Origin of the sequence: Rhizobium sp. NLR8a (assembly GCF_019685235.1) — a bacterium.
In the GTDB taxonomy this organism is placed as follows: Bacteria; Pseudomonadota; Alphaproteobacteria; order Rhizobiales; family Rhizobiaceae; genus Rhizobium.
Map to the genome: position 1 here is coordinate 170,352 of NZ_JABDWI010000010.1, position 56,409 is coordinate 226,760.

Below are 56,409 nucleotides of genomic sequence, written 5' to 3' on the forward strand. Positions count from 1 at the left end.
TTGATCAGCTTGTCGTAATCGGGATTGGACCAGCGGCCGTAATTCATCTGGACGCCTGTTACCAGCAGGTTCAGGAAGTTGTCCGGATCATTATAATCGGCAAGCCAGCCGGCACGGCCGATTTCGACCTGGCCACGCTGCATCTGGTCGTAATGCACCTTGGTTTCGGCATTGACGAGTTCGACGTCGACGCCAAGCGGCTTCCACATGGATGCGATCGCAACGGCGATGCGCTTGTGGTTGTCGTTGGTGTTGTAGCTGAGAACGGCGTGAAGCGGCTTGTCCGGGCCGAAGCCGGCCTCAGTGAGCAGCTTCTTGGCTTCGGCGACCTTGTCCTTATACGGCAGGTCCTTCCAGCTGACATAGGCCGGCTCGCCGTAATTGGCGGTGCCCGGCGGAACCCAGGAATAGGCTGGCAGCTCGCCGGTGCCGAGGATCTGCGGGCCGATGACTTCACGGTTGATCGCCATCGACAGTGCCTGGCGGACGCGCTTGTCGCTGAAGGGCGGCTTCTGCGAGTTGACGACATAATAATAGAGGCCGGAGAAGGGAGCGACATGCGCCTGGCCCGGCAGGTTCTTCTTCATCCACTCGTACTGGTCGGTCGGGAAGTCGGTGAGGATGTCGAATTCGCCGGCACGGTAACGTTTCAGTGCGGCTTCCTGATCCTCGAGCACGAAGAACTTGGCGCCGTCGATCTTCAGGTCCTTGGCCCCGTACCACTGGTCGTTCTTGACTGTTGTGACGTGCGAGCCGGGAACCCATTCGACTGGCTTATAGGGGCCGTTGGTGACGATGTTGCCGATCTTGACCCAATCCTGGCCCTTCGCCTCGACGACATGCTTCGGCAGCGGATAGGCGGTGTAGTGCATCAGCGCATTGAGGAAATAGGGGGTCGGATTTTCGAGGGTGATCTCAAGCGTCTTGTCGTCGATCGCCTTGACGCCAAGCTGGCTGAGATCGGTGATCTCGCCCTTGTTGATCTTTTCGGCGTTCTTGATGGTGAACTGCAGATAGGCATAATCGGCGGCGTTCTTCGGGTCGACGAGGCGCTGGAAGGCGAAGACGAAGTCTCCTGCCGTTACCGGCTGGCCATCGGACCACTTGATGCCGTCGCGAAGCTTGAACGTGTAGACCTTGCCATCAGGCGAGATGGTCCAGCTTTCGGCCTGGCCGGGGACTGGATTGTCCTTGGCATCCTCGGTGACGAGGCCTTCGAAAATGTCGCCGGCGATGCGGTTCTCCCAGTCGCCGGAAAGTTTCTGCGGATCGAGCGACTGCGGATCGCCGCCATTGTGGATGTTGAGCGTCGCCGCGTGCGCCGAAAACGCCAGCAATGTGCCAAGCATCGCGGAGGCGAGAAATTTTTTCGTGAACTGGTTCATCGTGGGTCCACCTTTCTAGGCTTTGCGCCTTTATTAGACATCTGTTCCCGATTTTCGACCTCTTACGTGCAGGTCAGTGCGCACCTTATCGCAAAGGCTTTGCGTTGCAACCCCAAATCCGGGGGCTGGATTGAGGTTGTGGACAAGCCCATATGCGTCTCCCTCTTGTTGGATCGCGACGAAACGTCGCGGCGGTCGCGGTTCCGTTCATAACGGCTTCACGTGGTTGTCTTTTGTTTCGTCCGCTTTAGTGTGTCGAGCGCAAACGAGGCAGGAGATGTAGCCGATGGCATTGCAGGCAGGCGGGAATGCGGGCTGGTGGCGCGGAGCGGTGATCTATCAGGTCTACCCGCGCTCGTTTCAGGACACGAACAGCGATGGGCTCGGCGATCTCAAAGGCATCACCCGCCGGCTGCCGCATATCGCCAGCCTCGGCGTCGATGCGATCTGGCTTTCACCCTTCTTCAAGTCTCCCATGGCCGACATGGGTTACGACGTGTCCGATTATTGCGACGTCGACCCGATCTTCGGCACGCTCGCCGATTTCGACGAGATGATGGCCGAGGCGCACAGGCTCGGCATCAAAGTCATCATCGACCAGGTGATCTCGCACACCTCCGACCGACATCCCTGGTTTGTCGAGAGCCGGGCGAGCCGGAGCAATGCGAAGGCGGACTGGTATGTCTGGGCCGACCCGAAGCCGGACGGGACGGCGCCGAACAACTGGCTGTCGATCTTCGGCGGGCCGGGCTGGGAATGGGACGGCGTGCGCCGGCAATATTACCAGCACAATTTCCTGACGTCGCAGCCCGACCTCAATTTCCACAACGCAGAAGTGCAGGAGGCGGTGCTGGAGACGGTGAAGTTCTGGCTCGATCGCGGCGTCGACGGCTTCCGGCTGGACACGGTCAACTATTATTTCTGCGACAAGCAACTCAGAAGCAATCCGCCGCACGAGCCCGATACCAATGATGGGGGCCTCGATGCGCCCGACACCAATCCCTATGGCATGCAGAACCACCTCTACGACAAGACGCAGCCGGAAAACATTGGCTTCCTCAAGCGCTTCCGCGCACTGCTCGACCGCTATGAGGATCGCACGACCGTCGGCGAAGTCGGCGACGGTGCACGCTCGCTGAAGACGGTGGCCGCCTATACGAGCGGCGATGATAAGCTGCACATGTGCTACACGTTCGATCTGCTGGGACCGGATTTCACCGCCGCACATATCCGCGGCTGCGTCGAAGCCTTCCAGAAGGTGGTGACCGACGGCTGGGTCTGCTGGGCATTCTCCAATCACGACGTCATGCGCCATGTCAGCCGGTTCGCGCTGACCGAAGAGGAGCGGCCCGTCATCGCCAAGCTCGCGATCTCCGTGCTTGCGGCGCTGCGCGGTTCGATCTGCCTTTACCAGGGCGAGGAGCTCGGACTGCCGGAAGCGGAGCTTGCCTTCGAGGATCTGCGCGATCCCTACGGCATCCGCTTCTGGCCGGCCTTCAAGGGCCGCGACGGATGCCGCACGCCGATGCCTTGGGAAGCCAGCAAGGCGCATGCAGGCTTCACCTCGGCTGAAAAGAGCTGGCTGCCGGTGCCTTACGAGCAGGCTGCGCTTTCCGTGGATACGCAGGAGGACAGCAACAGCTCGGTGCTGCACCACTACCGCAGGACGCTCGCCTTCCGGAGGAGCCAGCCGGCGCTTGTTGACGGCGAGATGACCTTCATCGGCACCAACCAGGACCTGCTCGCCTTCACCCGCGAAAAGGGTGAAGAGAAACTGCTGTTCGTTTTCAACCTGACGCGCAAACCGGCGGAATTCCGCCTGCCTGACGGCATGGTGTTCGGAGAGCCGTTGACCATGCCGGGGTACGAGGCTGTGGACGGAGCCGGAACGGTCACGCTTGGGGCGCTGGACGGGTTCTGTGCGCGGGTTGGTGGCCTCTCGAAGCTGCTCGGGACGGTGCCCGTTGCGAAACCTGTTGAGAGTGAATTGCCGGAAGCCTGGCAGTAAGCACTCCAACCCTGGCGCTACTCACCCGATCAGCGCGAATTTGTCCACATCGACCATGCCGCGGTCGGAAATCTTCAGATGCGGGATGACGGGCAGCGGCAGGAAGGCCAACTGGAGGAATGGCTCTTCCAGCGTGGCGCCGAGTGCCAAGGCGGCCTTGCGCAGATGGTGCAGCGTGTCGCGCACCTTCTCGTAGGGTTCCAGACTCATCAGGCCGGCGACGGGCAGGGCGATTTCGCCGGTTATCTTGCCGTCCTCGATCACGACGAAACCACCCTTGATCTCGCCGAGGCGGTTTGCGGCGCGGGCCATGTCGTCCTCATTGACCCCGACGACGCAGATATTGTGGCTGTCATGGCCGACGGTGGAGGCGATCGCACCCTTCTTCAGGCCGAAGCCTTGGACGAAGCCGTTGGCATGGTTGCCGTTCTTGCCGTGGCGCTCGATGACGGCGACCTTGATGATGTCGTTGGTTAGATCGACCGTCGTCTCGTTGCCCTTGGCCGGCAGGCGGTAGCGGCGATGCTCGGTGATGATCTTGCCCGGCATGACGCCTATGACCGATGTTTCGCCCTCGGCGACCGGCACACCGAAATGGGCGGCATTGACCGGCCGGGCCTTGACGCTGTCGAGGCCGATCGGGGCGACCGGTCTGCGCGTGGCAAAAAGCGCGTCGGTGACGCGGCGGCCGGCGGAAAAAACCATCTCTGCACGGCAGCTTTCCAGGCTGTCGAGAACCACGAGATCGGCGCGCCAGCCGGGCGCCACCAGGCCGCGGTCTCTAAGGCCGAAGGCGCGAGCGGCCGAGATCGAGGCGGCGCGGTAGATCGCCAAGGGCTCGACGCCGTTGGCGATCGCCGTGCGGATCATATGATCGAGATGGCCCTGTTCGGCAATATCGAGTGGATTGCGGTCGTCGGTGCAGAGCGCGAGGTAGGGGGAAAGCCGCTCGGTGATGATCGGGATCAGCGCGGCGAGGTCCTTGGACACCGAGCCCTCGCGCACCAGGATATGCATGCCCTTGCGGATCTTCTCCAGCGCCTCGGTGGCGCTCGTGCACTCATGCTCGGTGCGGATGCCGGCCGAGAGATAACCGTTGAGATCCTTGCCGGACAGAAGCGGCGCATGACCGTCGATATGACCGCCCTGGAAGGCGTCAAGCTTGGCCATGCAGATGGGATCTTTGTGGATCACGCCGGGGAAATTCATGAACTCGGCAAGGCCGATCACCTTGGGATGGTCGCGGAAGGGCAGCAGGCTTTCGATCGGCAAGTCAGCGCCCGCAGTTTCGAGATGCGTTGCCGGCACGCACGAGGAGAGCTGGACGCGGATGTCCATGATCGTCTCCAGCGACGATTCGAGGAAGAATTCGATGCCCTCGGTGCCGAGCACATTGGCAATCTCGTGCGGATCGCAGATAGCGGTCGTGACGCCATAGGGCAGGACGCAGCGGTCGAATTCATGCGGCGTGACCAGCGAGGATTCGATGTGCAGATGCGTGTCGATGAAGCCGGGAACGACGGTTCTGCCCGAGATGTCGATCTCGGTCTCGCCCGCATAGTCGCCCGCGGTGCCGACGATGCGGTCGGCGCCGATGGCGATGTCGGAGCGGACGATTTCGCCGGTGACGAGATCGAAGAAGCTGCCGCCCTTCAGCACGATGTCGGCGGGGATACGGCCCACACCCTGGTCGATGAGACGTTCGAGTCTGTTGGTCATGGCACCGCTCACATTGCAACCGATTCCGGAACTTATAACCGATCTGCAGCGACATGCGATGCCCACAAGCGAAACCGGGCGCTTATAGCGCCCGGTCGCAATCTCTATATCCTGATTTATTCCGCAGCGACGATCTTCCCGCCTTCCCACTTGTAAAGCGAGAAGCTTTGCGAGGTCAGGTCGCCGGTCTCGCCGTAGGTGAGCTTGCCGATGGCGGTCGGAACCTCCATCCCATCCTTCAGAGCAGCCGCGACGGCTTCCGCATCCTCGGCGCTGCCGGCCTTTTCGATGCCGGCTTTCAGAACTTCGACGGCGGCATAGGCGTTGAGGGTGAAGGCCTCGGCCGGAATGTTCTTGGCGGCGAGCGCATCGGCAGCCGTCTTGGAGTCCGGGCTCTTGGTGGCGTCGGAAGCATTGGTGAACAGCGTGCCTCCCGCCGCATCGGTGCCGATCGCCCAGAATTCGGTGTTCGAGAGGCCGTCGCCACCGATGATCATCGCGTTGGCGGAGAGGTCATGCAGCTGGCGGGCGAGCAGGCCGCCCTCCGGGTGGTAGCCGCCGAAATAGACGATGTCGACCTTCTCGGACTTGATACGGGTGGTGAGGGCGCTGAAATCCTTGTCGCCAGGGGTGATCGCGTCATTGGCGACTTCGGTGATGCCGCCGGCGTTCAGCGTTGCCTTGAAGGCGTCGGCAAGACCTTTGCCGTAGGCGCCCTTGTCGTTGACGATGGCGATGCGTTTGTCCTTGAAATTCTTCAGCACGTATTTGGCGGCGACTTCGGCCTGTTGATCGTCGCGGCCGCAGGTGCGCAGCACATTGGTGAGGCCGCGCTTGGTGAGGTCCGGGGCTGTTGCGGTCGGGGTGACCATCAGCACGCCGTTTTCAGCCAGAACGTCCGACACCGGGATCGCAACGCCCGATGTCACCGGGCCGACGACGAAGCGGATGCCGTCGCCAACAACCTTGTTGGCGGCGGAAACGCCCTGCTTCGGTTCGCCGGCATCGTCGGCCAGTTCCAGCACGACCTTCTCGCCGAGAATGCCGCCCTTCTTGTTGATCTCGTCGACGGCAGTCTGAGCGCCGTTCTTCACCTGATCGCCATAGGCGGCGACGGGACCGGTCAGCGGCGCGATCAGGCCGATGGTGATGTCGGCATGAGCAAGGGGCGCAAAGGCGAGTGACGCGACGAGGGTCGCCGTCAATGTCTTGAGGGTCATTGTCTGTCTCCTTGGATGGGGTCGTCGACCCGCGATGATGTGCCGCGCCGGCTTTCCCGATCATTCAACAGACTCCAGAGGCTGCGCCAAGGACGATCGGTAACGGTGCGATCAGCGAACCCGCCGGCCATGTTTGACTCGGGGAGGGCTCATGGCAAGATTTCTAGAAATTTTGATGGGATTGCGCAAGTTCATAACAAAATGGAAGGAAAATTCGGCGGATCCGGCTGAAAATTCAGTTGGAACGGATCATTTTCTCCGTTTTGTCGCGATTTTCAAAGGCGAGGCGGCGAATGGTCACGACCTGCTTCCGGACAAAATCACATCCATAAGGTTGTCTTTAATTTCCCTATTAACCGTTAGTTTGGCCAATGGCAGTAGTATCCATGGGACCCCGAATACCGCCGCATTGAAAAAGAGAAGAATACAAAGAATTAGATAGACCTATCGGGAAACAGAGATCTGCATGCTCAAGCGTATCGACGCCGGTCAGGTGTGTATCGGAATGTTTGTGGAGGTTATCGAGGGCCTGTGGCAGGATCCGTTTTTGTCCAAGCGCAGATTTTCCCTGCGGCGTGAGATTGATGCTGCAAAAATTCGTAAATGCGGCACTGCCGGCGTCGTCATCAATACCAGCAAGGGGCTCGATACCAACGGCCTGCCGGGCCGCGACGTCGAGATCGACATTCAGGCCGCGCGCGAGACCGTCCAGAAATCCGTGCAGTTGCTGGAAGAGGCTTTCGCAAAGCTGCGGAACGGCGATGGAGTCAGCATAGATCACGTGGCGCCGGTGATTTCGTCCGTCTCCAAGTCGATGGATGAGAACCCCGCGGTGTTCCTGAGCGTCACGCGCCTGAAATCAAAGGACGAGGTAACCTTCCTGCATTCCATTTCGGTGAGCGCGCTGATGATCCTTTTCAGCCGTCATCTCGCACTCGACGAGCATACGATTCAGATGCTCGGCACCGCGGGTTTGCTGCACGATGTCGGCAAGCTTGAAATTCCGCTTGAGGTGCTGAACAAGACGGGGCCCCTGGAAAAGGATGAAATCGGCTTGCTTCGGGGCCATCCGGAGAAGGGGCACGCGATCCTGTCGCGGCAGGAGGGCATGTCGGACATCGTTCTCGACGTTTGCCTCAATCATCACGAACGCATCGACGGCAAAGGCTATCCGCGCAGCTTGCCCGCCAGCGAGGTGAGCCTGCACGCGCGGATGGCCACGATCTGCGATGTGTATGACGCCATTACCTCTGTGCGGCCATATAAGGCGCCGTGGAGTGCCAGCCAGGCACTGAAATGGATGTTCGGCGCCGAGGGGCATTTCGATCGCCAGCTCCTGAAAAAGTTCGCCCTCTGCCTTTCCGTCGCCTCTGTGAACTGAGGTTTAAATTTTCAGACGGAAAGACCCGCGAGAACATTGTCTATCGCGGGTCTTCTGATGAGAGCCTCGTGAGCGTCTTCAGATGTTGTTCTGAAGAATGGTCCGCAGCTTGCCGAAGAGTTCGTCGATATGCTGCTTCTCGATGATCAGCGGCGGGGAGAGTGCGATGATGTCGCCGGTGGTGCGGATCAGAAGCCCGCTCTCATAGGCCTTCAGGAAGGCGGTGAAGGCGCGTTTCGTCGGCTCGCCGGCGATCGGGTCGAGTTCAATTGCGCCGATTAGGCCGGTGTTCCTGATGTCGATGACGTTAGGGCAATCCCTGAGTGAATGCAGCGCGTCGGCCCAGTAGTTGGAAAGTTCGCCGGCGCGGGTGAGCAGACCTTCTTCCTTATAGGTGTCGAGCGTGGCAAGGGCTGCGGCGGAAGCGATCGGGTTACCGGAATAGGTATAGCCGTGGAAGAACTCGATCATGTGCTCCGGGCCGTTCATGAAGGCATCATGGATCTCGGAGGTGACGAAGACAGCGCCCATCGGAATGACGCCGTTGGTCAGTCCCTTGGCGGTAGTGATCATGTCGGGCTTGACGTCGTAATATTGCGCGGCGAAGGGGGCACCGAGACGGCCGAAGCCGGTGATGACTTCGTCGAAGATCAGAAGGATGCCATGTTTGGTGCAGATTTCGCGCAGCTTCTGCAGGTAGCCTTTCGGCGGAATCAGGACACCGGTGGAGCCCGCCACCGGCTCGATGATGACGGCGGCGATGGTGGAGGCGTCATGCAGCGTGACGATGCGCTCGAGTTCGGTAGCGATGTCACCGCCATGCTCAGGTTCGCCGCGGGTGAAGTTGTTCTTGCCGGGCTGGTGGGTGTGCGGCATGTGGTCGACACCGGTCAGGAGCGTGCCGAACATCTTGCGGTTGGCGACGATGCCGCCGACGGAGATGCCGCCGAAATTGACGCCGTGATAGCCGCGCTCCCGGCCGATCAGGCGGAAACGCGAACCGTTACCCTTCACGCGGTGATAGGCAAGCGCCACCTTGAGCGCGGTCTCGACGGATTCGGAACCGGAATTCGTGTAGAGGACGTGGTTCATGCCCTCCGGAGCGATATCGACCAGCCGGTTCGCCAGTTCGAACGCCTTGGGATGGCCGAGCTGGAAAGCCGGCGCGTAATCGAGTTCGCCCGCCTGCTCGCGGATCGCTTCGGTGATTTTCGGGCGGCAGTGGCCGGCGTTGACGCACCAGAGACCAGCCGTGCCGTCCAACACCTGACGACCGTCATGGGTGGTATAATACATGTCCTTGGCGCCGACGAATAACCGCGGCTCCTTCTTGAACTGGCGATTTGCCGTAAACGGCATCCAGAAGGCACGAAGATCGTTCGGTGCATTGAGGCGGTTGGACATGCTGTTCTCCTGACCGTTGGCGGCCCGTTCCCAGGGGCTTGTCGCCCGAATTTTTACTGCCCGGTCAAATTATCAGGGCTTCCCAACGCGTCAACGAGAAAAGTCCCGACACAAAAGCGCGACCGGCAAATTGCGAGAGTTGCCGGTCGTTTTGAGTTCAGCTGCTTGAATACGTTGCCGAGATTTGCGGGGAGCATTTCCTACGGCGCGGCACCGGCCGACGTTCATGTCAGCGCTATCATCAGGCTGCGGATCTGCTTCTGCTCGGAACGAGGTAGATGTCTTCGAGCGTCGCCAGGATCTTCATGACCGGCTCGGATGTACTCGAATAGTAGATGGTTTGAGCGTCGCGGCGGGTCTTGACCAGCTTCTGCGCGCGCAGTTTCGAAAGGTGCTGTGAAAGCGCCGACTGGCTAAGGCCGACTTGTGTGGCAAGCACTCCGACGGCGACCTCGCCTTTTACCAGGCTGCACAGGATCAGCAATCTTTTGGGATTGGCCATGGCTGACAATAGTGCTGCCGCCACATTCGTGTGGTCAGCCAAATCGGGGGTTTCCATATTGTTATCTTCCTAATGCGAAACGTACATCATCTATCTGGTAAGGGCTGTCTGCCGGAGCCCGCGGCAAAATTAGCAACTGGGCTCGAAGATTGTATATACCTAAATTTAAGGTATCGAGTATGCTATTTTAGATATGTTTGAACAAATGTGATCGGAATCCACAGCGAGCGTTTCGAATTCGCATCGCACCAAAAAGTCGCTGGAAATGATCTCAAAACCCGCCGGATCGATACCGCAGATGCGCCAAGAAGCCGATTTCGGGGCTTTTAAGCGCATGGCAAGGGTTTGCGCCACATCGGAATGGCGCTCTACTAAATCTCGCACTATTTCGGCCGCTTTGGCGGCAACCTCTTCGTTTGCCGGTGATTGGATGATGAGATCCCCGCCGTCGAGATGGTAGGCGCGGCCGAAGCCGGCGTTGAGGCTCGCCTGCTCCGGTTTGAGACGGAAGAAGAGGAAATCGGGGAAATCGATATAGAGATTTGCCTTGGGATGGCGATCGAGGAAACGCGTGCGAATGCGCTCGTGGAGCCGATGACCATGCTCAATCGGCTCCGCCGTGCATTGGGTCGTCAGCCGGCCATGGGCAAGCGGATCGCCCTTGCCGGGCTCGCCGGTCAGCAGCGAGGCGCGCGGGTCTCTTGCGAGCGCCTTTGTGTGAGCCGAAAGTTTCGAAACCAGGATGACGGGGGCGCCGTCGATATCGGTGGCGAGGAGCACTCGGCTGGCAAAGGGAAAACCAGTATCGGGATCGAGAACGGCAATCGCCGCGTACCGTGCGGAGCGCAACAGCACGCGGGCGAGCCTGCGGGCCTCGTCGTCGGTTTCGCGTAAGGGCGAGGGCTGATCTTTCATACCCGCTTTGTGGCAAAGCGGATCGAAAACATCAAGCGTCCTCCTTGCGGCGATGACGCGTGAGGCCGGCGACGACATCCTGGGCGGTGATCGTGCCGATGACCGTACCGTTTTCCACGATGCCGATGCTGCCCGGCTGGCGGGCGAGTACGTCGAGGACATCGACGAGCGGAGTTGCGGCACGGGCCGTGGCGCTGACGCTCATGCCGGCCGCCGTCTGGCCGAGACCGGGCTGCATGACGTCGGCGGCGGTCAGCATGTTGATCGGGTTGAGGTTCTGCACGAAGTCGGCGACATACTGGTCCGCGGGGTTCTTGACGATGTCGTGCGGCGTTCCGCACTGAATGATCCGGCCGCCCTCCATGATGGCGATGCGATTGCCGATGCGGAAAGCCTCGTCGAGATCGTGGCTGACGAAGAGAATGGTCTTCTTCAGCCGCCGCTGGAACTCCAGGAGTTCGTCCTGCAGGCGGGTGCGGATCAGCGGGTCGAGCGCCGAGAAAGGCTCGTCCATGAGCAGGATCGGGGCGCCGGTGGCAAAGGCGCGGGCAAGGCCGACACGCTGCTGCATGCCGCCGGACAATTCGTTGACCTTGCGGTTCGCCCATTTCGTCAGGTTGACGAGTTCGAGCTGCTCGCCGACGCGGGCCTTGCGTTCGGCCTCCGGCATGCCGGCGAGTTCGAGACCGAAGCCGACATTTTCCGCGACGGTGCGCCAGGGCAGCAGGGCGAACTGCTGGAACACCATGGAGACGGTGTGGGTGCGCAGTTCGCGCAGCGCCTTGGCATTGCATTTGTAAGGATTGACGAGGCCGGTGGTCGTGGAGACCGCGACGTCGCCGCGCACCACGGGAGCGAGCCCGTTGACGGCGCGCAGCAAGGTCGACTTGCCCGAACCGGAAAGGCCCATCAGCACGAGGATCTCGCCTTCCTCGATCGTCAGCGACGCATCGGCGACGCCGAGCACCAGGCCAGTCGCGGCGCCGATCTCGTCACGCGTTTTGCCCTGGTCGGCCATGGCAAGAGCGGCTTCCGGCCGATCGCCGAAGATAATGCTGACATCCTTGAAGCTTACCGCGGTCATGCGCCGTCTCCTTCACCCGCCGTGCGGAACATGCGGTCGAGAATGATCGCCAGGATGACGATACAGAGACCGGCTTCGAAGCCTTTTGCGACATTGACGGTGTTCAGCGCACGCACGACCGGCACGCCGAGACCATCAGCGCCAACGAGTGCGGCGATGACCACCATCGACAGCGACAACATGATAGTCTGTGTGAGACCCGCCATGATCTGCGGCGCCGCGAAGGGGAGCTCGACCTTGCGCAGCACCTGCATCGGCCGCGCGCCGAAGGCGACCGCGGCTTCGACAAGGGAGGGCGGCGTCGAGATAATGCCGAGACGTGTCAATCGAATGGGAGCGGGGATCGCGAAGATGACGGTCGCGATCAGGCCCGGAACCATTCCAAGGCCGAACAGGATCAGTGCCGGGATCAGGTAGACGAATGTCGGAATGGTCTGCATCAGATCAAGTACCGGGCGCATGGCGGCATAGACCCAGGCGCGGCGGGCGGCCGCGATACCGAGTGGAATGCCAATCACCATGCTGACGAAGGTGGAGGCGAGCACGAGGGCGAGCGTCTCCGTCGTCTCCTTCCAGTATCCTTGGTTCATGATGAGCAGCAGCCCAAGACAGGTGAAGAGCGTGATCGCGATCGACCGCCGCAGCCAGAAGGCGAGGGCGGAAATAATCGCGATGACGATCAGCGGATGCGGCTTTTGCAGCACGAAGAGCAGGCCGTCGATGACGTGCGACAGCAGAAAGGCAAGCTGGTTGAAGAACCATTCGCCATTCGAGGTCAGCCAGTCCACGAAGGATTTGGCCAATGGGCCGATGGGAATCTTAGAGTCGGTGATCCAATTCAAGAGCGCGCCTATCCAGAAAAATAACAATCGGACAAAAATGAAGCGGGGCGGCGAACCGCCCCGTTCATGTGATCAAAGGCCGAGGCTGGTCTTGGCGGCCGCCAGAGCGTCGCCCTTGCCGTCGCGGGTCTTGACGCCGGCGAGCCAGGGCTCGAGCGCCGACGGGTTGGCCTTCAGCCATTCGGTAGCCGCGGCTTCCGGCTCCTTGCCGTCGTCGAGGATCTTACCCATGATCTGGTTCTCCATGTCGAGGGAGAACGTCAGGTTCTTCAGCATCGCGCCGACATTCGGGCATTCGCCGAGGTAGCCGGCGCGGACATTCGTGTAGACCTTGGCGCCGCCGAAGTCGGGACCGAAGACGTCGTCGCCGCCCGTGAGATAGGTCAGCTTGAAGTTGGTGTTCATCGGATGGGGTTCCCAACCGAGGAAGACGACGGGCTTGCCTGCCTTCTCGGCGCGAGCGACCTGGGCGAGCATTCCCTGTTCGGAGGATTCGACGACTTCCATATCCTTCATGCCGAACGTGTTCTTTTCGATCAGATCCATGACGAGGCGGTTGCCGTCATTGCCGGGTTCGATGCCGTAGATCTTGCCGTCGAGATCGTCCTTGTGGGCGGCGATATCCTTGAAGTCCTTAATGCCGAGCTCAGCACCCTTGGCGTTGGTGGCGAGCGTGTACTTGGCGCCAACGAGGTTGGGGCCAAAGGAATCAACCGACTTGTCATCGATATAGGGCCGGACGTCCTTTTCCTGCGTCGGCATCCAGTTGCCGAGGAAGATGTCGATGTCCTTGTTCTTCAGCGAGGTATAGGTGACCGGCACCGAGAGTACCTTGACGTCGGTCTGGTAGCCGATGCTCTTCAGGACGACGGAGGCGGTCGCCGTCGTGGCGGTAATGTCAGTCCAGCCGACATCGGAGAAGTGGACGGTGGAGCAGCTGTCGGGATCGGCGGCGAAAGCGGCGGTCGCAACGGAGAGGGCGGCGACGGCAGTTGCAGTGACGAGTTTGAATGCGCTTGTTGTTTTCATTTTAGACTCCCAGTCTTTAGGTCCCCAAGCCAATCACCAATAGCCCAGTTTGACAAGCGACCTCAGTGTGTTTGCGTCGTATCGACGGGTGCGATTGCGACGTTCGCAGATTTTTCGCAGTCGCGGGTTTTTTGCGCCTTTCGGCGGGTTTCGGGCGTCAATTCCTGTGATTATTGCCGTTGCGGGGCTTTTCTTTGCCGATCCGAGCTTTCAATAAACCGATCAGGGAGAAATCCGATGGCAAAGCTCTATTTCAACTACTCGACGATGAACGCCGGCAAGTCGACGATGCTGCTGCAAGCCTCCTATAATTATCGGGAGCGCGGCATGCGCACGTTGCAGCTGATCGCCGCCTTCGACGAGCGCGCCGGCCGCGGCGTCATCGGTTCGCGGATCGGGCTGGAGGCGAGCGCCATACCCTTCGAGCCGGACGAGGATCTGTTCCGGCTGGTCATGACGCAGAGTGAAGGGGCGCCGATCTCCTGCGTCTTCGTCGACGAGGCGCATTTCATGACGCCTCTCCATGTCTGGCAGCTTGCCCGCATCGTCGACCGACTCGGCATCCCCGTCATGGTCTACGGGCTGAGGACGGATTTTCAGGGCAAGCTGTTTCCGGCCTCCCAGGAGCTTTTGGCGATCGCCGACGAAATGCGCGAGGTGCGCACGATCTGCCACTGCGGGCGTAAGGCGACGATGGTGGTGCGGCTGGACGCGCAGGGGAAGGTGTTGCACGAAGGCGCGCAGATCGATGTCGGCGGCAATGAGAAATATGTCTCGCTCTGCCGCAGGCACTGGGACGACGAAATGAATGGGGTCTGGATCGCCGAGCCGGTGTGAGGCGGTGACAGAGCCGGTTTTCTTCGGCGTCTGGAGCGGCTAGCTTGGGCGGACGATTCTCCGGAGGGATGAGGTGCGCAAAGCTCCGCCATTCGACAGTCAGTACGAAGCCGCAGGCGGCCTTGCCGAAAAGATTGCGGCCGAGGGAGCCTGTTGCGAAGCCTGCATCCGCGGCTTTGACAGCGACGAAACACGATCGGCCGACGAGGTTTTTCTCGAACAGAATGCGCGCTTCCAGGCCCATATCGCCGATGGCGCGGCGCTCGATGCGTTGCTTGCCGAGCTGGTCTTTACATTGGACCGGATGACGGGGGAGGTTTCGGCCGATCTCGACAGTTCCCGCGGATTGACGCTGCGCGAGAAAATGGCCGGCTGGACATCGCGCCAGCGGATGTGGCGCATGTATACCGAACGCGTGCGCGAGGCGCCTGCCATCGAGCGGCTGCTCGATCTCCTCGCGAAATCCGACGCGCTCGCCAGGCTGATTGTAAGCCAGCGCACCTCGATCATCGAACGCCACAAGATAGCCGAACACGGTCTCGTAGGCATTGTCGAGCAACGGCGCCGGCTGGTCGATTCGATCGACATCGCCCGACTGAAGATGAAGGAGCTCAACGCCAAAGCACTGACGACGCAGGGCCGTATCGGCGTCTATGGCAACAGGGCGCACTGGGAACAGATGGAGGCAGAGCGGCGGGCGTTGAAGGCGGAGGCCGAACGAATTTCCGCGGAGGAGCACGAGATGCGGGAGGACAGCCAGCGGCGCGAGCGCTTCATCGGCCTGTTCCAGGCTTTGGTGGATTCGCTGAATGGCCGGATCGGTACCTGCAACGTCTTGCTGCGCAAGCTGATGATCGATGTCGAGGAGCGGCTGATCATCTATCAGGCGCAGGTCGATACCGACCGGCCGGGCATGAAGGCCAGGATCAAGCCGGAGCTTTTCCCCGATATTGCAGCGCCGATCAGGCTGTTCGAGAAGGGGATGCTGGTCGCCCAGGATCTGGAGCGGCGCAAGAGCCGCGTCGACCTGGAAGCCGCAGGAAAGTTTCCTGCTTGGGCCGAGCCGTCGCAGGCAGTGTCGGGAGCGCCGCTCATCGATGCCGCCCGCAGGTCCTTCCGCTTCAGGTTGCCATTTCTGCGCTCCTGATCCGTGACGCCGCGCTGTTCGCGCTGCTTTCATTCGTAAAAATCGGGCGGCTCGTGTTGTGCTCGGGCGGGCGAGCGCATATGTGGATGCAGCGGGGCGGCGATGTCCTCCTGCTTAATTCCTTAACTCGGAACCGATTTAAGGAATTATGCAGCAACTCAAAGTGCTACAGCGTCCTTAGCGCGTGTAAAAGCGCGCGGCGCTGTAGTGTTCGCCTCGCCTGACAGGAGACGACGATGCTTGACCGGATTGCCGGTTTTTTCAGGCTGATCGGCCAGACGATCGGCCGCTGGGCCCGCCTGTTTTCCGCCTGGGCCTTCTGGCCCTTCCTCGCCGCGCATGGCTGGTATCAGCGCCGGAGCTGGATGATCCAGTTGCCGATCGTCGCGTTCGTCGCCCTCTTCGTCATGCTCTACGGCTATTTCTTCTGGCAGACGCAGGTGTGGACGAATTTCAACACCGCTTTCGTCGATCAATATCGGCTTTCCGAACGCAAGGTACCCGCCGGGCAGGAACTGCCGGTCGCCGAAGGGGCGGGTGCTGGGACCGCCAAGACCTGCCAGCGCTCGGCTATCGTCGATGTCGCCGCTGACCTGACCGATTTTAACGTCGACCAGAATGCATGGATTTCCTCCATGCTGCTCTACAAGATGGGCTTCTTCGGCATCGACTGGGACCACACGCCCTTCCTCGACAACAAGGCCTCGTTCCAGCGCGGTATCAACCAAGCCGTTCGTCGGACTTCGGCGGAGCTTGTCGACACGCTCGGGCGCGTGCGTGGCACGTCTGGCATCAACAATGACCTGCAGAGCGCACGCGGCAATCTGCAGTTCGACGAATACAGCTGGTATTTCGGGCTCAATCCCTTCGGCCCGAAGACGCCGACGCCTTCCTTCTACCGTACGGCGATAAGAGACCTGCGCAAGTTCAACACAGATCTCGCCGCCTGCAACGCTGTTTTCGACGGCCGCGCCGACAACCTCATGCAGTTCATCGACCGCATCGCCAACGATCTTGGTAGCACCTCCGACATGCTTGCCGAGCGCTCGGAACACCACAATCGCGGCTGGTTCGACACGCGCGCCGACGACCGATTCTGGTTCGCCTACGGCCAACTCTATGCCTATTACGCCATCCTGACCGCCGCGCAGGCGGATTTCTCGCAGGTCGTGCGGGAGCGCAATCTGGGCGCGATCTGGGGCGGCACCACGCGGCAGTTCCAGGCGGCACTGCGCATCCAGCCCGCGATCATCTCGAATGGTCGCGAAGACGGCTGGATCATGCCGAGCCACCTCGCCACCATGGGCTTCTATATCCTGAGGGTGCGCTCGAACCTCGTCGAGATCCGGTCGGTGCTCGATCGTTAGGGCGTCGGTCGTCAGCGGCATGCGGTATGATCTTCAAAGCCAACGACGCGCAGCTAGGCTGCTCGAAGCGAAGAGACACGATTCCCCCTATTCACAGGATGACGTGCCGATCCTCTTCTGATTTTTCAGCTGATCAGCTTTAATCGAATTGCTTTGGCTACCAACTGGGTCCGGTTGACGCAATCGAGTTTTTTGATCGCATTGGTCATATAGGCGTTCACGGTATGGTCCGAGAGCGTCAGGATCTGGCCTATTTCGATCGAGGTCTTGCCCTGTGCCGTCCAGCGCACCACTTCAAGTTCACGCGTCGACAGCGCATTGTGCGCGCTTTCCTCGTTGCGTCTGACCGCATTGAACGCGTCAAGGGCATGCAGAGTGATGATCGCCAGCTCGTTGACCTCGCTCTGGCTGAGCGCCGCACGCTCGCCGCAGAACCAGAAGACCAGGCGCCGGCCATCGACTGCAATGGTCGGCATGGCAACGCCCGCAGGTATCGCATGGCGCAGCATCAAGGCGCGCAGTTCGGCCGGAAAGGCCTGTCCATTGACGGCATCGCTGAGGTGCCAGGCCTGCGGCACGGCCGACTCCCTCAACCGTACGCCGAAAGGGCAACCACGCATCATGTTGGCCCGATCGAAATCTCTGATATAGGCCGCGGGAAGCGAGCTTTCGATCAGCAGCGGCTTTAGGAGAAGGTCTTCCGGTGAGGGAGCGTGCATCAGCGTCGCATAGGACAGTCCGAAGGCCGCGGAGACTCTGCCGAGCCCTTGCGCAAACAGGCTGCGTGTTCCTGCAACAGCAAGTTCCGCCGAAAGCAACGACTGTCTTTCAGAGGTGGTCATGTAAGACATTTGTACGCCTCCGGCAGCCTCAATGTTGACGCTATCAAATACACAAACACCGCCGGAAGCTAGTCCCAATTGCCTTTTGTCAAGCCGATCAGCCTGAAACGCACAGAAATAGTCACAACTGCGCGCGCATCGGTTGAGTTGCGGCTTGCGCAAGTAGCGTTGTGGTATCTTTGACTTCTGCTGCGGCGGGATAGCTGGGGATTCTTCCTGCTCCACGCAGGAAGAGAATCACGCCGGAAGAGCCTGGGCGGCGGGAGGCGTCGAAATCCGGCTTGCTGCGGCACGATGCAATTGATAAGCGTATCATCATGTATAACTGAGGCGATTTAATCGTGCGCTTTGCACCTGGTTGGCATTTTAAGCATCTGTTTTCTCTGGCAGTACTTGTTGTTCTTTTGTTGAACTTGTCGCTCGGTGCCGCGCCTTCGCAGGCGGCTGGGCAGAAGAAGCAGGCAGGGCAACCCCCGATGCGTTTCATCATCGTGCGCAGCCTCCTCTGCATGGAAGACTGTCCTGAATGGATATCGGCGGAGGGCCGCATAACCTCCGATACTCCCACCCAGCTTAGGAAAGTTCTGAAGAAAATCGGGGACAGGAAACTGCCTGTCGTCTTCCAGTCGGAAGGCGGTGAGGTGGATGCTGCCTATGCGATGGGCCGGATGATCCGCAAGGCAGGCCTGGAAACAGCTATCGGGGGGACGCGACTGAAGGATTGCCCGGAGGATGATGCGCGCTGCGCTGCGGCTATCGCCAAGGATGGCAGCTCGGTCGGCGTCACCTATTCGGATGGTGCATACTGCTTTTCTGCGTGTCCCCTGGCCTTCGCCGGCGGCATCTCGCGCGTCTCGTCGCAATGGGCCTTCATCGGCGTCCACCAGATCACGACCGTCTACAACAGGGTGCGTATCTCCTATCGCATCGAATATAAGATCGTGAACGGCAAGAAGACGGAAATTTCGCGCAAGGAGGTTGGACGCAAGGCGGCGGGACAGAGCAGCTCCACCAAGCTCGGCAAGAAGGCCACTGCTGCCCTGAAGACCTATTTGAAGGAGATGGGCGTCAGCGGTGATCTGATCGCTTTGATGATGAGTACGGCTCCTGATCGCATCACGATCGTACCGCCCGCAGATGCACTTCGCATGGGTCTGAACACCGACATGCTGGCTTACAATGAGTGGCCGGGAATGCCGCTCTGCGGGCCGGGTGCAGCCACTGATGCCGTCTGCCACGGCCATTCGGCGGTCGAAGCGGCTGAGGCGCCCGGGCAGGCTGCAGTCGCAGACACAAGCGAGAAACTGCCGACAACCCAGCCGATGGACTTTCTCCTGATGCATCACGGCAATTGTCAGGAGGAGTGCACGCAGTGGATTTCTGCGGAAGGAGACATCACTCCCGATACCCCGGCCCGGCTGAAGGCGATCTTGAAGCCGCTCGGCGAAAGAAAGCTGCCGATCGTGCTTCAGTCCAATGGCGGGGACATGGATGCGGCTTTCGCAATGGGACGCATCATCCGTGCTGCAGGTCTGGAGACCTCGGTTGGCAGAACACGGTTGCCGAACTGCCCGACCCTAAATCCGCGTTGCAAGGCGAGCATGGCCAAAAGCGGGTCGACCGAGGGGGAGGTCTCTGCCGGCGGTGCATACTGCCTTTCGACCTGTGCTCTCGTCTTGATGAGCGGAACGCCGCGGATTGTCGGATATTCCGATATCGGCCTTGTGAGACCCACGACGGCTGAATCTACGAAATTCTTCGCCTATTTCGAAGAGATGGGTGTCAATGCCGAGTCTTTCGAGGCGATGATGATCGCGACCTCGATTGAGCGAAAAGAAATCCCTCGTGCGCAGGCGCTCGAGCTTGGCATCGTCAATGGCATCATCCCTTATGGTGATGAGCCCGGCGATCGCCTGTGTGGACCCGATGCCAAGGAAAGTCTTCGATGCCCCAGAAAAGCTGAGGCAGAGATCGTTCCTGTTGCTGGGGCCTCGAATTGACGCGGAAGGGAACGCCATGACAGCCGGTTTGCCCACGCACTGACGTGACAACCAGTTCGTCGTCCCTCTATCCCTTGTCCTTCAAATCGTTCTTCGATGTCACGCTCATGAGCTTCTCGAGGAAGCCGAGCATGACGGCCGAGGCGACGAAGGCGAGGTGCATCAGAGTCAGCCACATGATCTTGCCGTCGTCGTATTTGTCGGCATTGAGAAAGACCTGCAGCAAGTGGATGGAGGAGATGGCGACGATCGAGGAGGCGACCTTGATCTTGAGGCTACCTGAATCGAGCTTGCCAAGGAAGGAAACCTCGTTGTCCGCATCGCTGGCCTCGTCGAAACGGCTGACGAAATTCTCGTAGCCTGAAATCATCACCATGACGATCAGACTGGCGACGAGGGCGGCATCGATTAGGCCGAGCATGGCAAGGATCATTTCCGCCTCGTCGAGCACGAAAACATCGGCGGCGATTTTCAGGAACTTGTAGCCGAAGGAAACGGCATAGACGGCGAGCGCCGCCACCAGGCCGATATAGAAGGCGACCAGGATCCAGCGGCTCGACAGGATGATGCGCTCGATGATGAGTTCCAGTGCTTTCATGTCTTTACCTTAAGAAGCCGCGATCGTTGAGCGCCACATAATGATCCAGCAGGGCGGTCGCAAGGCGAGCGCTATTCACAGCATGCCGATATTTCGATATCCCAGTGGCGAGGACAAGCGCTTTCGCGCCCGCGAAAGGCCGGGACGGAGGAGCATCCATGCCATCAATCAAATCCGATATCGAAATCGCGCGCGCCGCGGCCAAGAGGCCGATCTTCGATATTGGGGCAAAGCTCGGCATGGCGGCCGAGCAGCTCGTCCCCTATGGTCACGACAAGGCAAAGGTCAGCGCCGAGTTCATCGCGGCGCAGGCGGGCAAGAAGGACGGCAAGCTGATCCTCGTCACAGCGATCAATCCGACGCCGGCCGGCGAGGGCAAGACGACGACAACAGTCGGCCTCGGCGACGGGCTGAACCGGATCGGTAAAAGGGCGATCGTCTGCATACGCGAGGCGTCGCTCGGTCCCTGCTTCGGCGTCAAGGGCGGGGCGGCCGGCGGCGGCTATGCGCAGGTCGTGCCGATGGAAGATATCAACCTGCATTTCACCGGCGATTTCCACGCGATCACCTCGGCGCACAATCTGCTGGCGGCGATGATCGACAACCACATCTACTGGGGCAATGGAGAGAATATCGACATTCGCCGCATCGCCTGGCGGCGGGTCATGGACATGAACGACCGGGCGCTAAGGAGCATGGTCTCCTCGCTCGGCGGCGTCGCCAACGGTTTTCCACGCCAGGGCGGCTTCGACATCACCGTCGCTTCCGAGGTGATGGCGATCCTCTGCCTGGCCACCGATCTGAAGGATCTGGAGCGGCGGCTCGGCGACATCATCATCGGCTACCGCTTCGACAAGACGCCGGTGCATGCGCGCGATCTGAAAGCCGACGGCGCCATGGCCGTGCTGCTCAAGGATGCGATGCAGCCGAACCTCGTGCAGACGCTGGAGAACAATCCGGCCTTCGTACATGGCGGTCCCTTCGCAAATATAGCCCATGGCTGCAATTCGGTGACGGCGACGAAGACGGCGCTGAAGCTCGCAGATTACGTGGTGACGGAAGCGGGATTCGGAGCGGATCTCGGGGCTGAGAAATTCTTCAATATCAAATGCCGCAAGGCCGGGCTGAGGCCGGACGCGGCCGTCATCGTCGCGACCGTCAGGGCGCTGAAGATGAATGGTGGCGTCAAGAAGGAGGATCTCGGCACCGAGGATGTCGTGGCGTTGAAAAAGGGCTGCGCCAATCTTGGCCGCCACGTTGCCAATGTGCGCCGCTTCGGCGTGCCCGTGGTCGTCGCGATCAATCATTTCGTTTCGGATACCGATGCCGAGATCGCGGCGGTGAAGGAATTCGTGTCGCGGCTCGGCGCTGAAGCGATCCTCTGCCAGCACTGGGCGAAGGGTTCGGCCGGTATCGAGGAACTGGCGCATAAGGTGGTGGAACTGGCCGAATCCGGCCAAGCGAAATTTCAGCCGCTCTACGGCGACGACATTTCGCTGTTCGAAAAGATCGAGATCGTCGCCTCGAAGATCTACCATGCCGGCGAGGTGACCGCCGACAAGGCGGTGCGCGATCAGCTGCAGACATGGGAGGAGCAGGGCTACGGCAAGCTGCCGGTCTGCATGGCGAAGACGCAATATTCCTTCTCCACCGATCCGAACCTGCGCGGCGCGCCAGAAGGCCATATAGTCTCCGTGCGGGAGGTACGGCTTTCAGCCGGCGCCGGCTTCGTCGTCGCCATCACCGGCGAAATCATGACGATGCCCGGCCTGCCGAAATCGCCCTCAGCGGAACGGATTTTTTTGAATGAGCAGGGTTATATCGAGGGGTTGTTCTGATCAGGCGTGGTGAAGGGACGGGATGCGGCCTCTCAATCCTCTCTTCTCCCCGAGGGGAGACGGGAATATGCCGCACCGTCTACGTTCCCCGCCAGTTCTTGTTTGATGATGGGGTCCTGACCTTCGACGTTAATGACAATAACGATAGCCGCCCTTCCTTTCGATGATGTCGAGATGGAAATGGGTTTCGTGGGCCGCGTCGCTTTCGGGGTCGAGTACAGTCGTGAAATAGAGGCAGCCGGCGGCGCTGACGGCGCGTTGGAAGGCACCGGTCAGCGTTGGGTCCTCGCGACGGGAGCGGACGGCGACATCCTCGCCCTTTTCGAAATGGAAGCTGGCAATATCGATGGCGTTGCCGCGGGCATGCTCGGAGATCTTGCCTGTCTCGGCGCCATTGCGCAGGCGGCACATATAGGCGGTAGCCTGGTTGACGACAGTGATGCGACCCTGCTCCGGCAGGGCGGCGGAAGCGGCAGGGACGACGCTCTCCTTCATCCAGCGGGCAAGTGCGAGTGCCGCCGGGCAGCGGATCGTTGCCTCCGGTTTGACGGCGATACCGGGCAGAGCCTCCGAGACGATGATCGGTTTGTCGATGCCGCAGCCGTTGCCGTCATCGATGCGCGGCGTTTCCTTGAAGACGGCACCCAGAGCCTTGAGTGCAGACGTGCATTCGGCATGCTCGGCGTCACTCTCGGATTCGATCGTCAGATGCTGCTCTTCAAGCGTCTGCTCGCCGGGCGGCTTTTCTTCCGGTGGAGTCTGCGGGCTCTCTAGCTGGCCCGGCGGAAGCGGCGGGCCCTGCATCGGTTCTGAATGCTCAGGCTTTGCCGGTTCGGCTGGCGAGGCAGGCGGCTGGTCCGGTGCGGATGTCTCCGGCTCCTTTACGTCAGGTTTCGGCTGAGGGGCCGGCACCTGTTCAGGCGCGGAGGGTTCCGCTTTTTCTGAGGACGGGCGGGTGGGGGCGGCCGTCTGCCCGGCATCGGGCCGAGGCTCTGGCAATGGGCCGTGCGGGGGCAGGCGGGCACCAGCCAGAAAGGCGGTAGCGGCGAGGAGGATCGCCAAAGTCGAAAATTTTCTCAATCCATGCGATTCCTAATATTGGTGGCTAGAGGCAACGCATGAGAGCGTTTTTCGTTGCAATTGTGCAACATTTTTGACGATCGCAAAAACCTGACAATAATATCCAACATAAGGCGGGGCGATTTGTGTTGACTGTTATCGTCATGTTTTCACCGGGCGGATCGCCACTTTCCACACTCGTTATCAGAATTTCATCGAGACGGTGACGAGCGTTGACGCGACCGGCTTCAGAGCTTCAATTACACCAACGTGGCTGCGGCGACGATCTCGGGTGTTGAAGCAAGTGCCGTCAAGACGTTCAATAACGGCATCAATCTGCATGCTCGCTTGCCTATGCCTACGGCAGGAATGAAGAAACCACCCAGCGCCTGCGCTCGGTGGCGCCGTTCAAGGCGATTGTGGGCGGCGGCTGGAGCAATGACACCTTCGGCTTCGATCTGTCCTCGAAGCTATCTGCCGGCATGCTCACAGACCATCTCAATACACCCGTCACCAACACCAACGACACAACCTTCGATGCGCACGGTTACGCAATCATCGACCTGAACGGCTGGTGGACGCCGGAACAGTTGCCCGGCCTGCTCGTTCAAGCTGGTGTCTACAATATTTTCGACCAGAAATATTTCAATGCGCTGGCTGTACGTGACGTCAACCTGGTCTCTCGACCGCATCGCAGCCTCGCGATTGGTATTCCGAGCCGGGCCGTACCTTCAAGGTGTCGCTCACGAAGACATTCTGATTGCCGGCGACACACTTTCACGGCTGGGGAGGGGCGGCTTTCGGGCCGCCCTTTTTCATTGCGCAATCGCCTCTTGCGCGGCGGCTGATCTCAGGCTAACAATTTTCCATGATTACGTCCTTGAACATTGCTGTTTGGTGGTGGGCTCGCTGAGGCGGCCTCGACCAATCGTGTCCAAAGACGACGAGTGAGCCGCCCGAAACTTCGAGGCGGCTTTTTTGTTTTATCGCCGCCTGTCGTCCGGGCCCCGATAACGGAGTGGAACAATGGTAACGATCCTGCGGGATGATGGTGCGGAACTCTACGAGACCAAGGGCGGCATATCAGTCACCCGGCAGCGGCGGGCAATCCCCTATGCCGATGCGGTCTCTTCCTATATCGACAAGCTCGACGAGCGCCGCGGCGCGGTGTTTTCGTCGAACTACGAATATCCGGGCCGTTATACCCGTTGGGACACCGCCGTCGTCGATCCGCCGCTCGGCATCTCTTCCTTCGGGCGCAACGTCTGGATCGAAGCCTATAATGAACGCGGCGAGGTGCTCCTCGGTTTCGTGACCGAACGGCTGCAGACCGTCCCTGACCTCGTGCTCGGCGCTTCCTCAGCCCGGCGGCTCGACCTCTCCGTCAAGACGCCGGACCGGGTGTTCACCGAGGAAGAGCGCTCGAAGATTCCGACGGTGTTCACAGTGCTGCGGGCCGTGAGCGATCTTTTCTACTCGCAGGCGGATGCGAGCCTCGGGCTCTACGGCGCCTTCGGCTATGACATCGCCTTCCAGTTCGACGCGATCGATCTGAAACTGACGCGCCCTTCCGACCAGCGCGACATGGTGCTCTACCTGCCGGATGAAATTCTCGTCGTCGACAACTATGCCGCCAAGGCCTGGATCGACCGGTATGATTTCGCGAAGGACGGCGTGACGACCGAAGGCAAGGCGGAAGATATCGCGCCCGAGCCCTTCAAGCAGACGGATGCCATTCCGCCGAAGAGCGACCACCGGCCGGGCGAATATGCCGAGCTCGTCGTCAAGGCGAAGGAAAGCTTCCGCAAGGGTGATCTCTTCGAGGTCGTGCCTGGGCAGAAGTTCATGGAGCGCTGCGAAAGCAAGCCTTCCGACATTTCCAAGCGGCTGAAGGCGATCAATCCGTCGCCCTATTCCTTCTTCATCAATCTTGGCAATCAGGAATATCTGGTCGGCGCCTCGCCCGAAATGTTCGTGCGGGTCTCCGGACGGCGCATCGAGACCTGCCCGATCTCGGGCACGATCAAGCGCGGCGACGACCCGATCGCCGATAGCGAACAGATCCTGAAGCTCTTGAATTCGAAGAAGGACGAGTCCGAGCTGACCATGTGCTCGGACGTCGACCGCAACGACAAGAGCCGCGTCTGCGAGCCCGGTTCCGTCAAGGTGATCGGCCGTCGGCAGATCGAGATGTATTCGCGCCTCATCCACACGGTCGATCATATAGAAGGCCGGCTGCGCGACGACATGGATGCCTTCGACGGTTTTCTCAGTCACGCCTGGGCGGTGACCGTCACCGGCGCCCCGAAGCTCTGGGCGATGCGCTTTATCGAGAGCCATGAAAAAAGCCCACGCGCATGGTATGGGGGGGCGATCGGCATGGTCGGCTTCAATGGAGATATGAACACCGGCCTGACGCTGCGCACCGTGCGCATCAAGGACGGCATCGCCGAGGTGCGTGCCGGTGCGACATTGCTCAACGATTCCATTCCAGAGGAAGAAGAAGCCGAAACCGAATTGAAGGCCTCCGCCATGCTTTCCGCCATCCGAGACGCCAAGACCGGCAATTCCGGCAAGATTCAGCGCGACGTCGCCAGCGTCGGCAAGGGCGTCAGCATCCTGCTGGTCGACCATGAGGACAGTTTCGTCCATACGCTCGCCAATTATTTCCGCCAGACGGGGGCAACGGTTTCGACCGTGCGGACGCCGGTGCCGGAAGAGATCTTCGACCGGCTGAGCCCGGATCTGGTCGTGTTGTCGCCCGGGCCCGGAACGCCGAAGGATTTCGATTGCAAGGCGACGATCAAGAAGGCGCGGGCCCGCAACCTGCCGATCTTCGGCGTCTGCCTCGGCCTGCAGGCGCTCGCCGAAGCCTATGGTGGGGAATTGCGCCATCTGGCGCTGCCGATGCACGGCAAGCCGTCGCGCATCCGCGTGCTGGAACCGGGCATCGTCTTCTCCGGCCTTTCGAAGGAAGTGACGGTCGGCCGCTACCACTCGATTTTCGCCGATCCCTCGACTCTGCCGCGTGAGTTCATCATCACGGCGGAAAGCGACGATGGCACGATCATGGGTATTGAACATGCCAAGGAGCCGATTGCCGCGGTGCAGTTCCACCCCGAATCGATCATGACGCTCGGCGGCGATGCCGGCATGCGGATGATCGAGAATGTCGTGGCGCATCTGGCGCGCAAGGTGAAGACGAAGGCGGCTTAAACCAAGTATCATCTCGCCCCTTCCGTACGCGGACGGGGCGAGGGTTGACTCTGCCAGGAAAATCAGAACATTTCCGGAACGATCAACCGGGAATTATCGCCGTGGCCAGTGCCGAGAAATTCATCGTCCTTCCCTACCGCAAGAACCGCGGCAATCTCGTGCCAGGCGAAATGCGGCAGGCATCGAACGCCGTCAGCGCGGAAAAGATCGCCTCGGCGATGGCCGAGCGTTTCGTCGGGGTCGCGGCCTATGCCGTCATCGTCGATGAGGAGACCGGCGACATGAGCTCGCCGCGACTGCTCGCGCGGTATGGTGAGATTGCCGATCTCAACGCCGCCTGAGCGCGATTTTCCCATGGAGACGTCGCTCTACCTGCCGGTCAAAGCCTTCCTGGAGGCGGCGGGTTACGCCGTCAAAGGCGAGGTCGGCGGATGCGATCTCGTTGGCTTGAGCTATGGCGAGCCGCCGGTCGTGGTCGTCTGCGAACTGAAGCTCACCTTCAACCTCGAACTGCTTCTCCAGGCGGTCGATCGCGCGGCGATGAGTGATGAGGTCTGGATCGCGGCGCGGGTTTCGGCCAAGGGGCGTGGGCGAGAGACGGACAAGCGCTACCGCGACCTTTGCAGGCGGCTCGGCATCGGCATGCTCGGCGTCTCGGATGGCGGCGAGGTCAGCGTCATCGTCAGTTCCATCTCGCCGATGCCGCGCACCAATCCCAAGCGGCGTTCGCGCCTCGTCAAAGAGCATCAGTGCCGTCGCGGCGATCCTGCCGTTGGCGGCGGCTCGCGGGCGCCGATCATGACGGCCTATCGCCAGCAGGCGCTGCTCTGCGCGGCCGCGCTCGATCGGGGAATTGTGCGCCCGCGGGATATGAAGGCGCTTACGCCGAAGGCCGGTCCGATCCTGCGCGACAATGTCTATGGATGGTTCGAGCGCCAGGAAAAAGGCGTCTACGCCCTGACGTCGGCAGGCCAGGCCGCTCTTCTGCGGTGGCCGCAATCTCTCCAGTCCGATCCCGCTCCCTCGGCGGTGTAGAAGATCGCGTATCGTGTGCCTGCGCTGCTTTCACATCGGCACGCGGCCACAGCTGTGAAGGACGCGTCATTCTCTTTGACAAATCCTCGATCATCGCCCATATCACCCTCAACTGGGCCGCCTGCGCGACATTCGCGTGGGCGGTTTTGCATTTCAATGGCTTGGATCCTGCAATTCATTCGCAACCGCAGGAGGACGATATGAACGACAACGGCGATCTGACGGTTCGGAAGCTGGCGATGTGGGGGATTCCGCTGTCGCTCGGCGTCATGGGGCTGAAGATGGTGGCTTGGTGGGTGACCGGATCGGTGGCGCTGCTGTCGGACGGGCTCGAATCCACGGTCAACGTTGTTGCCGCCTTCGTCGCTTTCTTCGTGATCCGTTATGCGCAGAAGCCGGCCGATCAAGACCATCCCTTCGGCCATCATAAGGCGGAATATCTCTCCGCGGTCACCGAGGGCGTGCTGATCGTCGTTGCCGCGCTGCTGATCGTCAACGAGGCGGTCGGCTATCTCGCTGCGCCGCGCATGCTCGATGCACCGATGCTCGGCCTTGCGATCAATCTGGCGGCTGGCGTCATCAATGCGGTCTGGGCGAGCCTGTTGATCCGGACCGGACGCAAACATCGCTCGGCGGCGCTGGCGGCGGATGGACAGCATATCATGTCGGATGTGGTGACATCCGTCGGCGTGCTCGTCGGCCTGCTGCTGGCCCTGGCGACGGGTAATGCGATCTTCGACCCGGTTCTTGCGATTCTCGTTGCCATCAACATTCTCTATCAAGGCTGGAGGGTGATCTCGCAATCGATCGGCGGTCTGATGGACCAGGCGGTCGAGCCGCAGGAAGAAGAAGCGATCAAGCAGGCGATCGCCACCCATGCGGCGGGTTCGATCGGCGTGCATGACCTGAAGACGAGGCGGGCAGGCGCCGTCACTTTCATCGATTTTCACATGGTGGTGCCTGGCACTATGTCCGTGCGGCAGGCGCATGATATATGCGACCGCCTTGAGGATGCCATCAGAGCGGTGCATGAGGGCGCCAAAATAGCCATTCATGTGGAGCCGGAGGGCGAAAAGGCCCATGGCATCCGCGTCAAAGTCGTCAAGGAGGCATGATGCCGAATACCGATGTTTCCAGCCTGTCGATGCTGGGTCAGCAAACCGAAACCGCGAAATCGCCGGAGGAGGCGGTGCTGGAAAAAGTGCCGTCCAATCATGCCGGCACCGACTATGTCGTGCGCTTCACCGCGCCGGAATTCACCTCCCTCTGCCCGATGACGGGGCAGCCGGATTTCGCCCATATCGTCATCGACTACATCCCCGGCGAATGGCTGGTGGAATCGAAGTCCCTGAAACTCTTCTTGTTTTCCTTTCGCAATCACGGCGCCTTCCACGAGGATTGCTCGATCTACATCGCCAAGCGCATCGTCGAACTAGTCGACCCCAAGTGGCTGAGGATCGGCGCTTACTGGTATCCGCGTGGCGGCATTCCGATCGACGTCTTCTGGCAGACGGGCAAGCCGCCGGAAGGTGTGTGGCTGCCGGAGCAGGGCGTCGCAACCTATCGTGGCCGTGGGTGAGGCGCGCTCGGGCGTAGCCCGAGCAATCGATTTGAGTGAATTGATTGCAGCGACGAACGCCCTGAGCCCAAGCGAAGGGCCGGGATACGGGGCGGCAATGTAAAACCAACTGCCGCCCATTTCCGCCCGTTAAACCTCAGACATCCGTAACGTCGCCGGACGAGTCATCACTGTAATCGTCCGCATCGTCGTAATCGGCCTGTTGCACATCGTCGTCATTGTCATTGCCGGCATTATCCGCGGCCTGACGGGTGTCGTCATTGCCATAATAATTGTTGATGATGGTCTCTTCGGTCGGTGCGGTAGCATTGCCGAACGGGTTGGCGCCGAAGGGCGAGCCCCAACCGAGCGAAGACATGTGATTGCCGAAGATGCCGCTCAACGAGTTGGCAAGCAGCATGCCGCCGGCAACGCCGGCTGCCGTGCCGAGAGCGCCGCGTAGAAAACTGCCGCCGGCAGACGGCGCGTAGGCCTGCTGGCTCCAGGGGCCGGCGGGCTGCTGCGGCGTCTGGCGATCGTAGCCGCGCGGCTCGTCATAGGCGCGGGACGGTTGGCTCCAGGGGCCGGGGTTGGAGGGGACAGGCGCGGGCTGCTGCGTCTGGGTGTTGCCGAAGATCGAACTCAGGAAGCCGCCGCCCTGTTCTGCCTGGTGGTGCTCGCTGGCTCCGGCTTCAAACTGCCGCACGCGCTCCTCGAGTTCCTTGATGTGGTTGGCGGCCGCTTCCAGCCCTTTTTCCTGCACGATGACGGCCTGGGCGAGATAATAAGTGGCGGACGGCTGCTCGCGCGTCGCCTGATCGATCAGGGCTTCGGCTTCGCGATCGCGCGGCTGGGCTTGCGCGGTGCGCACGCGGTCGAAGAGGGCGGTCAGCAATTGGCGTTCTTCCGGTGACATGTCCGGTCTCCTGTTGATTTCATTTGGCGGTTGCCATGTGAGAGGTGAGGTAGGAACCGATTCCGGCTTTTCAAAGCCTTCCAACCGTTACATTTCAGTAAGGCTTGCGGAACGATGCGCGGCTTCTTAAGGATATCTCCACCGCTTCGGTGCCTTGTGTTTTTCCCGCATTGTTTTAGGCATTGAGTCGCACTATGTGCGAGGAACCCGAATTCATCTCCGAGAGGTTCGAATGAACGACGAAGAACAGGACGACAAGACGAAGGAACTGCCGCTCGGCAAGGAAACGGAGGCGAATCTTTTCAAGTCGCGTTCGATCTTCATCTATGGACCGATCAACCAGGAACTGGCGCAGAAGGTCTGCTCGCAGCTCGTCGCGCTTGCCGCGGCCAGCGACGAAGACATTCGCATCTATGTCAATTCGCCCGGCGGTCACGTCGAATCCGGCGATTCCATCCATGACATGATCAAGTTCATCAGGCCGAAGGTCTGGATGATCGGTACGGGCTGGGTCGCTTCGGCCGGCGCGCTGATTTACGTCGCGGCTCCCAAAGAGCGGCGCCTGTGCCTGCCGAATACGCGCTTCCTGCTGCACCAGCCGTCGGGCGGCACGCGCGGCATGGCGTCCGACATCGAGATCCAGGCACGCGAGATCATCAAGATGAACGAGCGTCTGAACAAGATCATGGCGGAGGCTACCGGCCAGCCGATCGACAAGATCGCCAAGGATACGGATCGCGACTACTGGCTCTCTGCCGAAGAGGCGAAGGATTACGGCCTCGTTTCGCGGATCGTGACGTCGCAAGCCGACATCTGAGTTTTCTGGACTGAAGCGTTCAAGACGCCCTTGCCTGCCGACCGCAGGCAGGGGTGTCTTGCTTTCAGATGGCTTGAGGTCATCGACCAGCAGAGCTGGACGGAAAGCCCTCAATCTGGACTTGCGCAGGCGGCAGCCATCATGCTCCATGCGCCATTCCCGCAGCTCAGAGTCCGCCATGCTCAAAGATTTTTCCGTCCAGGCCCTGTTCATGGGGCTGCTTACCGCTTTCGTCGGCTCCGCCAGCTCCTTCGCCGTCGTGCTGCACGGGCTGCAGGCGGTGGGTGCGACGGATGCGCAGGCCGCTTCGGGGCTGATGGCGTTGTCGATCTCCATGGGCGTCTGCGCGATCGTGCTCAGCGCCGTCACCCGATTGCCGATCAGCATCGCCTGGTCGACGCCGGGGGCGGCACTGCTGGCAAGCACCGGAGCGATCGAGGGCGGTTTCAATGCAGCGGTCGGCGCATTCCTGATCTGCGCCGTACTGATCATCATTGCCGGGTTGTTCAAACCGCTCGGCCGGGCGGTGGCCGCCATTCCTGCGCCGCTCGCCAATGCGATGCTCGCCGGTGTGCTGATCGGTCTCTGCTTCGCGCCGGTGAAGGCGATCGGCTTCAATCCGCTGCTCGGTCTGCCGATCGTCATTTCCTGGATCGTCGTCGGTGCCTTCAAGCGGCTCTGGGCGGTGCCGGCCGCGCTCGCAGCCTTCGTGCTGGTGCTCGCCTTCGGCATCGATATTCCCGATGGCGCTTTCGCCTCGCTCGAACGATCGCTGATGCCGACGGCGGAAATCGTCCGGCCGGTATTCAGCTTTGCGGCCTTCATCTCGATCGCGCTGCCACTCTTCATCGTCACCATGGCCTCGCAGAACATTCCGGGCATCGCGGTGCTGAAGGTCAATCATTACGATCCGAAGCCAGGCCCGCTTTTTGCCGTAACCGGCTTCTTTTCGCTGCTGTCGGCGCCTTTCGGCGGCCATGCCGTCAACCTGGCGGCGATCACCGCGGCCATGTGCGCCGGGCATGACGCCCATGCCGATCCGAAGCGGCGCTATTGGGCATCGCTGATCGCCGGCGTCGGTTATATCATCCTCGGGCTGCTTGCCGGCGCGGTGACGGCCTTTGTCGCCTTGGCGCCGCCCGTTCTGATCGAGGCGGTGGCGGGGCTGGCGCTGGTCGGGGCCTTCTCATCCTCGGCGATGTCGGCTTTCCAGGCGCAGGAATCGCGCGAGGCGGCGGCGATCACTTTCCTCGTCACCGCATCCGGCGTTTCCTTCGCCGGCATCTCCGGCGCTTTCTGGGGATTGATCGCCGGCGGGCTGATGCTCGTGCTGTCGCAGCTGGTGAGGGTTTGGAAAGACCGGCCTCAGTCCGGGTAACGAAGGCGGCGGGCCGCGAGGGCTTGCCAGTTTCGCTGCCCAAGGTTATAAGCGCGGCCATGAAGACCTCTGGCGCCAAGATTTCCGAGACGATTGCACGCGGCCGCATCGCCCTGCGTGACGTCTCGAGCGCCGTGACCTCGCTTCTTCTCCTCGGCCTTACGCGCGGTTGCCGGGTCCGTTGAGGAGCGCCCGGCGGCCGAAAGCCCGCCCGGTATCGCTCCTCGCGACTCACTTTCAAAATTGACCCAACGACCGACGAAGGTCCGCATTTGTTTATCGCCAAGTCCGATGCGATCGGCTAAGAGGCGGGGCAAATGCCGGCACGAGGAGACAAGACAATGGACAATACCAACAGCCGATCCTCCGCGAAGGGCATGCCCGATGCCGCGATGAAGTACCGGCCCTATCCGCAGGTGAATATTCCCGACCGCACCTGGCCGACCAAGACCATCACCAAGGCGCCTGTCTGGTGCTCGGTCGACCTGCGCGACGGCAATCAGGCGCTGGTCGACCCGATGGGCCACGACCGCAAGGCCCGGATGTTTCATCTGCTGCTCGAGATGGGCTTCAAGGAAATCGAGATCGGTTTCCCCTCCGCCTCGCAGACCGATTTCGATTTCGCCCGCTGGTGCGTGGAAGAGGGTAACGTGCCCGCCGATGTCTCGTTGCAGGTGCTGGTACAGTGCCGCCCGGAGCTCATCACCCGCACCTTCGAAGCGCTGGAAGGCGCAAACCGGCCGATCGTGCATTTCTATAACTCGACCAGCGAGCTGCAGCGCCGCGTCGTTTTCGCCAAAGATGTGCAGGGCATCAAGCAGATTGCCGTCGACGCCGCCAAGATGATCACCGACATGGCAGCCAAGGCCGGCGGCGGCTATCGTTTCGAATATTCGCCCGAGAGCTTCACCGGCACCGAGCTGGAGGTGGCGCTGGAGATCTGCAACGCCGTCATCGAGGTCGTCAAGCCGACGCCGGACAACAAGCTCATCATCAACCTGCCGTCCACTGTCGAGATGGCGACGCCGAACGTCTATGCCGATCAGATCGAATGGATGTGCCGCAATCTCGACAAACGCGAGAACCTGATCGTATCGCTGCATCCGCATAACGACCGAGGCACCGGCATCGCCGCCGCCGAGCTGGCCTTGCTGGCAGGCGCCGACCGCGTCGAAGGCACGCTGTTCGGCAATGGCGAGCGCACCGGCAATGTCGATGTCGTGACAATGGCGCTCAACATGTTCACGCAGGGCGTCGATCCCGGGATCGACTGCTCGAATATCGAGCGGATCAAGGAAGTGTTCGAATATTCGAACCAGATGGCGATTGCAGAGCGTCACCCCTATGTGGGCGAGCTGGTCTATACGGCCTTCTCCGGCTCGCATCAGGATGCGATTAACAAGGGCATGAAGGCCGCACAGGTCGCCAACCATCCCGTTTGGGAAGTGCCGTATCTGCCGATTGATCCGCGCGATGTCGGCCGTTCCTACGAGGCGATCATCCGCATCAACTCGCAGTCCGGCAAGGGCGGCATCGCCTATATCCTGCAGCAGGATTACGGGCTCAACCTGCCGCGCAACCTGCAGGTCGAGTTCCGTGAAGATATCCAGCGCATCACCGACGTCGAGGGCAAGGAGCTTCCCTCGAAGCGCATCTACGACCGCTTCATCGAGCGTTACGTGACGCAGCCCGAGGCGCGCCTCAAGTTCGTCGACCACCACACCTATCCCGACACCGAGCGCAAAGGCCAGCGGATCGTAGCAGCTGAAATCACCGATAATGGCGAGACCAAGCGCATCGAAGGGCGCGGCAACGGCCCGATCGACGGCTTCATCAACGCACTGTCGCATTATCTCGGCATCGAAATGTCGGTCGAGGACTATTCCGAGCATTCGCTGCAGCACGGCTCGAATGCGGCGGCGATCTCCTATGTCGAGACCTCCTATCCCGGCGGCAAACTCTTCGGCGCCGGCATCAACACCAACATCGTCGCGGCATCGCTGGAAGCGATCGTCTCGGCGGCCAACCGGGTGCTCGAGGTGAAAGCCGGCAAGGCTTGATCTGCGAAAGGTTCAGGCCGCGATCGTTTTGGTAGGACGCGGCCTGACGATTAGGTTGACTTCGTTCCGCCTTCGCTAAGCGCAAGCGAAAGCAGTGAAAGGCGTGCCGTGTGGCCCCCTCATCCGCCCTACGGCCCCTTCTCCCCGCCGGGGAGAGGGGGAAACCGAGACCGTCGCCGCGAGTCTCTTCTCCCCAGTGGGGAGAAGGTGCCGGCAGGCGGACGAGGGGGCCGCTGGCGCTGAACGTCGATTTCCCCTATCGCGTCAAATCGTCGATCTGCCGATCAGATCGCCGTGGCGATCTTCATGGCGAGCTGGCCGAGGGTGGCTTCGGCGGAGGGGCCGGCGAGAACATAGGAGGTGCCGGCATTGTGCCAGGTCACCAGGCCAATCTCGTCCTTGATCGTTTCCTTGAAGTCGTCGGTTTCAGGCGGCTGCGCGTCCTTGCGGAAGCAGATGGAGATGATGTCGCCGTCGCTGTTGGAATAGACGAGCTGACCGACGGGGCGATTGTCGCCGAGAATGACGCGGGCACCCTGGAAGGTCCAGGATTCGGTGCTGAGATCCGGCACACGGAAAGGCACGCCGATGGCGGTCGTCAGCCAGCTGGAGATTTCTTCGGCCTGTGATGCCGGCACTTCGACGAGGTGACGGGGCTGGCGGATCAGCAGGCGTTGATAGGCGGTGACGTCGCCGAGCCAGTCGTTGGTATTGGCAGGCGCCGTGGCGGTCGTGGTGGCGATCTCGTCGGCATCGGGGGTGGTGCCGGCAAAGTAGCCGATGCCGCAACCGACGACGAAGAGGATAAGAGCGGCTGCCAGCGCCTGCGGGCCGCTCGGGGCCAGTTTCACCTGGGGGCGCATGGCGCGCTGGGCGATCGGCGTCTTTGGCGGCTGGGTGCTCTTGATCGAGCGGACGAGGGCGAGCGGCACCGGCTCCTTCAGGACATCGTCGAGGCGGCGGCGGCCGAAATCGGCGCCATGGCGCAGCTTTTCATGCAGACGACGCGCATTCTCGTCGCTTGCCAGGCGCTGTTCCAGTTCGTGCCGCTGCTCGGGAGAGACCTCGCCGTCGAGAAGGGCGGTGAGCTGGGCTTCGAGCGGCAATTTCCTAAGATCGAGCAATTCAGTACCTGTGGATGGGGTGGGTGCCGGCAAGTCCGGCGAAATGCAGCCTTGCGGTGGCAAGCTGGGAGACGACGCTTGCCGTCGAAATTCCCATGATGTCGGCCGCCTGCTGATAGCTATGTCCTTCGACATCGACGAGCAGGAAGACCGAAGAAACGCCGTCCGGCATTTCGGCGATCATGTGATGGATGGCGTCGGGATCGACCGAGGCCGAGCGTTCACGGGCAGCCTCTCGGATGTCGGTGACGTTGCCGCGTGCCGAGGCCTTCGGCTTCCGCTTGCGGCTGTCCTCCGTCCACTGCTGACGGGCAAGCGTGTATATCCAGCTTTCCAGTCGGCCTTCGCCATTCCACTGGTGCCCCTTGGCAATGGCACGCAGACAAACGGCTTGGATAAGTTCGTCGGCCACGCCGGCTTCGCCCGCGAGCGTGATCGCGAAGCGGCGAAGGTGGGGCAGAAGGCCGACGAGATCACGCCGGAGGTCGATGGTCGTTGCGGGCTGACGCATTGTCTATCCAAGAAGCATTCACAATGGTTTCGCGGACGAAAGCTTCGCCATCGGACGCGAAACCGGCTTTGTCGGCACCGGGGATGCAGATGCTTTATGAAGCAAATCCACTGCACTTCGCAAGCATTCGGTCATCTTATCCCCTTCCCAAGGGGTTTTCCTAATCTGGACCGCAAAGCTTGCGTCAATATGTCCTGTAACCGTTCAAGCTTTGCAGCAGCGCGCGGTAGGCCCAGGTGTCTTCGCCGCCGCGGTCGCGAATTTCGACGAGCTGGACGCGCGCCCCTTCGATGTCTCCTTGTTCCACCAGCGCCATGCCCATGTAGGAGCGGGCGAGAATATAATTCTCATCCGCCTTCAATGCCTTGCGGTAATAGGACATGCCGAGCTCCATGCGGCCGGCCTTGCGGTTGGCATAGCCAAGATAGTTCAAAATCCGCGGGTCGTTCTGACTACGGGCAAGGTTGAGCACGGCGATGGCATTCTCATACTGGCCGGCATAGGCGAATTCGCGGGCGAACTTATAGAGATCGTCATCGTTGAAGCTGTTCTTCTTCGGGGTGACGCATTCCTTCTTGGCCTTGTCCCAGACCTTGCCGCCGGTGCAGGTTTTGGTCGTCTGGGTCTTCGGCGGCGGATTGGTGTCGTCGTTGCTGTCGCCGACGGCGAAAGCGGCCGTCGCGATGGCGAAGGCAAAGCCGGCGGCAAGTGTTGTTCTGCACGGGCGATGGAAGGGGGAAGTCATTGGCGGCTCCGTTCTGAGGCAATGCAGTCGGTCGGATTGTACGCTTACCGGCAAAAATACCAAGAGGGTAGGCCGCCTCCGTGGCAAATGTTGCGACAGTGGCAAAGGGCCTTCCGAGATTGATTCACCTACTGCATAAAAAGAGTCCGAAGCCAGCGCTAAGGGGCGAAAATATCGACGCTTTCCGGCATCATCGCATCGCCTGTCCGGTTCAGGCTGAAGCGCTTGCCGGTGAGTTCCCAGGCGCCCGGAGAGCCATCGATGGAAAAGAGGTTGTAGGCCGCCGGCGGCTTAATGCTGCCCGGTCCCTGCGAGGCCGATGCTATGCCGACGACTGGCACCGGCTGCACCTGGCCGCGCAGCCAGTGCAGCGTATTCAGATGCGTGTGGCCATGCAGCACGAGCTCGGCGCCGCCGGTCGAAATCACGGCCGCGAAGCGGCGGATGCCGATCATGCGTTTGTAGAAGGCGGTGGCGCCGCGGATCGGCGGATGATGGATCATGACGACGCGGAAGAGACCGGCTTCGCCGGCCGCACGCAGCATGTTCACCGTATCGCGGGCCTGGCGGGCGCTGAAAAAGCCGGAGGCTGCGAAGGGGGGCGTGGCGACGGCCGTGGAGCAGCCGACGATCGCAACCTTGCCGCGGACGCGCAGATAGGGAAAGATGCGGCGGTCTTCCTGCCATTGCGGCGGGGCGAGGTCGCCGCGGACATAATCGTACCAGGCGCGCATCGACTTTTCGTAAGCGCCCGGCACATAGGCGTCGTGATTGCCCGGAACGACCGAGGTGTCGGCGGGATCACCAAGCACGCGCAGCCAGGCGGCGGCGGCGCGGATCTCGATGCCGCTCGCCAGGTTGACGAGGTCGCCGGTGACGGCCAAATGGTCGGCCTGATGGGCGCGGATGTCATCGAGCAGCAGATCCAGCGTGCTGGCGAAAAGGTGCTTGCGTCGATTTCGATGCCAGTTCACAAAGCCGGTTATGCGTTTGGAAAACAGCTCTTGAATGGAAAGACGGGGCAGTGGTCCGAGGTGGACGTCGGAAATATGCGCGAGCTTGAACATGCTACGAGACATAGACCAGCTTATTGACAAATCAAACACATCCGGCGCGACGAAGAGCCGAAACGGGACGAAGGTGGATAAAGAGAAGCGGCCCCCTCACATCAGGCTGGCCCTGCGCCTGCTGCATGTCTATTTCTCCTTCGCCCGCGGCATGACGATGGGCGTCAGGGCCGCCTGCTTCGATGCGGACGGCCGGATCTTCCTCGTGCGCCACAGCTATATCGGCGGCTGGCATATGCCCGGCGGCGGGCTGGAGCGCAACGAGACGGCGGAAGAAGCGCTGGCCAAGGAACTGCGCGAGGAGGGCAACCTCAGAATCATCGGGAAACCTCGGCTGGTCCAAGTCTATTTCAACACCACGACCACCCGGCGCGACCACGTCGTATTCTATCGCGTGACCGTCGAGCAGACGGCGCCGCGGCCGCCGGATTGGGAGATTTCCGACAGCGGGTTCTTTTCGCTCGACAGCCTGCCCGAGGGCACGACCGAGGCGACGCATCGCCGCCTCGCCGAGCTTCGGGGCGAGCAGGAACCCGACCACCGCTGGTGAGAAGCTTTAGGCCGCATTGCAGCAATTTAAAGTTCTACAGCGTCCTTTGCGCGTCTAAAAGACGCGCGGCGCTGTAGCGCGGCCATGCGGGCTGTCGAGATCAAGCGCCGGGCCGACCGGGACGATGCCGGTCGGATTGATCGTCTTGTGACTGCGGTAATAGTGCTGCTTGATGTGCTGCAGGTTTACCGTCTCGGCAACGCCTGCCGTCTGATAGAGATCCCTGAGATAGCCCGGCAGATTGCGATAATCGGCGATGCGGCGAATGTTGCACTTGAAGTGGCCGACATAGACCGGGTCGAAACGCACCAGTGTGGTGAAGAGGCGCCAATCGGCCTCCGTCAATCTGTCGCCCAAAAGGTAGCGGCCCTTGCCCAGGCGTTCGTCGAGAATGTCGAGTGTTTCGAATAGTTTGCCGACATTTTCCTCGTAAGCTTCTTGAGTTGTGGCAAAGCCTGCCTTGTAGACGCCGTTGTTGACGGTGTCGTAGACGGTGGCGTTCAGCATGTCGATCTCGGCACGCAGATCCTCCGGATAGAAATCGGCCTTCGAACCCGTCAGCCCGTCGAAGGCGCTGTTGAACATGCGGATGATCTCGGCCGATTCGTTGTTGACGATCGTGCCGGTCTGCTTGTCCCAGAGGGCGGGAACGGTGACACGGCCGGAATAGTGCGGATCCGCCTTGACGTAGATCTGCCAAAGCGTCCCAGCGCCAAACAGATGGTCGCTGGCAGCGCCGTCACCGATCTTGAACTCCCAGCCATTCTCGAGCATCAGCGGATCCACGACAGAAACCGAAATCAGCTCCTCCAGCTTCTTCAGCTTGCGGAAGATCAAGGTGCGATGGGCCCAGGGGCAGGCGAGGGAGACATAGAGATGATACCGCCCGGCCTCGGCCTTGAAGCCGCCGCTTCCGGAAGGCCCGGCCTCGCCGTCCGCCGTCACCCAGTTGCGAAATTGCGAGGGCTGCCGTTTGAAGTGCCCCTTGCTCTCCTTCGTGTCGTACCAGATGTCGTGCCAGACGCCGTCCACAAGCATTCCCATGATCTTCATTCCCTTGATTGCCGTGTTGGAATCGAAGTTAGCTGAGATAGTGGGGCTTTGCAGGTGGTAAAGATTGAACAGTGCGTCACGCCCCCCACGCCAGCAGGATCGGGTGTGCATTTTGCGTTGGACGGCGGAAATTTTTCCTGCTATCGGCCTTTTCACGATTTGAGGAACGCCTGCCTGATGTTCATTTCCAGAAACCCGCGACGACGCTGATGCTCCCGAACGCCGAAGGCGTGTTCGAGACCCATCAATCCGTCCAACCGGTTTCTGCCATCATGTACAAGCACGATCTCGTCTACCTCACCGAAGACGCGTCCCACGACGCCGCCATCGAACATATCAATGAAGAAGCCTTCGGTCCGGGCCGCTTCGCGCGGGCGGCCGCGCGTATCCGCGAGCAGGGGCCGCACGACCTGTCGCTCTCCTTCATCTGCGCTGACGACGGCGAGACGATCGCCTCCGTGCGCATGACGCCGGTGCTGGCCGGCACGGTGAAGGGACATCTTCTTGGCCCGCTTGCCGTTCGACCCTCGCACAAAAACATAGGTATCGGCCGAGAACTGGTGCGGATCGCGGTGGAAGCTGCGCGGCGCAAGGGTTCGGAAGCCGTCATCCTCGTCGGCGATCCGCCCTATTACGGTCCGCTCGGCTTCGAGAAGGTGGCCTATAACGCGCTTGCCTTTCCAGGTCCCGTCGATCCCGGCCGGGTGCTGGTCGTTCCGATCGCCGAGGGTGTGCACGAGCGGCTGAAAGGCATAATCGCCTGGCGCGGATGATCAGAGATTTTTCCGGAGGAAGCTGCGGGTGCGGCCTTCCGGGAAATCCTCAAGCTCGCCGAAGATTTCATAACCCTGGCGCAGATAGGCGCGGAGAGCCTGCGGGTTGAAGGTATCGATCCAGGCGCCACGACATCCTCGCGCCTTGGCCTCGTCTTCCGCTTTTGCGAGGATCCTGCCGGCTATGCCCGTTCCGCGCAGCGTATCGGGGATGTAAAGCATTTGGGTGAAGAGCCAGCCCCAGGCAGTAAATCCCGACAGGCCGCCGGTCACCTTGCCGTCGGTATCGCGGACGAGGACGGCGAGCGGCTGGCGGTCCGAAGGGCCGACATCGCTGTTATTGAAGGCCGAGAGTGCATCGGTGATGGCCGCGAGCTCCACAGCCGAAGGCGATGCCGTAAGCTCGAATTCCGGCATGCGACTATCGCCCTTCGCGCCACCACATGGCGCCGAAAGCGAGCAGCAGGATGCCGACGCCGGCGAAGCCGGCAAAGAGCGGCAACGTGTTGATTCCCTTCAGGACCGTTTCGTTGGTCATGCGGATCATCATACGCTCGTTGTCGGAGACGCGGATCTGGCCGCGCACCGGCAGGATCGGCGGAACGCTGATCGCGCCCTTTTCGCTGGCGACACGGGTCACGAGACCTTTGCTCCTGTCAACGACAGGCTTCAGCACATCGGTCGTCGAGATCATTGCCTTGAATTCCGGCGCATCGACGGCGCCGATGTGCACAAGCGTCGATAACTTGCCGTTACGGATTTCAAAGAGGCCGACCTCGTACATGCGTTTCTCGGCCTTGTAGAGCCCGGGTTCCGTCTGGGTGAGTGGCAAGGTTTCGGTCTTACCGGAGGGATAACGCACGGTGGCGTTACCGGGATTGTCGCCGATTGTCTGGCGGGTGACTTCAAGGGTTCGGCCGGAGGCGCGCGCCGTCAAGGCTTCTTCCTCGAGCGCCGGTTCCTTCATCAGCCAATGAGCGATGCGGCGATACAGCGAGACATTTGGACCGCCGCCTTCGAAGCCGCGCGCCCAGAGCCAGCCCTGATCTGAAAGCAGCATGGCGACGCGGCCTTGGCCGGCGCGGTTCAGCACCAGCAGCGGATGGTTGTCGGCGCCAACCATGATCGTTTCGCCCTGCGGCCGTTCGACATCGACGCTGCGGAACCAGCGGCCCCAATGCGGCGGGTCCTCGCCGGAGCCGTCCAAGCCGCGCGTGACCGGATGCTTGCGCCCTTCCTCGGAGAGGCGAGGATAGAAGGCCTTTTCGATCATCCGGCCAGTCGGCTCTGCCGGCAGCACGGAGGCGAGCGGCGTCATCGCGATCGACTCTGGGCTCGCATGTTCCGGACCGGCGGCGATCAGCAGCGCGCCGCCGTTCTCCACGTATTGCGCGATGTTGTCATAATAAAGCATCGGCAGCACGTTGGCGCGGTCCTGATAGCGGTCGAAGATGATCAGGTCGAAATCCTTGATCTTGTCGATGAACAGTTCACGCGTCGGGAAGGCGATCAGCGACAGCTCGTTGATCGGCGTGCCGTCCTGCTTTTCCGGCGGACGCAGAATGGTGAAGTGAACGAGATCGACCGAGGCGTCGGATTTCAGGAGGTTGCGCCAAGCGCGCTCGCCGGCATGCGGCTCGCCGGAGACGAGCAGGACGCGCAGATTCTGGCGAATGCCGTCGATGACGTGGACGGCGCGGTTGTTGGCGGTGGTGACTTCGCCGGGAAGCGCGGCGACGGAAAATTCGAGCACGTTGCTGCCGCCAGCCGGCACCTTGAAGGAGAAAGGCGTATCCTGGCCGGGCGTTGCCTGCAAGGTAGCGATCTCGTCGCCGTTCAGCTTCACCGTGACGTCGGCCGTGCCGCCGGGGCTCGGACCATCGTCGAAGACGCGCAGGACGACCTGCTGCTCCTCGTTGACGATGCCGAAGCGCGGTCCCTTGATGACTTCGATGCGACGGTCGAATTCTTTAGGCTTGCCGGTGACGAGACCATGGATCGGCGCATCGAAGCCGAGCGCCTGATTGGCGGCAGGGACATCATGGACTTCGCCGTCTGTCAGCATGATGGCGCCGCCGATGCGGGCGGATGGGACGTCGGCGATGTTGGCTGCCAGCGCGTCGAACAGGCGGGTGGACGGAACGTCGGAGTTGACGTCGCCTTCGACATCGACGAACCGGGGTTCTATCTGGGGGAAGCGGGCAAGCTGCCCTTTCAACGCCGCAAGCGCGTCATCGGTCATCTTCATGCGCTCGGGCGTCTGCTGGCTCTGGCTCCGGTCGACGATGACGGGGACGATCGTCGACAGCTGATCTCGATCCTCCTGCAGCAGTACGGGATTGGCAAGGGCGGTCAGCAGGGCGAGGGCGGCCAGTGTCCTGATCCAGGCGCCGCGAATGCCGCGCCAGATCGCAAAGGTGGCGATAAGAGCGCTGACGACGGCCAGTGCGGCCAGAATCGGCCAGGGCAGGAAGGGTGAGAAATCGAAGGTCATCTCATTGCCCTAACCGTTCGAGGAGGTCGGGAACATGAACCTGGTCCGTCTTGTAGTTGCCGGTCAGCATGTACATCATGATGTTGACGCCGGCCCGGTAGGCATATTCACGCTGCCCTTCATCCGAGGGCACGGTCGGCAGTATCGGCGTGCCGTTTTCGTCGACTGCCCAGGCGCCGGCGAAATCGTTGCCGGTGATCAGGATCGGCGAAACCCCGTCGGCCGTCGCCGCCGATTTTTCGGTCGTTTCGCGGCCACCTTGGCGGGCTTCGATCCAAAGCGGGCTGCCGGCATAGCGGCCGGGAAAGCTCGACAGGAGATAGAAGGATTTCGTCAGCACGTGATCCGATGGAACCGGTTCGAGCGGCGGTATATCGAGATTGGCGAGGATTTCCTGCAGCCGCTGGCCGTTAGCGCTGACATTGCCGCCATTGTCCAGAGCGCTGAGCTGGTCGCGCGTGTCAAAAAGCACGGTGCCGCCGTTGCGCATATAGGCGTCGATGCGGCTGATCGCGGCCGATGACGGCATGGGCGCCGTTGCCGAAACCGGCCAATAGATGATCGGGTAGAAGGTGAGTTCGTCCCTGGTGAGGTCAAGGCCGACGGGCGGCGCCGGCTCCAGCGTCGTGCGGAAGGTCAGGAACTGGGTCAAGCCCTCAAGGCCGCGCTCGGATATATTGTCGACTTCCTGCTCGCCGGTGACGACATAGGCGAGATGCGTGTTGTCAAGCCTCTCCAGAATGAGGTCGTCATCGGGCCGGGAGTCGTTGGCGTGAAGTGTGCCGGGCTGCAGCAGGAAGCCTGCGCCGAGTACGACGGCGATCACGCCCACGGCGCGAGCGGCCGGGCGCAATCGCGAGAAAGCGCCGTTCATGAAGAGGACGATCAGGCTGTCGGCGAGCAGCAGCAGAAAGGCGACCAGGAAAAGAGCCGGCTTTGCCGACCAGCTTTCGCCACCGATCAAGCCTTCGCGCACGGCGTTGGTTCCAGCGGTATCGAGCGGCGTCAGTTCGGCGTTCTCGGGCAGCACGTTCAATGAGGTGAAACCATCTTCCGAACCGTAGAGGCCGGGCGGATTGTCGAAATTCGCCGTCGGTTCGGCTCCGGCCCTGGGGATCAGAGGTCGCGCCGAGCCAGTCTCGGAAACGAGCACACCCTTGGCCGTCAGCATGCGGTAGGGCGGAAGGGTCTCGGAGACACGCGCGCTGCTGCGTGCCTCGGACGTCACACCGCCTGAGCGCGATATCTGCAGGAGGTGACGCAGCATATCGACGAAAGTGCCCGAGATCGGCAGATCGGACCAGGTCGCTTCCGCGGTGACGTGGAAGAGGACGATCTGGCCGGATGCCAGCTGCTTCATCGTCACCAGCGGCGTGCCGTCGGCGAGGCTGGCCCAGGTGCGTTCGGCAAGGTCGGGTGTCGGCTCGGCGAGCACCTGCCGTTTGACGACGACATCGGCGGGACGCGGTATGCCCGCGAAGGGGCCGATGCTCGGAAATTCGGCCAGCGATTGCGGTTCGCTCCAGGACAAGGTCCCGCCCAGCGCTCGTTCTCCCTGGCGTAGGATGACGGGAATGAGCGGATCGTCGGCAGGTGCCGCCGCCATGCGCGGGCCGGCGAAACGTAGGAGCATGCCACCATTCGATATCCAGCGTGTCAGAGGTTCGTAGGTCTCCTCCGGCAGGCGGCCGATATCGGCCATGATGATGATCGAAGGGTTGTTGGCGAGAAGCTTCGGTATGGCGACGGCCAGATCGGAATCGGTGGGCTGGATGAGATCCGCATAGGGCTGCAGCGCCCGCTGGATGTAGTAGAGCGGCGAGAGCAGCGGCTGGAATTCATCGGCTCCGGTGCCGGACAGGAGGACGACGCGGCGGCGCTTGAACGCGTCGTCGAGAAGGTGGACCGCGCCTGCCGTCGCGCCGTTGTCGACGCTGATGCGGGCGAAATCGTTGCGCATCTCGAAGGGAGCGGTGATCGAACTCGTGGCAACGCTCTGGCCGGGACGGAAATCCACCCTGCCGTTGGCGATCGAGCGGCCTTGGGCATCGACGGCGTTCAGCGCCACTGATGCGGGGCGCGAACTGTCGAGCCGTGTGACCTTTACGGTCATGGCGTCGGCCGCATTGCTGGCCGCGGTGACGGCAACCGTCTTCGTGGCATCGCCCTCGATCAGGCGCAGATCGGCGGGCTGGAGCTCGGCGAGCCTGCGCACCGTCGGATCATCGGCCTTGGCGGCGGCGCCGTCGGTCAGGAAGGCGAGAGTGCCGGGCTTGACGCCATTGAGCGCCGCGCGCAGCGCTTGGAAAGCGCGCTCGCGATCGGGAACCAGCGGCCGCGGCTCGGCAGCCCGCAGCTTGTCGCGGGCGCTGGCTGCGGTGCCGGGCACGGCATCGTTGGTCGGATCGGCGGTGAAGGCGATCGCTACCGGCGTGCCGGCGGATTCGGCATCGTCCACCAGCGCGTCGGCGGTCTGGACTCGGCGCTCCCAATCGGGTGCTGCCGCCCAGCTGTTGTCAACGAAGAGGACGAGCGGGCCGCCCGATGCCAGAGAATTGGTGCGCGGATTGAAGACCGGATCGGCAATCGCAAGGATGATGATGGCAGCGAGCAGCATGCGCAGCAGCGTCAGCCACCAGGGGCTTTGCGCCGGCGTTTCCTCGCGCTTCAGCACCGACGCAAGGATCTTCAGCGGCGGAAAGACCTCCGTTTTCGGACGTGGCGGCGTCAGCCGCAACAGCCACCAGATGACCGGCAAGGCGATGAGGGCGCCGAGAATGGCGGGATAGGCGAAAGCGAAGGGGAGGGCGTTCATAGCAGCCCTCCATGCGTTGCCTTGGCCGGCATGCCGGAGAGGTACATGTGGACCGCGACCAGCGCCTCCGAGGCAAGATGATCGGTCCGGTGGGTCGTAAAGGTCCAGCCGAGATGGCGCAGCGACTGGCCGAGGCTCTCCCTGCGGGCGAGGTAGGCGTTGCGATAGGTCTCGCGGATGTGTTCGGCGCGGCCGGAGATGAGCTTGGCCCCCGTCTCCGGATCAATGAATTCGGTGCGGCCGCTATAGGGAAAGATCTCTTCGGCGGGGTCCGATATCTCGACCACGTGGCCGTGCAGGCCGCGGCGGGCAAGCGGACCGAGCCGCTCCATGATAACAGGAGCGTCGTCGAGGAAATCGCCGATGAGCACGAGGTCGCTCCAGCCGCGGATCATTCCCGTTTCCGGCAGTCCGCCGGTCAGCGGCGCGTGCATGAGCGCGGCTGCGAGGCGTTCGGCGGCATTGCGGGTGGAGGCAGGTTCCATGATGCCGGGGCAGCCGATGCGTTCGCCGGAGCGGGCAAGGATTTCGGCAAGCGCCAGCATGACGACCAGCGCCCGGCTTTCCTTGGAGACGCTGCCGTAGCTCGACTTGTACATCATCGAGGGCGACATGTCGCACCAGAGCCAGATGGTGTGCGCTGCTTCCCATTCGCGCTCGCGCACATAAGTATGGTCGTCGCGGGCAGAGCGGCGCCAATCGATGCGCGACAGGCTCTCGCCCTCTGCATAGGGCCGGAACTGCCAGAAATTCTCGCCGATGCCGCGTTTGCGACGGCCGTGCCAGCCGGCGATCACCGTATTGGCGATGCGCTTGGCTTCCACCAGGCAGTCCGGCATCAGGGAGGCCCGCTGCCTGGCGCGGGAGAGGGCATCGCTGCCTGACGTCGGGTTGACGGTCTGTCCGATAGATGCCACGCGTCCGGCTTCCTTATCCCTTCGCCTGCCTGACCAGGCCGGCAATGACGTCGCGCACCGACATGCCTTCGGCGCGGGCGGCGAAGGTCAGCGCCATGCGGTGCTGAAGAATGGGTTCGGCAAGCGCGAAGATATCATCGAGGGACGGGGCGAGGCGGCCCTCGTAGAGCGCGCGGGCGCGCGCGCAGAGCATCATCGCCTGGCCGGCGCGCGGGCCCGGACCCCAGGCGACGTTCTTGTCGGTCGAGGCATTCCCCTGACCGGGGCGGGCGGAGCGCACCAGCGAAAGGATGGCGTCGACGACCGTCTCGCTCACCGGCATCTGGCGCACCAGGGCCTGGATTTCGATCAGCCGTTGCGCATCGATGACGGCTTCTGGCCGGGTTTCGCCGAGGCCTGTGGTCTCGAGCAGGATCTGTCGCTCGGCGGCGAGCTCGGGATAGTTGACGTCGACCTGCAGCAGGAAGCGGTCGAGCTGGGCCTCGGGCAGAGGATAGGTGCCTTCCTGCTCCAGGGGGTTCTGGGTGGCGAGCACATGGAAGGGAGCCGGCAGGTCATAGCGCTGGCCGGCGATGGTGATGTGATATTCCTGCATCGCCTGCAGAAGCGCCGACTGAGTGCGCGGCGAGGCGCGGTTGATTTCGTCGGCCATCAGGAGCTGGGCGAAGACCGGGCCTTTGACGAAACGGAAGGAACGGCGGCCGCTGTCGTCCTGATCCATCACCTCCGACCCCAGAATATCGGAAGGCATCAGGTCTGGCGTGAACTGGACGCGGTTGGCAGCAAGGCCGAGCACCTCGCCGAGTGTCGTCACCAGGCGGGTCTTGGCAAGGCCGGGGACGCCGACGAGCAGGGCATGGCCGCCTGATAGCACGGCGAGGATGGTGTTCTCGACGACGCTCTCCTGACCGAAGATCACTTTGGAGACTTCCCCGCGGATGGCAGCGATATCGGAGAGCGCCCTTTCGGCGGCGGCGACGATCGCCTTTTCATCGAGGCTGGCTTCGGTCTTCATCATACCCACGGGCATCTCCAACGGCTGAAATCATTCGGCAGCGAATCGGCGGACTTATACATCTGCCTCATACTCGATAGAGTTATGGAGATGCGACGGGCTGACAAGTTCGTTACGAATGACTATCTCGTGACTTCACTTCGTTAAGGACAAACCGGGACGGAAGAATGGCAGCCGAAGAAATCAGCGGACAGGCGGATGCGGCGGGGCTTGCCGCGCTGATTTCGCGCGCGTCGCAGGAAACCGCCGGCAAAAAACGAGGATTGCCCCCGGTCGAACGGTGGAATCCGCCCTTCTGCGGGGATATCGACATGGAGATCAGGGCCGACGGCACCTGGTTCTACATGGGCACGCCGATCGGCCGGCCGGCGCTGGTGCGGCTTTTTTCGACGGTGTTGCGCAAGGACGAGGACGAAAAGACCTACCTCGTAACTCCTGTGGAAAAGGTCGGGATCAGGGTCGTGGACGCGCCGTTCGTCGCCGTGGAGATGAGCGTGACGGAGCGGGAGGGCAAACAGGTACTGACATTCCGCACCAATGTCGGTGATGTCGTGGAGGCGGGAGGAGGGCATCGGCTGCGCTTTGCCATTGCGGGCGGCAATGCCGAACTGAAACCCTATCTGCATGTGCGCGGGCGGCTGGAGGCGCTGGTGTCGCGTGCGGTGATGTATGAACTGGCGGCACTCGGCGAGACGCTCGACGTGGAGGGGCGGGCGATGTTTGCGGTCCGCTCCGCCGGCGAGGTCTTTCCCGTCATGCCGGCCGACGAACTGGATGCGCTTTCCCGATGAACGATGCGATCACCCAACGTTATCCGCTGTTCTCAGCAGCTGAATTCCGCCGCCGTGCGCTCGATCAGAATGGCGGGCCGGTGGACCATGCCTGGCGTGATCACGGCGACCATATCCTCAACCCCGATATCGTGGAGGAGATTGCGACCTTCAAGCTGCGCGATGCCGCCGTGCTCGTGCCCGTCGTCGACGACGGCGAGGAAGCGCGGGTGATCTTCACCAAGCGCACGGCGACGCTGCGCAAACATTCCGGTCAGATCGCCTTTCCCGGCGGCTCGATCGATCCGGCCGATATCTCGCCCGAAATGGCGGCGATCCGCGAGACGGAGGAGGAAATCGGCCTGCCCGGTTCCTTCGTCGAGACAGTCGGCAGGCTGCCGAATTATCTCGCTTCGACAGGCTTCCGCATCACGCCCGTGCTCGGCGTCGTCAAGCGGGGTTTCGCGCTGACGCCGAACCCGGCCGAGGTGGACGAGGTGTTCGAGGTGCCGCTCTCCTTCCTGATGAATCCGGCCAATCATAACCGCGACAGGCGCGTGATCGACGGCATCGACCGGCATTTCTACCGCATGCCCTATGAAACCAGAATGATCTGGGGCATCACCGCCGGCATCGTCCGCACGCTCTACGAAAGGCTTTACGCATGACCGGCATTGCCGACCAGGCATGGTTCCGCGATCCGGCGCTCGCCCGGGTCCTGGCACTTCTCAATACCGATGACGGGGAAGGACGGGTGGTTGGCGGCGCGGTGCGCAACAGCCTGATGGGCCTGCCGGTCAGCGATATCGACATCGCCACGACGCTGGCGCCCGAAATTGTCATGGAGCGGGCAGCAGTGGCTGGCATCAAGGCGGTGCCGACAGGGCTGCAGCACGGCACGGTGACGCTCGTCATCGACGGCAAGCCCTTCGAGGTGACGACCCTTCGTACCGATGTCGAGACCGACGGACGCCGCGCCAAGGTCGCTTTCAGCACCGATTGGAAGGCCGATGCCGAACGGCGCGACCTGACGATCAACGCGCTCTATGCCGATGCCAAGGGCGAGGTGGTGGATCTCGTCGGCGGGCTTGCGGACATCGAGACGCGCAAAATCCGCTTCATCGGCGATGCGGCAAGGCGTATCGCCGAGGACTATCTGCGCATCCTGCGCTTCTTCCGCTTCTTCGCCTATTACGGTTCCGGGCGGCCGGATCCCGAGGGTCTGAAAGCCTGTGCTGCGGCGCGTTCGAAACTGAAGACGCTCTCGGCCGAGCGCGTCTGGTCGGAGCTTAGAAAGCTGCTTGGTGCCGGCGATCCCGGCCGGGCGCTGCTCTGGATGCGGCAGGTGGCGGTGCTGACGGAAATCCTGCCGGAATCGGAGCGGTGGGGGATCGATGCAATCCCTTCTCTCGTTGCCACCGAAAAGGCGCTCGGCTGGACGCCCGATCCGCTGCTGCGCCTTGCGGCGATCGTGCCGCCCGATGCGGCGCGGCTCACGGCGCTTGCGGCCCGGCTGAAGCTCTCGAATGCGGAAGCCGCCACCCTGACGGCCTGGGCGAAAGCGGAACCGGTCAATGACGAGATATCGCCGGCCGCCTTCGAGCGACTGCTTTACCGCAACGGCGCGGACGGTATCACGACGCGGCTGAAGTTGGCGCTCGGCGTTGCGCGCGGCAAGGCCGAAGGCGATCTTGGCGAAATGGCGCGCTCCGCGCGGCTCGGCAAGCTCCTGGATCAGGCCGTGAACTGGAAGAAGCCGCAATTTCCTCTAAATGGCGGCGATGTGATTGCGGCGGGCATCGCATCCGGTCCCCGCGTCGGGCAACTGCTTGCGGTGCTGGAAAACCAGTGGGTAGAGGAGAATTTCGCCGCTGACCGGCCAGCACTGCTCGCCCGGCTGCAGGAACGCATCCAATAGGGATTATACGCCGCATCGGGTGGATGCGGCGCTGTCATAGTCGTCGCTGCCAGGACGCGGGCACCCGCTCTCAGGCGGCGGTGGCCTCGTCGCGGATGCGTGCCTTGATGTTGTCAACCATGTTTTCGCGTATGATCGTTTCGCCGTGAGCAATCTTCAGGTGCTCAACGGCGCGGCGAACCACTTCTGCGTCATTATCCGCCCGGGTGTGCCAGGCGCAGCCGGGAACGAGCGTGCCACATTCGAAAAGTCGCATGGTTTTCTCCTCTGTCTGGAACGCAACGGCCATCGCGTTCTCACGCGATTGATGAAATGTACGTGCGAAGAGAAGGTTCCGGCCGGCAGGAGGTGGCGACCGGAGAAGGTGTTCAGTCGGGCATCGCCCAGGCTTTGAAAGTATCCGAGAGATGGCCGGGCGTGTTGCTGTTGGCTGCGTCGTTCTGCAGATCCTCCGGCGACTTTCCGCCGGCCAGTTGCAGCTTGACCTGCTCGATGAAGCAGCACAGCGGCAGATCGGAGCCACTCTTGGCCCGCAGTTTCTCGGCAATGCGGATAAGGAACTCGGGTGTGTCGATTGCACGGAATGTTTCCTGGACATCCGTGGACGCAGGCGAGCCGCTTTCTGTCGTCATGACAATCCTCCTCCGATTGTTACGCACGTACATATAAAGTTAGGACTCACTGAATTTTTATGAAGGTCCCTCAGTTCGAATAATCGATGAGATTTTACAGTCTCACGGCCAGCGCACGACAGGCGGCAGCGAGGAGAGAATGGATTCGACGTTGCCGCCGGTCTTCAGGCCGAAGATCGTGCCGCGATCATACAGCAGATTGAATTCGACGTAGCGGCCCCGGCGGATCAATTGTTCGTCACGATCGGCCTCCGTCCACAACTTGTTGAAGTTGGAGCGAACGATCTTCGGATAGACCATGGCGAAAGCCCTGCCGACATCGCGCGTGAAGGCGAAATCGGCGTCCCAGCCGCCGGCTTCTTCGCTCGAATGCAGCCAATCGAAGAAGATGCCGCCGATGCCGCGGGGCTCGTTGCGATGCTTGAGGAAAAAATAGTCGTCGCACCAGCCCTTGTAGGCATCGTAATCGGCGACGGCATGGTTTCGGCAGGCGATTTCCATGGCTTTGTGGAAGAGCTGGCTGTCCTCATCCTCCTGGGTGCGGCGGCGCGACAGCACCGGCGTCAGATCGGCGCCGCCGCCGAACCAGCGGCTTGTTGTGACCACCATGCGGGTGTTCATATGCACCGTGGGAACATTGGGGTTGACGGGATGAGCGATCAGCGAAATGCCCGAGGCCCAGAAACGCGGATCGTCCTTGGCACCCGGTATCTGGGTGCGAAAGTCCGGTGAGAATTCGCCGTGAACGGTAGAGGTGTGGACGCCGACCTTCTCGAACACGCGGCCTTCCATCATCGACATGCGGCCACCGCCGCCGGCGCCTTCTTCACGCGACCAGTCCTTGGCGACGAAGCGGCCGGGCTCCTGATCGGACAAGGGGCCTTGCAGTTCGTCTTCGAGGGCTTCGAAGGAGGCGCAGATCGTATCGCGCAGTCCTTCGAACCAGTTGCGGGCGGCCGCCTTCTTCTCTTCGATATCCGCAGGCAAGCCGATCGGCAGTTCCGGTCTTTCCATGTCACGCCTCCGCGGCCGGCATCCGTTCAGGATGCGACTCGCTCATTCCCTGTTGCCCGCCACATCTAGCAGGTGGCGCCGCCTCTCGCCAAGGCTGCGGCCGGGGCATCGAGATTCGACTCGCAAAGCAAGGGTTTCGATACTATCTTTTCGGCAGAGGTAGGGTTGATGGCAAAAATTCCAGGACCTCCGTCCTTCGACGGCCTGAAACGCAGAATGGCGAGACACCGGGCGGAAAATCCTGCCCGCAAGAAAGACCATTTCGTGCGTGAGACATATTGCCTCGGCCTCCTCGATGCCCGCGCCAAGGCGCGCGAATGGTTCGACGAATATCCGAAAGCGGCCTATTGGACCGAGGTCGAAAGCTGGCGTCAGCTCGACGGCGACCAGATCGAATTCACCATGCGCCGTCTGCCTTCGGCCGACTGACCGTCACTCCGCGACAGCACGCACGCGGCTTTCGATCAGAAGGCCGCTTTCATCCAGGATCGGATGCGCCACCGAGACGATGTGGGCGTTGATCCTCTTCAGGTCACGCAGCATATCGAGATGCAGCGAGCTTGTCTGCAGACTGTCGGCGCGTCCGTCACGCAGGCGCTCCAGGTGGTGTTCGGCCGACTGTTTCTCCATGCGCCGGACCTCTACCTTTGTCTCCATCATCTGACGCGCAAGATTGAAATCGCGAGTGACGAAGATCGTCTGGGCGACACGAAGATTGTCGATCGTCAGGTCGAACAGCTTACGCAATTCCTGATGACCGTCGTCGGAAAACCTGAGCCCGAGCGAGATCTTCTTCGATATCTGCTCCAGCAAGCCTTTCTCGATGATATCGCCCATATGTTCGAGATTGATGGCATAATCGATGATAACGATCGAACGGCGGGCGTTCTCGTCGCTGAGCCCCTCGCGGCCGAGCTTCGAGAGATAGACCTTCACCGCCTGCTGCAGCTTGTCGACACGCTCTTCGAGGATCGCGATTTCGGAAAGCTTGGAAGAGTCATTGCCTTCGAAGGCCTCGGAGACTCGGATCAGCATGCGCTCGATGATGTCGCCGATGCCGAGCACTTCGCGGGTGGCGCTGGTCAAAGCAATGACGGGCGTCGAAAGCTCATGGGCGTCCAGATATTTCGGAGCCGTGTCCGGCTCGGCCTGATCCGGAACCAGTCGGGTCATCAGCGTGGCGAGCGGCCTCGAAAAGGGCCAGGCGAGGGCGGCGAGCAGAACATTGAAAAGCAGATGCGCATCGACTGGGAGCTTTGACGGTCCGAAGGGCAGCACCTGAATGAATTCCGCGCCGTAGCCCGCGAGCGGCAGGGCGATGATGCAGCCGAGCGCACGGACGGCGAGATTGCCGAACGTGACGCGTCGCGCCGAAACCGGCCCGGACATCGTCGCGACGACGGGCGGTATCGCGCCGCCGAGATTGGCGCCGAGCACGAGCACGATGACGAGTTCGGCAGAGATCAAGCCGGCCGAGGCGAGCGACAGGATGAGCACCACCACAGCCAGACTGGACGATGAGACGAAGGCGAGCGCTGCCGAGAAAAGGAGCGCCACGGGCAGAGCGCCATCCAGCAGACTGATGAAAGCGGCGAGAGCGGGGGAGGCGCGCATCGGCTCCGTCGCAAGGCTCAGGAGATGCAGCGACAACAGCATCAGGCCGATCCCGATCAGCGCTGCGCCGCCGCCTTGGCGGGTGCTGGAGCGGCCGCGGTAAAGCACGATGCCGGAGAGGATCAGGAGCGGTGAGAGCCATTCGATGCCTGTCGCGACGATCCATGCAGTGATCGCCGTGCCGACATTGGCGCCGAGCAGGACGAGCTGGGCCATGCGCGGATTGATCAGATCACGTTCGACGAAGGAGGCGGTCATCAGCGCTGTTGCCGTCGAGCTCTGCAGCGCGACGGTCGCGACAAGTCCCGACAGGAATGAGCGAAGGCCGCCGCGCGTGCCGGTCGCCAGCCCCGTTCTCAGCCGGGCGCCGAAGGCCCTGGACACGCCGTCCTTCACCTGCGCGAGGCCGAACAGCAGCAGCGCCACGGCTCCGAACAGGTTGATCATGATGATCGTAGAATCCATTTTCTTGTTTTATTCTGCTTTCGTCAGTCTAAGGGCGTCGGCCTGATGGCCAATCTTCCCAAGTTATTGAAATTGTGAAAATCGTGCGGGGGTTTTGATTGTCCGGCTAATGAATATACGCCGGTTTGATCGATTGACAATGTCGATTTCCGACACTTGTTGATATATTCGGCAATCCGTTCAGACAGCCGCCGATCAAGCCCAGACGGTTTGGCGCATCGCCTCGCCGACGATCATGGCCGCCGAGACTGCGACATTGATCGACCGCTGGCCTTCGACCATCGGAACGAGGATGCGGGCGTCGGCTCTCTCGTGCACGTGATCCGGCACGCCGGCGCTTTCGCGCCCAAACAGCAGGACATCATCCGGGCGGAAGGCGAAGTCGGTGTAGCGGTCGGCGGCCTTGGTCGAGGCGAGGATCAGGCGCCGGCCTGATGTGGCGCGCCAGGCCTCGAAGCGGTCCCAGCTGACGTGGCGGGTCAGCGCCGCGGCGGCGATATAATCCATGCCCGATCGTTTCAGGTTGCGGTCGGAGACGTCGAAGCCGGCGGGCTCGATCAGATCCACGGCAAAGCCGAGGCAGGCTGCAAGGCGCAGGATCGTGCCGGTATTGCCGGGAATGTCCGGCTGATAGAGTGCCAGTCTGAGGTTCGCCATGTATGCGCCGCTTGTTCGTTTAGACGCGGGGAGGCCTAATACAACTGTGATTTCGGCGCAATAGGACGCGGTTTGGCCCTAAAACGCGCTATTTGCGCCAGTTCAGGTCTGGAAGTTTCGCACTTTTCGCGTTATGCATGCACATCTTCGAACGCCAGCAGGGAGGGCCTCATGAATATTTTGCTCATTTCGCGCTTTCCTGCCGTGATGCCGATCAAGGCGACATGGCACCGCTAGAGCGGGCTTCTTTCTAAAACTTCCCTTTTGATCCATTGTGCGGCTGTTTCAGCCTCGCCCCTTGAACGTCCGGTTCCCATATGTGCTTGCATGCGCCGGGATGGCGCGAAGCCGGGAGCCGGAACGGTGATGTTTCGGAGCAATTTCATGTTTGGCTGGTTCGAGCAGCGACTCAATCCCTTTCCGAGCGAGGAGCCCGTCGCCCCCCCGAAAGGTCTCTTTGCCTTCTGCTGGCATTACAGCAAGCCGGCAGCGCCGTGGCTCGGCCTGATGGCAGTGCTGACGTCGCTGATCGCCATCGGCGAAGTGGCGCTCTTCCAGTTCCTTGGCGACATCGTCGACTGGCTGACCAATGCCGATCGCGCCACCTTCCTGCAGACGGAAGGCCACAAGCTGTTCTGGATGGCGGCTCTGGTGCTGGTCGGCTTGCCGCTGGCGGCAGGGCTCGATTCCCTCATCATGCACCAGATGCTGCTCGGCAATTATCCGATGATGGCGCGCTGGCAGATGCACCGCTTCCTGCTGCGCCACAGCATGACCTTCTTCGCCAACGAGTTTGCCGGGCGTGTCGCGACCAAGGTGATGCAGACCTCGCTTGCGGTGCGCGAAACGGTGATGAAGATCCTCGACGTCTTCGTCTATGTCGTCAGCTATTTCCTGACGATGATCATCGTGATTGCCGCGGCCGACTGGCGGCTGATGATCCCGATTCTCATCTGGCTCGCAGTCTATGTCAGCATCGTCTCTTACTTCGTGCCCCGGCTTCGCAAGATCGCGGCCCAGCAGGCGGATGCGCGCTCGATGATGACGGGCCGCGTGGTCGACAGCTATACGAACATCGCAACCGTCAAGCTGTTCTCGCATGCGGGACGCGAGGAGATCTATGCCAAACAGGGCATGGACGAGTTCCTGCAGACCGTGCACAAGCAGATGCGAAAGGTGACGCTGTTCCATATCAGCGTCTACCTGAACAACTGCGTCGCGCTCTTTGTCGTCTCGGGCCTGTCGATCTGGTTTTGGCTGAACGGGGCGATCTCGGTCGGAGCGATCGCCATCGCCATCGGTCTTGCCATGCGCGTCAACGGCATGTCGCAGTGGATCATGTGGGAAGTCTCGGCGCTGTTCGAGAATATCGGCACGGTCTATGACGGCATGGAGATGATGAGCAAGCAGCACGACATCATCGACCAGCCGAATGCGCCCGCAATGACGGCCAAGAAGGGGGCGATCCATTACGATCGCATTCGCTTCCACTATGGCAAGGGCAAGGGTGTCATCGACAATCTGTCGCTTGACATCAAGGCAGGCGAGAAGGTGGGTCTGGTCGGTCGTTCCGGCGCCGGCAAGACGACGCTGATGAACCTGCTGCTGCGCTTCTATGACCTGGAGGCCGGCCGCATCACGATCGACGGGCAGGATATATCAGGCGTCTCGCAGGAGAGCCTGCGTTCGCTGATCGGCGTGGTGACGCAGGACACCTCGCTGCTGCACCGTTCGATCCGCGACAACATCGCCTATGGCCGGCCGGAGGCCACCGACGCCGAAGTGATCGAAGCGGCCAAACGCGCCAATGCCTGGGAGTTCATCGAAGGGCTCGTTGACATGCAGGGCCGCCAGGGGCTCGACGCGCAGGTCGGCGAGCGCGGCGTCAAGCTCTCAGGTGGTCAGCGGCAGCGGATCGCGATCGCCCGCGTCTTCCTAAAGGATGCGCCGATCCTCGTGCTCGACGAGGCAACCTCGGCACTCGATTCCGAAGTCGAGGCGGCGATCCAAGAAAACCTCTTCGCCCTGATGGAGGGCAAGACGGTGATCGCGATCGCCCACCGGCTTTCGACGCTGACGGAGATGGACCGGCTGATCGTGCTCGACAAGGGGCGGATC

The 56,409-nt window shown here is 61.6% G+C and carries 52 protein-coding genes and 2 pseudogenes (2 of these 54 running past the window's edge); 25 read left to right on the plus strand and 29 right to left on the minus strand.

The genetic code is table 11. From position 1 onward, the window contains the following. Positions 1-1,385, minus strand: the 5' portion of a protein-coding gene (locus HJC04_RS20395) for a peptide ABC transporter substrate-binding protein (RefSeq protein WP_221102657.1). Its footprint begins 196 nt before the window's first position; 1,385 of the gene's 1,581 nt are visible here — the first part of the coding sequence; its start codon is at positions 1,383-1,385; its stop codon lies off the left edge, out of view. 286 nt (positions 1,386-1,671) lie between these two features. Here HJC04_RS20395 and HJC04_RS20400 point away from each other — a divergent pair, with 286 nt between their 5' ends. After that, the gene (locus HJC04_RS20400; protein WP_221146943.1) at positions 1,672-3,393 is read left to right on the plus strand and encodes an alpha-glucosidase family protein; all 1,722 of its coding nucleotides are present in this window, start codon (positions 1,672-1,674) and stop codon (positions 3,391-3,393) included. Between the two features lie 21 nt (positions 3,394-3,414). Here HJC04_RS20400 and ade read toward each other — a convergent pair whose 3' ends face one another. Together ade and HJC04_RS20410 are read right to left on the minus strand one after the other, a co-directional pair. Next, positions 3,415-5,112: an adenine deaminase gene (gene ade / locus HJC04_RS20405; protein ID WP_221146944.1), complete on the minus strand. Its 1,698-nt coding sequence runs from the start codon at positions 5,110-5,112 to the stop codon at positions 3,415-3,417. A 116-nt stretch (positions 5,113-5,228) separates the two neighbouring features. Continuing rightward, complete coding sequence (locus HJC04_RS20410; protein WP_221146945.1) at positions 5,229-6,332, minus strand: branched-chain amino acid ABC transporter substrate-binding protein; 1,104 nt, start codon at positions 6,330-6,332, stop codon at positions 5,229-5,231. A gap of 151 nt (positions 6,333-6,483) precedes the next feature. Here HJC04_RS20410 and HJC04_RS20415 point away from each other — a divergent pair, with 151 nt between their 5' ends. Further along, positions 6,484-6,774: a hypothetical protein gene (locus tag HJC04_RS20415; RefSeq protein ID WP_221146946.1), complete on the plus strand. Its 291-nt coding sequence runs from the start codon at positions 6,484-6,486 to the stop codon at positions 6,772-6,774. A gap of 24 nt (positions 6,775-6,798) precedes the next feature. Further along, positions 6,799-7,713, plus strand: coding sequence for an HD-GYP domain-containing protein (locus tag HJC04_RS20420; protein ID WP_210630411.1), 915 nt, complete (start codon positions 6,799-6,801; stop codon positions 7,711-7,713). A gap of 78 nt (positions 7,714-7,791) precedes the next feature. Here HJC04_RS20420 and HJC04_RS20425 read toward each other — a convergent pair whose 3' ends face one another. From HJC04_RS20425 to HJC04_RS20450, 6 genes are all read right to left on the minus strand, one after another. Continuing rightward, positions 7,792-9,117 (minus strand): aspartate aminotransferase family protein, encoded by a 1,326-nt coding sequence (locus HJC04_RS20425; protein ID WP_221146947.1) that lies wholly within the window; start codon positions 9,115-9,117, stop codon positions 7,792-7,794. Between the two features lie 241 nt (positions 9,118-9,358). Next, positions 9,359-9,676 (minus strand): helix-turn-helix transcriptional regulator, encoded by a 318-nt coding sequence (locus tag HJC04_RS20430; protein WP_064684394.1) that lies wholly within the window; start codon positions 9,674-9,676, stop codon positions 9,359-9,361. Positions 9,677-9,784: 108 nt separating this feature from the next. Then, the gene (locus HJC04_RS20435) at positions 9,785-10,534 is read right to left on the minus strand and encodes a HugZ family protein (RefSeq protein ID WP_221146948.1); all 750 of its coding nucleotides are present in this window, start codon (positions 10,532-10,534) and stop codon (positions 9,785-9,787) included. A gap of 31 nt (positions 10,535-10,565) precedes the next feature. After that, positions 10,566-11,618, minus strand: coding sequence for a choline ABC transporter ATP-binding protein (gene choV, locus HJC04_RS20440; protein WP_210630416.1), 1,053 nt, complete (start codon positions 11,616-11,618; stop codon positions 10,566-10,568). Further along, positions 11,615-12,460: a choline ABC transporter permease subunit gene (gene choW / locus HJC04_RS20445; protein WP_210630418.1), complete on the minus strand. Its 846-nt coding sequence runs from the start codon at positions 12,458-12,460 to the stop codon at positions 11,615-11,617. The genes choV and choW overlap by 4 nt, the downstream gene beginning before the upstream one ends. A gap of 72 nt (positions 12,461-12,532) precedes the next feature. Continuing rightward, a complete protein-coding gene (locus tag HJC04_RS20450; RefSeq protein WP_221146949.1) occupies positions 12,533-13,489 on the minus strand; it encodes a choline ABC transporter substrate-binding protein in 957 nt (318 codons plus the stop codon). 237 nt (positions 13,490-13,726) lie between these two features. On the opposite strand from HJC04_RS20450, the gene HJC04_RS20455 reads away from it, so the two are divergent. The 3 genes from HJC04_RS20455 (at position 13,727) to HJC04_RS20465 (ending at position 16,840) form a co-directional block, all read left to right on the plus strand. Continuing rightward, positions 13,727-14,326: a thymidine kinase gene (locus tag HJC04_RS20455; protein WP_221146950.1), complete on the plus strand. Its 600-nt coding sequence runs from the start codon at positions 13,727-13,729 to the stop codon at positions 14,324-14,326. 73 nt (positions 14,327-14,399) lie between these two features. After that, positions 14,400-15,473 (plus strand): hypothetical protein, encoded by a 1,074-nt coding sequence (locus tag HJC04_RS20460; protein ID WP_221146951.1) that lies wholly within the window; start codon positions 14,400-14,402, stop codon positions 15,471-15,473. A 236-nt stretch (positions 15,474-15,709) separates the two neighbouring features. Continuing rightward, positions 15,710-16,840, plus strand: a complete 1,131-nt coding sequence (locus HJC04_RS20465) for a DUF2333 family protein (RefSeq protein ID WP_210630421.1) — start codon at positions 15,710-15,712, stop codon at positions 16,838-16,840. Between the two features lie 125 nt (positions 16,841-16,965). On the opposite strand, the gene HJC04_RS20470 is transcribed toward HJC04_RS20465, so the two are convergent. Next, the gene (locus tag HJC04_RS20470; RefSeq protein ID WP_221146998.1) at positions 16,966-17,691 is read right to left on the minus strand and encodes a LuxR family transcriptional regulator; all 726 of its coding nucleotides are present in this window, start codon (positions 17,689-17,691) and stop codon (positions 16,966-16,968) included. A gap of 112 nt (positions 17,692-17,803) precedes the next feature. After that, on the minus strand, positions 17,804-18,172 hold the full coding sequence (locus tag HJC04_RS31845; RefSeq protein WP_247241714.1) for a hypothetical protein: 369 nt from the start codon (positions 18,170-18,172) through the stop codon (positions 17,804-17,806). On the opposite strand from HJC04_RS31845, the gene HJC04_RS20475 reads away from it, so the two are divergent. Beyond that, positions 18,159-19,682, plus strand: coding sequence for a hypothetical protein (locus HJC04_RS20475; RefSeq protein WP_259668906.1), 1,524 nt, complete (start codon positions 18,159-18,161; stop codon positions 19,680-19,682). The two genes, HJC04_RS31845 and HJC04_RS20475, sit on opposite strands and share 14 nt — an antisense overlap. 67 nt (positions 19,683-19,749) lie before the next feature. On the opposite strand, the gene HJC04_RS20480 is transcribed toward HJC04_RS20475, so the two are convergent. After that, positions 19,750-20,280: a TIGR00645 family protein gene (locus HJC04_RS20480; protein WP_210630423.1), complete on the minus strand. Its 531-nt coding sequence runs from the start codon at positions 20,278-20,280 to the stop codon at positions 19,750-19,752. Positions 20,281-20,438: 158 nt separating this feature from the next. Here HJC04_RS20480 and HJC04_RS20485 point away from each other — a divergent pair, with 158 nt between their 5' ends. Beyond that, positions 20,439-22,118, plus strand: coding sequence for a formate--tetrahydrofolate ligase (locus HJC04_RS20485; RefSeq protein ID WP_210630424.1), 1,680 nt, complete (start codon positions 20,439-20,441; stop codon positions 22,116-22,118). A 129-nt stretch (positions 22,119-22,247) separates the two neighbouring features. Here the strand turns inward: HJC04_RS20485 and HJC04_RS20490 are convergent, their stop codons facing one another. After that, positions 22,248-23,198 carry an extensin family protein gene (locus HJC04_RS20490; protein ID WP_221146953.1) on the minus strand — a complete coding sequence of 317 codons (951 nt, stop codon included), beginning with the start codon at positions 23,196-23,198 and terminating at the stop codon, positions 22,248-22,250. Between the two features lie 148 nt (positions 23,199-23,346). Between HJC04_RS20490 and HJC04_RS20495 the strand changes: the two are divergent. The 6 genes and pseudogenes from HJC04_RS20495 to queF form a co-directional block, all read left to right on the plus strand. Further along, positions 23,347-23,937: pseudogene (locus tag HJC04_RS20495) on the plus strand (TonB-dependent receptor domain-containing protein); the annotation flags it as partial. A 266-nt stretch (positions 23,938-24,203) separates the two neighbouring features. Then, positions 24,204-26,393 carry an anthranilate synthase gene (locus HJC04_RS20500; RefSeq protein ID WP_210630426.1) on the plus strand — a complete coding sequence of 730 codons (2,190 nt, stop codon included), beginning with the start codon at positions 24,204-24,206 and terminating at the stop codon, positions 26,391-26,393. Positions 26,394-26,494: 101 nt separating this feature from the next. After that, positions 26,495-26,734, plus strand: a complete 240-nt coding sequence (locus HJC04_RS20505; RefSeq protein WP_210630427.1) for a hypothetical protein — start codon at positions 26,495-26,497, stop codon at positions 26,732-26,734. Positions 26,735-26,747: 13 nt separating this feature from the next. Beyond that, complete coding sequence (locus HJC04_RS20510; protein WP_210630428.1) at positions 26,748-27,428, plus strand: DUF2161 domain-containing phosphodiesterase; 681 nt, start codon at positions 26,748-26,750, stop codon at positions 27,426-27,428. A gap of 200 nt (positions 27,429-27,628) precedes the next feature. Next, on the plus strand, positions 27,629-28,543 hold the full coding sequence (gene emfA, locus HJC04_RS20515) for a cation diffusion facilitator family transporter (RefSeq protein ID WP_210630430.1): 915 nt from the start codon (positions 27,629-27,631) through the stop codon (positions 28,541-28,543). Then, positions 28,543-29,007, plus strand: a complete 465-nt coding sequence (queF, locus tag HJC04_RS20520; protein WP_210630432.1) for a preQ(1) synthase — start codon at positions 28,543-28,545, stop codon at positions 29,005-29,007. Before emfA ends, queF begins: the two co-directional genes overlap by 1 nt. A 136-nt stretch (positions 29,008-29,143) precedes the next feature. On the opposite strand, the gene HJC04_RS20525 is transcribed toward queF, so the two are convergent. Further along, positions 29,144-29,902, minus strand: coding sequence for a DUF2076 domain-containing protein (locus HJC04_RS20525; RefSeq protein WP_210630433.1), 759 nt, complete (start codon positions 29,900-29,902; stop codon positions 29,144-29,146). A gap of 232 nt (positions 29,903-30,134) precedes the next feature. On the opposite strand from HJC04_RS20525, the gene HJC04_RS20530 reads away from it, so the two are divergent. The 4 genes from HJC04_RS20530 to leuA all read left to right on the plus strand — a co-directional run bounded on the left by HJC04_RS20530 (position 30,135) and on the right by leuA (position 34,157). Next, the gene (locus tag HJC04_RS20530; protein WP_221146954.1) at positions 30,135-30,719 is read left to right on the plus strand and encodes an ATP-dependent Clp protease proteolytic subunit; all 585 of its coding nucleotides are present in this window, start codon (positions 30,135-30,137) and stop codon (positions 30,717-30,719) included. A gap of 148 nt (positions 30,720-30,867) precedes the next feature. Next, positions 30,868-32,097: a benzoate/H(+) symporter BenE family transporter gene (locus tag HJC04_RS20535; protein ID WP_221146955.1), complete on the plus strand. Its 1,230-nt coding sequence runs from the start codon at positions 30,868-30,870 to the stop codon at positions 32,095-32,097. A 59-nt stretch (positions 32,098-32,156) separates the two neighbouring features. Next, complete coding sequence (locus tag HJC04_RS31850; protein WP_259665256.1) at positions 32,157-32,282, plus strand: hypothetical protein; 126 nt, start codon at positions 32,157-32,159, stop codon at positions 32,280-32,282. 156 nt (positions 32,283-32,438) lie between these two features. Further along, entirely contained in the window at positions 32,439-34,157 is a 1,719-nt protein-coding gene (gene leuA, locus HJC04_RS20540) for a 2-isopropylmalate synthase (protein ID WP_210630436.1), read from the plus strand. A gap of 284 nt (positions 34,158-34,441) precedes the next feature. On the opposite strand, the gene HJC04_RS20545 is transcribed toward leuA, so the two are convergent. From HJC04_RS20545 to HJC04_RS20560, 4 genes are all read right to left on the minus strand, one after another. Beyond that, complete coding sequence (locus HJC04_RS20545) at positions 34,442-35,281, minus strand: anti-sigma factor (RefSeq protein ID WP_210630437.1); 840 nt, start codon at positions 35,279-35,281, stop codon at positions 34,442-34,444. A 1-nt stretch (position 35,282) separates the two neighbouring features. Continuing rightward, the gene (locus HJC04_RS20550; protein WP_210630438.1) at positions 35,283-35,792 is read right to left on the minus strand and encodes an RNA polymerase sigma factor; all 510 of its coding nucleotides are present in this window, start codon (positions 35,790-35,792) and stop codon (positions 35,283-35,285) included. Between the two features lie 184 nt (positions 35,793-35,976). Next, complete coding sequence (locus HJC04_RS20555) at positions 35,977-36,537, minus strand: hypothetical protein (protein ID WP_210630439.1); 561 nt, start codon at positions 36,535-36,537, stop codon at positions 35,977-35,979. Between the two features lie 158 nt (positions 36,538-36,695). Continuing rightward, positions 36,696-37,604 carry a metallophosphoesterase gene (locus tag HJC04_RS20560; protein WP_210631583.1) on the minus strand — a complete coding sequence of 303 codons (909 nt, stop codon included), beginning with the start codon at positions 37,602-37,604 and terminating at the stop codon, positions 36,696-36,698. Between the two features lie 73 nt (positions 37,605-37,677). Here HJC04_RS20560 and HJC04_RS20565 point away from each other — a divergent pair, with 73 nt between their 5' ends. After that, complete coding sequence (locus HJC04_RS20565) at positions 37,678-38,154, plus strand: NUDIX domain-containing protein (protein ID WP_210630440.1); 477 nt, start codon at positions 37,678-37,680, stop codon at positions 38,152-38,154. 34 nt (positions 38,155-38,188) lie between these two features. On the opposite strand, the pseudogene HJC04_RS20570 reads toward HJC04_RS20565, so the two are convergent. Then, positions 38,189-39,198 (minus strand): annotated as a pseudogene (locus tag HJC04_RS20570) (glutathione S-transferase family protein). Positions 39,199-39,416: 218 nt separating this feature from the next. On the opposite strand from HJC04_RS20570, the gene HJC04_RS20575 reads away from it, so the two are divergent. After that, on the plus strand, positions 39,417-39,980 hold the full coding sequence (locus tag HJC04_RS20575; protein ID WP_210630442.1) for a GNAT family N-acetyltransferase: 564 nt from the start codon (positions 39,417-39,419) through the stop codon (positions 39,978-39,980). Here HJC04_RS20575 and HJC04_RS20580 read toward each other — a convergent pair whose 3' ends face one another. The 5 genes from HJC04_RS20580 to HJC04_RS20600 are packed head-to-tail and all read right to left on the minus strand — an operon-like array spanning position 39,981 to position 47,230. Then, positions 39,981-40,397, minus strand: a complete 417-nt coding sequence (locus HJC04_RS20580; protein ID WP_210630443.1) for a GNAT family N-acetyltransferase — start codon at positions 40,395-40,397, stop codon at positions 39,981-39,983. Between the two features lie 4 nt (positions 40,398-40,401). Then, positions 40,402-42,474 (minus strand): hypothetical protein, encoded by a 2,073-nt coding sequence (locus HJC04_RS20585; protein WP_221146956.1) that lies wholly within the window; start codon positions 42,472-42,474, stop codon positions 40,402-40,404. A gap of 1 nt (position 42,475) precedes the next feature. Next, complete coding sequence (locus HJC04_RS20590; protein WP_221146957.1) at positions 42,476-45,289, minus strand: DUF4159 domain-containing protein; 2,814 nt, start codon at positions 45,287-45,289, stop codon at positions 42,476-42,478. Next, positions 45,286-46,206 carry a DUF58 domain-containing protein gene (locus HJC04_RS20595; protein ID WP_210630446.1) on the minus strand — a complete coding sequence of 307 codons (921 nt, stop codon included), beginning with the start codon at positions 46,204-46,206 and terminating at the stop codon, positions 45,286-45,288. Before HJC04_RS20595 ends, HJC04_RS20590 begins: the two co-directional genes overlap by 4 nt. Positions 46,207-46,219: 13 nt before the next feature. After that, positions 46,220-47,230, minus strand: coding sequence for a MoxR family ATPase (locus tag HJC04_RS20600; protein ID WP_210630447.1), 1,011 nt, complete (start codon positions 47,228-47,230; stop codon positions 46,220-46,222). 158 nt (positions 47,231-47,388) lie between these two features. On the opposite strand from HJC04_RS20600, the gene HJC04_RS20605 reads away from it, so the two are divergent. From HJC04_RS20605 to HJC04_RS20615, 3 genes are read left to right on the plus strand one after another with little or no spacing between them, the layout of a single operon-like run. Continuing rightward, positions 47,389-48,012, plus strand: a complete 624-nt coding sequence (locus HJC04_RS20605; RefSeq protein ID WP_221146958.1) for a DUF1285 domain-containing protein — start codon at positions 47,389-47,391, stop codon at positions 48,010-48,012. Next, positions 48,009-48,659 carry a CoA pyrophosphatase gene (locus tag HJC04_RS20610; RefSeq protein ID WP_210630449.1) on the plus strand — a complete coding sequence of 217 codons (651 nt, stop codon included), beginning with the start codon at positions 48,009-48,011 and terminating at the stop codon, positions 48,657-48,659. Before HJC04_RS20605 ends, HJC04_RS20610 begins: the two co-directional genes overlap by 4 nt. Then, positions 48,656-49,909, plus strand: a complete 1,254-nt coding sequence (locus tag HJC04_RS20615; protein WP_221146959.1) for a CCA tRNA nucleotidyltransferase — start codon at positions 48,656-48,658, stop codon at positions 49,907-49,909. Before HJC04_RS20610 ends, HJC04_RS20615 begins: the two co-directional genes overlap by 4 nt. Before the next feature lie 70 nt (positions 49,910-49,979). Here HJC04_RS20615 and HJC04_RS20620 read toward each other — a convergent pair whose 3' ends face one another. The 3 genes from HJC04_RS20620 to hemF all read right to left on the minus strand — a co-directional run bounded on the left by HJC04_RS20620 (position 49,980) and on the right by hemF (position 51,555). Next, a complete protein-coding gene (locus HJC04_RS20620; RefSeq protein ID WP_221146999.1) occupies positions 49,980-50,165 on the minus strand; it encodes a DUF1059 domain-containing protein in 186 nt (61 codons plus the stop codon). A 112-nt stretch (positions 50,166-50,277) separates the two neighbouring features. Then, the gene (locus tag HJC04_RS20625) at positions 50,278-50,541 is read right to left on the minus strand and encodes a hypothetical protein (protein WP_221146960.1); all 264 of its coding nucleotides are present in this window, start codon (positions 50,539-50,541) and stop codon (positions 50,278-50,280) included. Positions 50,542-50,643: 102 nt separating this feature from the next. Next, a complete protein-coding gene (gene hemF, locus HJC04_RS20630) occupies positions 50,644-51,555 on the minus strand; it encodes an oxygen-dependent coproporphyrinogen oxidase (protein ID WP_210630452.1) in 912 nt (303 codons plus the stop codon). A gap of 168 nt (positions 51,556-51,723) precedes the next feature. Here hemF and HJC04_RS20635 point away from each other — a divergent pair, with 168 nt between their 5' ends. Then, complete coding sequence (locus HJC04_RS20635; RefSeq protein WP_064804101.1) at positions 51,724-51,984, plus strand: hypothetical protein; 261 nt, start codon at positions 51,724-51,726, stop codon at positions 51,982-51,984. 3 nt (positions 51,985-51,987) lie between these two features. On the opposite strand, the gene HJC04_RS20640 is transcribed toward HJC04_RS20635, so the two are convergent. Together HJC04_RS20640 and HJC04_RS20645 are read right to left on the minus strand one after the other, a co-directional pair. Beyond that, positions 51,988-53,634 (minus strand): Na/Pi cotransporter family protein, encoded by a 1,647-nt coding sequence (locus HJC04_RS20640; RefSeq protein WP_210630453.1) that lies wholly within the window; start codon positions 53,632-53,634, stop codon positions 51,988-51,990. A gap of 195 nt (positions 53,635-53,829) precedes the next feature. Continuing rightward, positions 53,830-54,291 carry a tRNA (cytidine(34)-2'-O)-methyltransferase gene (locus HJC04_RS20645; RefSeq protein WP_210630454.1) on the minus strand — a complete coding sequence of 154 codons (462 nt, stop codon included), beginning with the start codon at positions 54,289-54,291 and terminating at the stop codon, positions 53,830-53,832. A 384-nt stretch (positions 54,292-54,675) separates the two neighbouring features. Here HJC04_RS20645 and HJC04_RS20650 point away from each other — a divergent pair, with 384 nt between their 5' ends. Beyond that, positions 54,676-56,409, plus strand: the 5' portion of a protein-coding gene (locus tag HJC04_RS20650; RefSeq protein WP_221146961.1) for an ABC transporter ATP-binding protein. It continues 123 nt past the right edge of the window; 1,734 of the gene's 1,857 nt are visible here — the first part of the coding sequence; it begins with the start codon at positions 54,676-54,678; its stop codon lies off the right edge, out of view.

Excerpts from the sequence above, each read along its gene's own strand:
- HJC04_RS20400 (WP_221146943.1), top strand. The coding sequence starts at position 1,672 with ATGGCATTGCAGGCAGGCGGGAATGCGGGCTGGTGGCGCGGAGCGGTG.
- ade (WP_221146944.1), bottom strand. The coding sequence starts at position 5,112 with ATGACCAACAGACTCGAACGTCTCATCGACCAGGGTGTGGGCCGTATC.
- HJC04_RS20410 (WP_221146945.1), bottom strand. The coding sequence starts at position 6,332 with ATGACCCTCAAGACATTGACGGCGACCCTCGTCGCGTCACTCGCCTTT.
- HJC04_RS20415 (WP_221146946.1), top strand. The coding sequence starts at position 6,484 with ATGGCAAGATTTCTAGAAATTTTGATGGGATTGCGCAAGTTCATAACA.
- HJC04_RS20420 (WP_210630411.1), top strand. The coding sequence starts at position 6,799 with ATGCTCAAGCGTATCGACGCCGGTCAGGTGTGTATCGGAATGTTTGTG.
- HJC04_RS20425 (WP_221146947.1), bottom strand. The coding sequence starts at position 9,117 with ATGTCCAACCGCCTCAATGCACCGAACGATCTTCGTGCCTTCTGGATG.
- HJC04_RS20430 (WP_064684394.1), bottom strand. The coding sequence starts at position 9,676 with ATGGAAACCCCCGATTTGGCTGACCACACGAATGTGGCGGCAGCACTA.
- HJC04_RS20435 (WP_221146948.1), bottom strand. The coding sequence starts at position 10,534 with ATGAAAGATCAGCCCTCGCCCTTACGCGAAACCGACGACGAGGCCCGC.
- choV (WP_210630416.1), bottom strand. The coding sequence starts at position 11,618 with ATGACCGCGGTAAGCTTCAAGGATGTCAGCATTATCTTCGGCGATCGG.
- HJC04_RS20450 (WP_221146949.1), bottom strand. The coding sequence starts at position 13,489 with ATGAAAACAACAAGCGCATTCAAACTCGTCACTGCAACTGCCGTCGCC.
- HJC04_RS20455 (WP_221146950.1), top strand. The coding sequence starts at position 13,727 with ATGGCAAAGCTCTATTTCAACTACTCGACGATGAACGCCGGCAAGTCG.
- HJC04_RS20465 (WP_210630421.1), top strand. The coding sequence starts at position 15,710 with ATGCTTGACCGGATTGCCGGTTTTTTCAGGCTGATCGGCCAGACGATC.
- HJC04_RS20470 (WP_221146998.1), bottom strand. The coding sequence starts at position 17,691 with ATGTCTTACATGACCACCTCTGAAAGACAGTCGTTGCTTTCGGCGGAA.
- HJC04_RS20475 (WP_259668906.1), top strand. The coding sequence starts at position 18,159 with ATGCGTTTCATCATCGTGCGCAGCCTCCTCTGCATGGAAGACTGTCCT.
- HJC04_RS31845 (WP_247241714.1), bottom strand. The coding sequence starts at position 18,172 with ATGATGAAACGCATCGGGGGTTGCCCTGCCTGCTTCTTCTGCCCAGCC.
- HJC04_RS20480 (WP_210630423.1), bottom strand. The coding sequence starts at position 20,280 with ATGAAAGCACTGGAACTCATCATCGAGCGCATCATCCTGTCGAGCCGC.
- HJC04_RS20485 (WP_210630424.1), top strand. The coding sequence starts at position 20,439 with ATGCCATCAATCAAATCCGATATCGAAATCGCGCGCGCCGCGGCCAAG.
- HJC04_RS20500 (WP_210630426.1), top strand. The coding sequence starts at position 24,204 with ATGGTAACGATCCTGCGGGATGATGGTGCGGAACTCTACGAGACCAAG.
- HJC04_RS20510 (WP_210630428.1), top strand. The coding sequence starts at position 26,748 with ATGGAGACGTCGCTCTACCTGCCGGTCAAAGCCTTCCTGGAGGCGGCG.
- emfA (WP_210630430.1), top strand. The coding sequence starts at position 27,629 with ATGAACGACAACGGCGATCTGACGGTTCGGAAGCTGGCGATGTGGGGG.
- queF (WP_210630432.1), top strand. The coding sequence starts at position 28,543 with ATGCCGAATACCGATGTTTCCAGCCTGTCGATGCTGGGTCAGCAAACC.
- HJC04_RS20525 (WP_210630433.1), bottom strand. The coding sequence starts at position 29,902 with ATGTCACCGGAAGAACGCCAATTGCTGACCGCCCTCTTCGACCGCGTG.
- HJC04_RS20530 (WP_221146954.1), top strand. The coding sequence starts at position 30,135 with ATGAACGACGAAGAACAGGACGACAAGACGAAGGAACTGCCGCTCGGC.
- HJC04_RS20535 (WP_221146955.1), top strand. The coding sequence starts at position 30,868 with ATGCGCCATTCCCGCAGCTCAGAGTCCGCCATGCTCAAAGATTTTTCC.
- HJC04_RS31850 (WP_259665256.1), top strand. The coding sequence starts at position 32,157 with ATGAAGACCTCTGGCGCCAAGATTTCCGAGACGATTGCACGCGGCCGC.
- leuA (WP_210630436.1), top strand. The coding sequence starts at position 32,439 with ATGGACAATACCAACAGCCGATCCTCCGCGAAGGGCATGCCCGATGCC.
- HJC04_RS20550 (WP_210630438.1), bottom strand. The coding sequence starts at position 35,792 with ATGCGTCAGCCCGCAACGACCATCGACCTCCGGCGTGATCTCGTCGGC.
- HJC04_RS20555 (WP_210630439.1), bottom strand. The coding sequence starts at position 36,537 with ATGACTTCCCCCTTCCATCGCCCGTGCAGAACAACACTTGCCGCCGGC.
- HJC04_RS20560 (WP_210631583.1), bottom strand. The coding sequence starts at position 37,604 with ATGTTCAAGCTCGCGCATATTTCCGACGTCCACCTCGGACCACTGCCC.
- HJC04_RS20575 (WP_210630442.1), top strand. The coding sequence starts at position 39,417 with ATGCTCCCGAACGCCGAAGGCGTGTTCGAGACCCATCAATCCGTCCAA.
- HJC04_RS20580 (WP_210630443.1), bottom strand. The coding sequence starts at position 40,397 with ATGCCGGAATTCGAGCTTACGGCATCGCCTTCGGCTGTGGAGCTCGCG.
- HJC04_RS20585 (WP_221146956.1), bottom strand. The coding sequence starts at position 42,474 with ATGACCTTCGATTTCTCACCCTTCCTGCCCTGGCCGATTCTGGCCGCA.
- HJC04_RS20590 (WP_221146957.1), bottom strand. The coding sequence starts at position 45,289 with ATGAACGCCCTCCCCTTCGCTTTCGCCTATCCCGCCATTCTCGGCGCC.
- HJC04_RS20605 (WP_221146958.1), top strand. The coding sequence starts at position 47,389 with ATGGCAGCCGAAGAAATCAGCGGACAGGCGGATGCGGCGGGGCTTGCC.
- HJC04_RS20610 (WP_210630449.1), top strand. The coding sequence starts at position 48,009 with ATGAACGATGCGATCACCCAACGTTATCCGCTGTTCTCAGCAGCTGAA.
- HJC04_RS20615 (WP_221146959.1), top strand. The coding sequence starts at position 48,656 with ATGACCGGCATTGCCGACCAGGCATGGTTCCGCGATCCGGCGCTCGCC.
- HJC04_RS20620 (WP_221146999.1), bottom strand. The coding sequence starts at position 50,165 with ATGCGACTTTTCGAATGTGGCACGCTCGTTCCCGGCTGCGCCTGGCAC.
- HJC04_RS20625 (WP_221146960.1), bottom strand. The coding sequence starts at position 50,541 with ATGACGACAGAAAGCGGCTCGCCTGCGTCCACGGATGTCCAGGAAACA.
- hemF (WP_210630452.1), bottom strand. The coding sequence starts at position 51,555 with ATGGAAAGACCGGAACTGCCGATCGGCTTGCCTGCGGATATCGAAGAG.
- HJC04_RS20635 (WP_064804101.1), top strand. The coding sequence starts at position 51,724 with ATGGCAAAAATTCCAGGACCTCCGTCCTTCGACGGCCTGAAACGCAGA.
- HJC04_RS20640 (WP_210630453.1), bottom strand. The coding sequence starts at position 53,634 with ATGGATTCTACGATCATCATGATCAACCTGTTCGGAGCCGTGGCGCTG.
- HJC04_RS20645 (WP_210630454.1), bottom strand. The coding sequence starts at position 54,291 with ATGGCGAACCTCAGACTGGCACTCTATCAGCCGGACATTCCCGGCAAT.